Annotated in this window: 57 protein-coding genes and 3 pseudogenes (1 of these 60 only partly in view); 39 read left to right on the forward strand and 21 right to left on the reverse strand. The window is 67.8% G+C overall.

Going from position 1 to position 56322, the window contains the following annotated elements:
• The 4 genes and pseudogenes from ABD848_RS16710 to ABD848_RS16725 form a co-directional block, all read right to left on the reverse strand.
• A partial coding sequence (locus ABD848_RS16710; protein WP_344972984.1) for a hypothetical protein occupies positions 1 to 349 on the reverse strand: 349 nt, incomplete at its 3' end.
• Positions 350 to 526: 177 nt separating this feature from the next.
• Positions 527 to 841 carry a zinc ribbon domain-containing protein gene (locus ABD848_RS16715; RefSeq protein WP_344972986.1) on the reverse strand — a complete coding sequence of 105 codons (315 nt, stop codon included), beginning with the start codon at positions 839 to 841 and terminating at the stop codon, positions 527 to 529.
• A gap of 58 nt (positions 842 to 899) precedes the next feature.
• A pseudogene (locus tag ABD848_RS16720) lies at positions 900 to 1450 on the reverse strand (IS607 family transposase).
• Positions 1451 to 1575: 125 nt separating this feature from the next.
• Complete coding sequence (locus ABD848_RS16725; RefSeq protein ID WP_425567585.1) at positions 1576 to 2163, reverse strand: class I SAM-dependent methyltransferase; 588 nt, start codon at positions 2161 to 2163, stop codon at positions 1576 to 1578.
• Between the two features lie 178 nt (positions 2164 to 2341).
• Between ABD848_RS16725 and ABD848_RS16730 the strand changes: the two genes are divergently transcribed.
• From ABD848_RS16730 to ABD848_RS16750, 5 genes are all read left to right on the forward strand, one after another.
• Positions 2342 to 3334 carry a sugar phosphate isomerase/epimerase family protein gene (locus tag ABD848_RS16730; RefSeq protein ID WP_344972992.1) on the forward strand — a complete coding sequence of 331 codons (993 nt, stop codon included), beginning with the start codon at positions 2342 to 2344 and terminating at the stop codon, positions 3332 to 3334.
• 106 nt (positions 3335 to 3440) lie between these two features.
• On the forward strand, positions 3441 to 4046 hold the full coding sequence (locus tag ABD848_RS16735) for a TetR/AcrR family transcriptional regulator (RefSeq protein WP_344972994.1): 606 nt from the start codon (positions 3441 to 3443) through the stop codon (positions 4044 to 4046).
• Between the two features lie 139 nt (positions 4047 to 4185).
• A complete protein-coding gene (locus tag ABD848_RS16740; protein ID WP_344972996.1) occupies positions 4186 to 4980 on the forward strand; it encodes an ABC transporter ATP-binding protein in 795 nt (264 codons plus the stop codon).
• Between the two features lie 2 nt (positions 4981 to 4982).
• Positions 4983 to 5717 (forward strand): ABC transporter permease, encoded by a 735-nt coding sequence (locus tag ABD848_RS16745; RefSeq protein WP_344972998.1) that lies wholly within the window; start codon positions 4983 to 4985, stop codon positions 5715 to 5717.
• Positions 5718 to 5801: 84 nt separating this feature from the next.
• Positions 5802 to 6734, forward strand: a complete 933-nt coding sequence (locus ABD848_RS16750) for a proline dehydrogenase family protein (RefSeq protein WP_344973000.1) — start codon at positions 5802 to 5804, stop codon at positions 6732 to 6734.
• Between the two features lie 241 nt (positions 6735 to 6975).
• On the opposite strand, the gene ABD848_RS16755 is transcribed toward ABD848_RS16750, so the two are convergent.
• The gene (locus ABD848_RS16755) at positions 6976 to 8805 is read right to left on the reverse strand and encodes an endonuclease/exonuclease/phosphatase family protein (RefSeq protein ID WP_344973002.1); all 1830 of its coding nucleotides are present in this window, start codon (positions 8803 to 8805) and stop codon (positions 6976 to 6978) included.
• A 743-nt stretch (positions 8806 to 9548) separates the two neighbouring features.
• Here ABD848_RS16755 and proC point away from each other — a divergent pair.
• The 8 genes from proC to ccsB all read left to right on the forward strand — a co-directional run bounded on the left by proC (position 9549) and on the right by ccsB (position 17519).
• A complete protein-coding gene (gene proC, locus ABD848_RS16760) occupies positions 9549 to 10343 on the forward strand; it encodes a pyrroline-5-carboxylate reductase (RefSeq protein ID WP_344973004.1) in 795 nt (264 codons plus the stop codon).
• A gap of 90 nt (positions 10344 to 10433) precedes the next feature.
• On the forward strand, positions 10434 to 11612 hold the full coding sequence (locus tag ABD848_RS16765) for an acetoin utilization protein AcuC (RefSeq protein ID WP_344973006.1): 1179 nt from the start codon (positions 10434 to 10436) through the stop codon (positions 11610 to 11612).
• Between the two features lie 176 nt (positions 11613 to 11788).
• On the forward strand, positions 11789 to 12559 hold the full coding sequence (locus ABD848_RS16770) for a phosphatase (protein ID WP_344973160.1): 771 nt from the start codon (positions 11789 to 11791) through the stop codon (positions 12557 to 12559).
• Positions 12560 to 12814: 255 nt separating this feature from the next.
• Complete coding sequence (locus ABD848_RS16775) at positions 12815 to 13018, forward strand: helix-turn-helix domain-containing protein (RefSeq protein WP_344973008.1); 204 nt, start codon at positions 12815 to 12817, stop codon at positions 13016 to 13018.
• 374 nt (positions 13019 to 13392) lie between these two features.
• Complete coding sequence (locus ABD848_RS16780) at positions 13393 to 14028, forward strand: TlpA family protein disulfide reductase (protein WP_344973010.1); 636 nt, start codon at positions 13393 to 13395, stop codon at positions 14026 to 14028.
• Positions 14025 to 14840 carry a cytochrome c biogenesis CcdA family protein gene (locus ABD848_RS16785; RefSeq protein WP_344973012.1) on the forward strand — a complete coding sequence of 272 codons (816 nt, stop codon included), beginning with the start codon at positions 14025 to 14027 and terminating at the stop codon, positions 14838 to 14840. The genes ABD848_RS16780 and ABD848_RS16785 overlap by 4 nt, the downstream gene beginning before the upstream one ends.
• Positions 14841 to 14843: 3 nt before the next feature.
• Positions 14844 to 16484 carry a cytochrome c biogenesis protein ResB gene (gene resB, locus ABD848_RS16790; RefSeq protein WP_425567578.1) on the forward strand — a complete coding sequence of 547 codons (1641 nt, stop codon included), beginning with the start codon at positions 14844 to 14846 and terminating at the stop codon, positions 16482 to 16484.
• Between the two features lie 6 nt (positions 16485 to 16490).
• A complete protein-coding gene (ccsB, locus tag ABD848_RS16795; RefSeq protein WP_344973014.1) occupies positions 16491 to 17519 on the forward strand; it encodes a c-type cytochrome biogenesis protein CcsB in 1029 nt (342 codons plus the stop codon).
• 734 nt (positions 17520 to 18253) lie between these two features.
• Here the strand turns inward: ccsB and ABD848_RS16800 are convergent.
• The 3 genes from ABD848_RS16800 to ABD848_RS16810 form a co-directional block, all read right to left on the reverse strand.
• Positions 18254 to 18502, reverse strand: coding sequence for a 3'-5' exonuclease family protein (locus ABD848_RS16800; protein WP_344973016.1), 249 nt, complete (start codon positions 18500 to 18502; stop codon positions 18254 to 18256).
• Between the two features lie 405 nt (positions 18503 to 18907).
• On the reverse strand, positions 18908 to 19099 hold the full coding sequence (locus ABD848_RS16805) for a DUF397 domain-containing protein (RefSeq protein WP_344973018.1): 192 nt from the start codon (positions 19097 to 19099) through the stop codon (positions 18908 to 18910).
• Positions 19100 to 19117: 18 nt separating this feature from the next.
• Entirely contained in the window at positions 19118 to 19984 is an 867-nt protein-coding gene (locus ABD848_RS16810; RefSeq protein WP_344973020.1) for a helix-turn-helix domain-containing protein, read from the reverse strand.
• 398 nt (positions 19985 to 20382) lie between these two features.
• Between ABD848_RS16810 and ABD848_RS16815 the strand changes: the two genes are divergently transcribed.
• Together ABD848_RS16815 and ABD848_RS16820 are read left to right on the forward strand one after the other, a co-directional pair.
• Complete coding sequence (locus tag ABD848_RS16815) at positions 20383 to 20688, forward strand: hypothetical protein (RefSeq protein ID WP_344973022.1); 306 nt, start codon at positions 20383 to 20385, stop codon at positions 20686 to 20688.
• A gap of 2 nt (positions 20689 to 20690) precedes the next feature.
• On the forward strand, positions 20691 to 21173 hold the full coding sequence (locus ABD848_RS16820) for an ATP-binding protein (protein WP_344973024.1): 483 nt from the start codon (positions 20691 to 20693) through the stop codon (positions 21171 to 21173).
• A 367-nt stretch (positions 21174 to 21540) separates the two neighbouring features.
• Here ABD848_RS16820 and ABD848_RS16825 read toward each other — a convergent pair whose 3' ends face one another.
• Positions 21541 to 22584 carry a tetratricopeptide repeat protein gene (locus ABD848_RS16825; RefSeq protein WP_344973026.1) on the reverse strand — a complete coding sequence of 348 codons (1044 nt, stop codon included), beginning with the start codon at positions 22582 to 22584 and terminating at the stop codon, positions 21541 to 21543.
• Between the two features lie 502 nt (positions 22585 to 23086).
• Between ABD848_RS16825 and ABD848_RS16830 the strand changes: the two genes are divergently transcribed.
• Positions 23087 to 23647 carry an ATP-binding protein gene (locus tag ABD848_RS16830; protein ID WP_344973028.1) on the forward strand — a complete coding sequence of 187 codons (561 nt, stop codon included), beginning with the start codon at positions 23087 to 23089 and terminating at the stop codon, positions 23645 to 23647.
• 382 nt (positions 23648 to 24029) lie between these two features.
• Here the strand turns inward: ABD848_RS16830 and ABD848_RS16835 are convergent, their stop codons facing one another.
• From ABD848_RS16835 to ABD848_RS16850, 4 genes are all read right to left on the reverse strand, one after another.
• Positions 24030 to 25151, reverse strand: coding sequence for a baeRF2 domain-containing protein (locus ABD848_RS16835; RefSeq protein WP_344973030.1), 1122 nt, complete (start codon positions 25149 to 25151; stop codon positions 24030 to 24032).
• Positions 25152 to 25170: 19 nt separating this feature from the next.
• Complete coding sequence (locus ABD848_RS16840; protein ID WP_344973032.1) at positions 25171 to 25386, reverse strand: DUF2795 domain-containing protein; 216 nt, start codon at positions 25384 to 25386, stop codon at positions 25171 to 25173.
• Between the two features lie 66 nt (positions 25387 to 25452).
• Entirely contained in the window at positions 25453 to 25848 is a 396-nt protein-coding gene (locus ABD848_RS16845) for a DUF2267 domain-containing protein (protein ID WP_344973034.1), read from the reverse strand.
• Positions 25849 to 26517: 669 nt separating this feature from the next.
• Positions 26518 to 26889, reverse strand: a complete 372-nt coding sequence (locus ABD848_RS16850) for a PLD nuclease N-terminal domain-containing protein (RefSeq protein ID WP_344973036.1) — start codon at positions 26887 to 26889, stop codon at positions 26518 to 26520.
• A gap of 50 nt (positions 26890 to 26939) precedes the next feature.
• On the opposite strand from ABD848_RS16850, the pseudogene ABD848_RS25035 reads away from it, so the two are divergent.
• Positions 26940 to 26993 (forward strand): annotated as a pseudogene (locus ABD848_RS25035) (hypothetical protein); the annotation flags it as partial.
• On the opposite strand, the pseudogene ABD848_RS16855 reads toward ABD848_RS25035, so the two are convergent.
• Positions 26989 to 27165: pseudogene (locus ABD848_RS16855) on the reverse strand (BldC family transcriptional regulator); the annotation flags it as partial. The pseudogenes ABD848_RS25035 and ABD848_RS16855 overlap by 5 nt on opposite strands.
• Positions 27166 to 27545: 380 nt before the next feature.
• Here ABD848_RS16855 and ABD848_RS16860 point away from each other — a divergent pair.
• Positions 27546 to 27890 carry a DUF4229 domain-containing protein gene (locus ABD848_RS16860; RefSeq protein WP_344973040.1) on the forward strand — a complete coding sequence of 115 codons (345 nt, stop codon included), beginning with the start codon at positions 27546 to 27548 and terminating at the stop codon, positions 27888 to 27890.
• Positions 27891 to 27935: 45 nt separating this feature from the next.
• Here the strand turns inward: ABD848_RS16860 and ABD848_RS16865 are convergent, their stop codons facing one another.
• Positions 27936 to 29207, reverse strand: coding sequence for a delta-60 repeat domain-containing protein (locus ABD848_RS16865; RefSeq protein WP_344973042.1), 1272 nt, complete (start codon positions 29205 to 29207; stop codon positions 27936 to 27938).
• A 156-nt stretch (positions 29208 to 29363) separates the two neighbouring features.
• On the opposite strand from ABD848_RS16865, the gene ABD848_RS16870 reads away from it, so the two are divergent.
• The 18 genes from ABD848_RS16870 (at position 29364) to ABD848_RS16955 (ending at position 49657) form a co-directional block, all read left to right on the forward strand.
• On the forward strand, positions 29364 to 30074 hold the full coding sequence (locus ABD848_RS16870; protein ID WP_344973044.1) for a demethylmenaquinone methyltransferase: 711 nt from the start codon (positions 29364 to 29366) through the stop codon (positions 30072 to 30074).
• Positions 30075 to 30392: 318 nt separating this feature from the next.
• Positions 30393 to 31697, forward strand: coding sequence for a geranylgeranyl reductase family protein (locus ABD848_RS16875; protein ID WP_344973046.1), 1305 nt, complete (start codon positions 30393 to 30395; stop codon positions 31695 to 31697).
• 171 nt (positions 31698 to 31868) lie between these two features.
• Entirely contained in the window at positions 31869 to 32228 is a 360-nt protein-coding gene (locus ABD848_RS16880; RefSeq protein ID WP_344973048.1) for an NADH-quinone oxidoreductase subunit A, read from the forward strand.
• Between the two features lie 120 nt (positions 32229 to 32348).
• Positions 32349 to 32906, forward strand: coding sequence for a NuoB/complex I 20 kDa subunit family protein (locus tag ABD848_RS16885; protein WP_344973050.1), 558 nt, complete (start codon positions 32349 to 32351; stop codon positions 32904 to 32906).
• Complete coding sequence (locus tag ABD848_RS16890) at positions 32903 to 33661, forward strand: NADH-quinone oxidoreductase subunit C (protein WP_344973052.1); 759 nt, start codon at positions 32903 to 32905, stop codon at positions 33659 to 33661. The genes ABD848_RS16885 and ABD848_RS16890 overlap by 4 nt, the downstream gene beginning before the upstream one ends.
• Positions 33658 to 34959 carry an NADH-quinone oxidoreductase subunit D gene (locus ABD848_RS16895; RefSeq protein WP_344973054.1) on the forward strand — a complete coding sequence of 434 codons (1302 nt, stop codon included), beginning with the start codon at positions 33658 to 33660 and terminating at the stop codon, positions 34957 to 34959. The genes ABD848_RS16890 and ABD848_RS16895 overlap by 4 nt, the downstream gene beginning before the upstream one ends.
• Positions 34959 to 35663: an NADH-quinone oxidoreductase subunit NuoE gene (gene nuoE, locus ABD848_RS16900; RefSeq protein ID WP_344973056.1), complete on the forward strand. Its 705-nt coding sequence runs from the start codon at positions 34959 to 34961 to the stop codon at positions 35661 to 35663. The genes ABD848_RS16895 and nuoE overlap by 1 nt, the downstream gene beginning before the upstream one ends.
• The gene (gene nuoF, locus ABD848_RS16905; RefSeq protein ID WP_344973058.1) at positions 35663 to 36958 is read left to right on the forward strand and encodes an NADH-quinone oxidoreductase subunit NuoF; all 1296 of its coding nucleotides are present in this window, start codon (positions 35663 to 35665) and stop codon (positions 36956 to 36958) included. The genes nuoE and nuoF overlap by 1 nt, the downstream gene beginning before the upstream one ends.
• Before the next feature lie 97 nt (positions 36959 to 37055).
• Complete coding sequence (locus ABD848_RS16910; protein ID WP_344973060.1) at positions 37056 to 39548, forward strand: NADH-quinone oxidoreductase subunit G; 2493 nt, start codon at positions 37056 to 37058, stop codon at positions 39546 to 39548.
• Positions 39548 to 40939, forward strand: a complete 1392-nt coding sequence (gene nuoH, locus ABD848_RS16915; RefSeq protein ID WP_344973062.1) for an NADH-quinone oxidoreductase subunit NuoH — start codon at positions 39548 to 39550, stop codon at positions 40937 to 40939. Before ABD848_RS16910 ends, nuoH begins: the two co-directional genes overlap by 1 nt.
• A complete protein-coding gene (gene nuoI, locus ABD848_RS16920; protein ID WP_344973064.1) occupies positions 40932 to 41477 on the forward strand; it encodes an NADH-quinone oxidoreductase subunit NuoI in 546 nt (181 codons plus the stop codon). The genes nuoH and nuoI overlap by 8 nt, the downstream gene beginning before the upstream one ends.
• Positions 41478 to 42389, forward strand: coding sequence for an NADH-quinone oxidoreductase subunit J (locus tag ABD848_RS16925; protein WP_425567581.1), 912 nt, complete (start codon positions 41478 to 41480; stop codon positions 42387 to 42389).
• Complete coding sequence (gene nuoK, locus ABD848_RS16930; RefSeq protein WP_344973066.1) at positions 42377 to 42676, forward strand: NADH-quinone oxidoreductase subunit NuoK; 300 nt, start codon at positions 42377 to 42379, stop codon at positions 42674 to 42676. Before ABD848_RS16925 ends, nuoK begins: the two co-directional genes overlap by 13 nt.
• A 14-nt stretch (positions 42677 to 42690) precedes the next feature.
• Positions 42691 to 44634, forward strand: a complete 1944-nt coding sequence (gene nuoL, locus ABD848_RS16935) for an NADH-quinone oxidoreductase subunit L (RefSeq protein WP_344973068.1) — start codon at positions 42691 to 42693, stop codon at positions 44632 to 44634.
• A gap of 7 nt (positions 44635 to 44641) precedes the next feature.
• Positions 44642 to 46246 (forward strand): NADH-quinone oxidoreductase subunit M, encoded by a 1605-nt coding sequence (locus ABD848_RS16940; RefSeq protein ID WP_344973070.1) that lies wholly within the window; start codon positions 44642 to 44644, stop codon positions 46244 to 46246.
• Positions 46247 to 46317: 71 nt separating this feature from the next.
• Entirely contained in the window at positions 46318 to 47901 is a 1584-nt protein-coding gene (nuoN, locus tag ABD848_RS16945) for an NADH-quinone oxidoreductase subunit NuoN (RefSeq protein ID WP_425567586.1), read from the forward strand.
• A 148-nt stretch (positions 47902 to 48049) separates the two neighbouring features.
• On the forward strand, positions 48050 to 49054 hold the full coding sequence (locus tag ABD848_RS16950) for a polyprenyl synthetase family protein (protein ID WP_344973072.1): 1005 nt from the start codon (positions 48050 to 48052) through the stop codon (positions 49052 to 49054).
• Between the two features lie 180 nt (positions 49055 to 49234).
• Positions 49235 to 49657, forward strand: coding sequence for a PRC-barrel domain-containing protein (locus ABD848_RS16955; RefSeq protein WP_344973075.1), 423 nt, complete (start codon positions 49235 to 49237; stop codon positions 49655 to 49657).
• Between the two features lie 247 nt (positions 49658 to 49904).
• On the opposite strand, the gene rarD is transcribed toward ABD848_RS16955, so the two are convergent.
• Positions 49905 to 50840, reverse strand: coding sequence for an EamA family transporter RarD (gene rarD / locus ABD848_RS16960; protein ID WP_344973077.1), 936 nt, complete (start codon positions 50838 to 50840; stop codon positions 49905 to 49907).
• A 129-nt stretch (positions 50841 to 50969) separates the two neighbouring features.
• Here rarD and msrA point away from each other — a divergent pair, with 129 nt between their 5' ends.
• From msrA to ABD848_RS16975, 3 genes are all read left to right on the forward strand, one after another.
• Complete coding sequence (gene msrA / locus ABD848_RS16965) at positions 50970 to 51632, forward strand: peptide-methionine (S)-S-oxide reductase MsrA (protein WP_344973079.1); 663 nt, start codon at positions 50970 to 50972, stop codon at positions 51630 to 51632.
• A gap of 206 nt (positions 51633 to 51838) precedes the next feature.
• Complete coding sequence (locus tag ABD848_RS16970; protein WP_344973081.1) at positions 51839 to 52288, forward strand: helix-turn-helix domain-containing protein; 450 nt, start codon at positions 51839 to 51841, stop codon at positions 52286 to 52288.
• Positions 52289 to 52297: 9 nt separating this feature from the next.
• Positions 52298 to 52843: a PIN domain-containing protein gene (locus ABD848_RS16975; RefSeq protein WP_344973083.1), complete on the forward strand. Its 546-nt coding sequence runs from the start codon at positions 52298 to 52300 to the stop codon at positions 52841 to 52843.
• 101 nt (positions 52844 to 52944) lie between these two features.
• Here the strand turns inward: ABD848_RS16975 and ABD848_RS16980 are convergent, their stop codons facing one another.
• The 5 genes from ABD848_RS16980 to ABD848_RS17000 all read right to left on the reverse strand — a co-directional run.
• Complete coding sequence (locus ABD848_RS16980; RefSeq protein WP_344973086.1) at positions 52945 to 53154, reverse strand: hypothetical protein; 210 nt, start codon at positions 53152 to 53154, stop codon at positions 52945 to 52947.
• A 561-nt stretch (positions 53155 to 53715) separates the two neighbouring features.
• Positions 53716 to 54189, reverse strand: coding sequence for a hypothetical protein (locus ABD848_RS16985; protein ID WP_344973088.1), 474 nt, complete (start codon positions 54187 to 54189; stop codon positions 53716 to 53718).
• Positions 54190 to 54357: 168 nt separating this feature from the next.
• On the reverse strand, positions 54358 to 55020 hold the full coding sequence (locus ABD848_RS16990) for an NAD(P)H-binding protein (RefSeq protein ID WP_344973090.1): 663 nt from the start codon (positions 55018 to 55020) through the stop codon (positions 54358 to 54360).
• Between the two features lie 9 nt (positions 55021 to 55029).
• Positions 55030 to 55782 carry an MIP/aquaporin family protein gene (locus ABD848_RS16995; RefSeq protein WP_344973093.1) on the reverse strand — a complete coding sequence of 251 codons (753 nt, stop codon included), beginning with the start codon at positions 55780 to 55782 and terminating at the stop codon, positions 55030 to 55032.
• Between the two features lie 135 nt (positions 55783 to 55917).
• A protein-coding gene (locus ABD848_RS17000; RefSeq protein WP_344973168.1) for a 2-oxoacid:ferredoxin oxidoreductase subunit beta crosses the window boundary here: on the reverse strand, positions 55918 to 56322 show its end. It continues 582 nt past the right edge of the window; the window shows 405 of its 987 coding nt (coding positions 583-987); its start codon lies beyond the right edge, outside the window; the stop codon is at positions 55918 to 55920.

Below are 56322 nucleotides of genomic sequence, written 5' to 3' on the forward strand. Positions count from 1 at the left end.
TCAGCGGTCGTGCGGCGCCTCTGGTGCCCGGTGACACCACCCCCCGGATCATCGGTGACAGGGGGACACAGTCATACCGGGACCAGAGGCCGGGAGTCCCATTGCGGGACTGCTCTAAAAGGTAATGGGGACTGAGGCCGGCCACCAGGTTGGACAGTCCGATGCGGTGGTTCAGGCGGGTCTCAGCCGCCACGATCGCGTCGAAGACCCTGTTCTCGTCCTCGTTGAGGGGAACGGTCGGTCGATCATCTTCGGGGCTGGGGGCCAGGGCGATCTCCTTGCGCGTTTCAGAGATCGTGGCACGGACGTGGGTGGGTGTGACCGCTGAGCAGGGCCCCAGGCGTGCCACGGATGCAGGTCGAACAGCTATATCTCTTCCTTCTGACCCAGGGGAAAAGGAGTAAACATTTCACGTGCCGCTGTCGCCCGATAGCGGCGGCTGTGCAGGTGGGGCTGTGTCGCGCGGTTTCGTTGTCCGGAGTGCCAGCTTTCAGCCGGCGAGCTGTGGCTGCGGCGCGTGTTCAGCTCAGCCACACGCCCCGCCCGCCTCACAGGCGAAGGTCCGCTGCGACAGGCGCAGTTTGGCTTTCACCGCGCCGCAGTCGTTGCAGGTTTTGGACGAGGGGAACCACCGGTCGGCCACCACCAGGGCCCGGCCCTTCCAGGTGGCCTTGTAGTCGAGTTGGCGGCACACCTCGCCCATGCCGGTGTCGGCCACCGCGCGGGCTTTGCGCCACCGGTCCGACGGCATCTGCCCGGTGCGCCGGTCGGGGCCTGTGCGGCGCGACGCCTGCCGCTGGGCGCGCCGCAGCTTGCGCTGGACCTTGTCGTGCGAGGCCAACGCCTGCGCCTGTTCGGTGGTGGGCTCCAGCGCGAACAGGTACGCCTGGTGGTGGGGGTCACGCCGGGCTCTCCTCTGCGCTGCGGGCGGTCTCCACGGCGGCTCGCGCGCGGCGCCGCGCCGAGCCTCGCCCGTACAGCCGGGCACACATCGACATCAGCACCTCGGTGACATCGCGGACCAGGTCGTCCTCAACCTCGGTGTCCTCAAGCACGACCAGCGTCCACCCCGAGGCGGCCAGGGCCGATTCCACGTGCTCGGTGCCGAAGCGGGACAGTCGATCGCGGTGTTCGACCACGATCGTGGACACCGACGCATCGCGCAGCAGCGCGTGGAGCTTGGGGCGGTTTCCGTTGAGGGCGGAGCCGGTTTCGGTGACGGTGGCACCCAGGACGACGCTGCGTTGGGTGCACTCGGTGGCGACCCGGCCCGCCTGGCGCTGTAGGTCGGGCTCCTGATCGGCGCTGGAGACGCGGCAGTAGGCAACCGTGCGGCCGCCGGCCCCTCAACAAGGGTGATGCCGGTAGCCAGTTGGCGGGCGGCTACGGGCAGGATGCCCGCATGGAGCCAGTTCAGCGCACTCCTGTACAAGACGCCCTGCGCACCCACTCCGCCGACTTCATGGTGAATACTTCATCGTAGAATTACTCGTTATTGAACAATCAAGCAACCAGCTCCGCACCCCTCGTTCCTTTCGTGGGCCGCGCGTGCGCCATCGGCTGCGCCGGCGCTGTTCAATATTCCCGCCACCACAGGTTGAGCGCGTAGTCTACTTCGAGCCCTGGATGCGAGGCGATGATCTCGGCCGCCAGCCACGGCGGAAACTCGATCCCCACCACGGCCTCGAAATCGGCGCGTGCCTCGAACCGCCAGCGCATCGTCAACGGCCTGCGCTGGAATCCATGTCGCGCCCAAAACCGTTCCACCTGTGAAGGGTCATAGGAAGGAAGAAAACGCTGGAACCAGCCACCGAACGTGCTGCGGGTGGCGTCGTTGTCGATAACGAACGCGAACCCGCCGCGCCGCATGACCCGGGACAGTTCACGCAGTCCCGGCTCGCAGCCCGGGCCGAAGAAGTAGGACCAGCGGGCATGGGCGACCTCGATCGAGGCGTCGGCCACCGGCAGCCGCTGGGCCACTCCCGTCCGCACGGTCACGTTCGTCAGCCCACGCGAACGGGTCCGTGCCGCCGCGGCGAGGTCAACGTGGGGCTCCACTCCGATGACCCGCCGAGCGTGCGCGGCGAACCCGGGCAGGTGGAATCCGGTGCCGCAGCCCACATCGAGCACGTGGGCCCCCTCGATCCCCCGGAGCTCGGCCATAGCCGCGTCGATGACACCGTCGGGATCGACCGCGCGGTTCTCCAACTCGTAGATCCGCGGACTGTTCCATATGTTCGGACTGGGGATCGCTCCGCGCAGCGTAGTGCTCACCTGCCGGACGATAGCGGTACCCCCGCTGTGCGAGCCAACTTTCCTTCGAGCGCATAGGGTTGACGAAGTGAGCGCTATCCAGGTTCCCGAGGCGCCGGTCGTGCTCTCGACGGCGTCGGTCTACCCGGAGAAGACTCCGGCGGCCTTCGAGATCGCCGCGAAGCTCGGATACGACGGCGTGGAAGTCCTGGTGTCGACCGATCCGGTCAGCCAGGACATCGACATGCTGCGCCGACTCTCCGACTACCACCAAATTCCCATCACCGCGGTGCACTCGCCGTGCCTCATCTTCACGCAGCGGGTGTGGGGGCGCGATCCGTGGGGCAAGCTGGTGCGCTCCAAGGAGATGGCCGAGGCCCTGGGGGCGTCGACGATCGTCGTGCATCCGGCGTTTCGCTGGCAGCGCGACTACGCCAAGGAGTTCGAGGCCGGTATCCAGCGGATGAGCGAGGAGACCGACGTCGTCTTCTCGGTCGAGAATATGTATCCGGTGCATATGCGCGGCCGAGAGGTCGTCCCCTACTCGCCCAGTTGGAACCCCCTCGACCGCGATTACCCCGACGTCACCCTCGACCTCTCCCATACCGCGATGTCGCGTTCCGACGCTATGGACATGGCCAAGCGGCTCGGTGACCGGCTCTCCCACGTCCACCTCGCCGACGGTATGGGAGGGCAAAACCTTGACGAGCATCTCATCCCGGGGCGTGGCACCCAGCCCTGTGTCGAGGTGTTGGAACACCTGGCCTCCTCGGGCTACCGGGGACAACTCGTCCTGGAGGTCAATACCCGCAAGGCGGCCGACCGGGAGTCGCGTCAACTCGACCTCGCCGAGGCGCTCGCCTTCACCCGGTTGCACTTCGCCGGAGCGTGGGGGCCCGCCCCCGAGCATGCCGCGTCCACGCAGCGGCCGTTATCCTCCGAAGAACAAGGCGGGCGGGCCTACGAGACCGCTACCGGCGCCAATCGCCGGGAACGCATCGCCATGCGGCGCCGGCCCGACGACTCCGCGCCCCGGCTCTTCTCCGTCGCCACCGACGGCACGGTCGTCGCGGAGTCCTGACCTCCCTTCCCCGCATTCCTCCGGGGCCCGCCGGTCCGGCAGCACAACCGATGAACGCGAAACGGAGTACGGCTCGACAGTCGCACCAGCGCAGAGCCCACCACCGATGCCACGAACGGGACGGCGTCCTGGCGCCACGCAGACCAGGGAACAGATTCTCGACGCGGCGCGCGAGCAGTTCGCCGACAAGGGGTACAACGGCACGACCATCCGCGGGATCGCTCGCGCCGCCGGTGTCGACCCGGCCTTGGTGCACCATTTCTTCGGCACCAAAGAGGACGTTTTCACCGCGGCGATGCAACTGCCCCTCAACCCGCGCGAGGCCCTATGGCGGGTGATCGGCCAAAGCGAGGGCGACCGTGCCGAGACGATCGTCCGGTTTTTCCTCAGCATCTGGGAGGACCCCGAGGGTCGGGCGCCGATGCTGGCCATGGTGCGTTCGGCCACCACCCACGAGCCGGCCACCAGAGCTATCCGGGAGTTCATGGAGACGGTCATCCTCAACCACGTGGCCACCAACGCCGAGGTCTCTCCGCTGCGGGCCAGCATGATGGCCTCTCAACTGTTCGGCATGGTGCTGCTGCGCCACATCATCGGTGTGCAGCCTCTCGCCTCGGCCACCCCCGAGGAGATCGTCCAGATCTACACCCCCGCTCTGCGCGCCGTTTTGGAGCCACCCCAGCCCCCGGAAGGTGCCTCCGAAGTGACTTAGGTTCAAAGGGGGCGTCGCAAGACCGTTGAGCAGCACCGGCGGCGCCTTCCGCTCTCCTTGCCCATGTCGTCTGGTCCTTGCCAGAGCCGAGGCCCGGTCAGCCGTTGACCCTGGCAGAGCGCCGACATAAATTCAACGTATGAAGAATTATGATTCGGTGGTGCATGTCGAGGGACTGCGGGTGCGCCGCGGCGGCAGCGAGGCCATCGCCGGACTGGACTTCGACATCCCGCCCGGGCGCGTCGTCGGTCTGCTGGGGCCCAGCGGATGCGGCAAGACCACGCTGTTGCGCGCCATCATGGGTGTGCAACTCGTCACGGCGGGCACGGTCACCGTCTTGGGCCGTCCGGCGGGCGCGCCGGAGTTGCGCCACCGTATCGGCTATGCCGCCCAGACCCCTTCGGTCTACGCCGACCTCAGCGTTGCCGAGAACCTGCGCTACTTCGCCGCTGTGCTGCGCGCACCGCGCTCCGACCCCGAGCGGGTCATCACCGAGGTGAGCCTGGCCGATCAGGCCCACCAGGAGGTCGGCCGCCTCTCCGGCGGGCAGCGCACCCGCGTCAGCCTTGCGATTGCGCTGCTGGGCTCGCCTGAGCTGTTGGTGCTCGACGAACCCACGGTCGGGCTGGACCCGGTCTTGCGCCAGGAACTGTGGTCGCTGTTCACCGACCTGGCCCGCCGCGGCGTCACCCTGCTGGTGTCCAGCCACGTCATGGACGAGGCCGGCAGATGCGATCTGCTGCTGCTCATGCGCCAAGGGCGGCTCCTCGCCACCGACAGCCCCGACCACCTGCGCCGGCGTACCGGCGTCGACGACCTGGAACAGGTGTTCCTACGACTCATCGAGCGCGAGGGAACCGGCGAGACCACCACCGCAGGCATGGCATCCGCCCAGCCCGACTGTCGCCACGACAGCCACGAGAACGGGGAGTGAACGTGAGTCCGGCGATCACCGCAGCGACGGCGCTGCGCATCCTGCGCCAGCTCAGACGCGATCCGCGAACGGTCGCCCTGCTCCTCGTGGTGCCCTCGCTGCTGCTGTTCCTGCTGCGCTATGTCTTCAACTCCGAGGCGATCTTCAACGGCATCGCCCCGGCCATGCTGGCGATCTTTCCGTTCGTGATGATGTTTCTGGTCACCTCGATCGCCACGCTGCGTGAGCGCCAAAGTGGCACGCTGGAACGTCTTATGACGCTGCCCACCGGCAAGCTCGACCTGCTGGTGGGCTACGCCTGCGCGTTCACCCTGGTAACGCTGGCCCAGGTCACCGTTGCAGTGGGAGCCGCGCTACTACTCGGATTCGAGGTCGAGGGCTCGGTGGCGCTGTTGCTGTTCATCGCCGCTCTCGACGCGCTGTTGGGCGTGGCGTTGGGCCTGCTCGCCAGCGCGTTCGCCCGCACCGAGTTCCAGGTCGTGCAGTTCATGCCCGCCTTCATCATGCCCCAGGTGCTGCTGTGCGGGCTGTTCGCGCCGCGCGAGGAGATGCAGCAGGTCCTGGAGGCGATCTCGTGGGCCATGCCGCTGTCCTACGCCGTCGACGCCATCGACATCGTCAGCACCACTTCAGCCGAGGTCTCGGGGGACCTGGCGCTGGATGTCACCGTCGTCGCCGGATGCATCCTGCTCGCCCTCGTGCTGGCCGCGGCGACGCTCCGGCGGTCTAGCCCGTGATTCCCGCCGTCCCGGCGTAGGCTGGAGGCCCCGGTCCGCGTGGCCGACCCCTCCGCACGTCGCGAGTGCGTAAGGAGCGATGCGATGGTTCTCCGGCAGGCACTGCTATCGGCTTCGGGGAGTCGGCGGTTGCGCGCCTTCGCCGCCAACTCGCCCTTCGCGCGCGGCGTGGTCGACCGGTTCGTGGCCGGGGAGGAGGTCGACACTGTCATCGCCGTTGTGGCTTCCCTGGCCCAGGAGGGACTGTTCGCCTCAGTCGACCATCTCGGGGAGGATACGACCCACCCCCGGCAGGCGGCCCAGATCACTGAGGCCTACATCGGGCTGCTGCGCCGCCTGTCCGAGGAGGGGTTGAGCAGTGCTGCAGAAGTCTCGGTTAAACCTTCGGCCGTAGGGCTGGGGCTGGGCGCCGACGGGGAGGAACTGGCTACCGCCAACGTGGCTCGGATCTGCGCTGCGGCGCGTGAGGCCGGCACTACCGTCACGTTGGACATGGAAGGCCCCGAAAGCGTCTCCGCCACGCTACGCATGGTCCGCGTACTGCGCGCCGATTTCCCGTGGCTGGGGTGTGTACTCCAGTCCTACCTGCGCCGCACCGACGACGACGCTGTGGCCATGGCCACCCCGGGCGCCCGAATCCGGCTGTGTAAGGGCGCCTATGCTCTCGATCCCGCCGTGGCCCACACGAGCCACCGCGAGGTCGACGCGGCCTTCGTGCGCGCGCTGCGTACGCTGATGCAGAGTTCGGCGTTTCCCATGGTCGCCACGCACGACCCGCGCCTTATCGAGATCGCGGGCACACTGGCCGCGCTCAACCGGCGCTCGGCCGACGATTTCGAATACCAGATGCTCTACGGCGCACGGCCCGAGGAGCAGCGCCGCCTCGCCGGTATGGGCGCACGGGTGCGCGTCTACGTGCCCTATGGCCGCGACTGGTACGGCTACCTCCTCCGCCGCCTCGCCGAGCGCCCCGCCAACCTCGTTTTCGCCGCCCGAGCGATCGCGGGACGGCGTTAGCCTCCCCACTCGCCGCCCCGTCCCGGACACGCGGCGGCGCCCCGGCCGAACCGGCCGGGGCGCCCCGATGCGCCGGTAGACCCAGCCCCGCAGGCGGGGCTGGGTTCTGTTATTCGAACGGTTGGGGGACGTTCTTCGTTGGCCCGTGCCTCGAATCGTTTCGCGAACTCGCCGGCCCGCGGGGCGACGGCGGGCCACTCACCCACTCCACCCCACCGCCCACTCTCGCCGAGCATCACAACTAGGGGATGTTCAGCCGGGCCACCTGCGGGTCGTGGTCGGTGGGGCGGCTGCTGAACTCGGCGTTGGCGTGGACGATGTCGAAGTCGTAGCCGGCGGTGACGAGGGCGGGCGAGATGAGGATATGGTCGAGTACCTGGGAGTTGCCCTGGTAGATGTAGCTGTAGCGGTCGTCGTCGGGCACTGTCGCGGGCAGGTTCGTCAGACCCGCCGCAGTGAGCGTGCCCACGGAGGTGGAGAACTCGACGTCGTTGAGGTCACCGGCGACGATGACGCGGGCGTCGGCGTCGACGGCCTCGATGTCGTCGTAGAAGTCGGCCACGATCTGGGCCTGGGCCTCACGCTGGGTTTCGCTGGGGCGGTTGGGCGGCTGGTAGCGGCCGAACAGCGGCTCGTCCCCGCCCTTGGAGTTGAAGTGGTTGGCGATGACAAACAGCGGCTCGCCGTTGAAGTAGAACTTGCCGACCAGGGGCTTGCGGCTGTTGTCGAAGGCGGAGTCGCCCGGCTTGATGCGGCCGGGGTTGTGGCTCAGCGCCACCCGGTCGCCGCTGATCCCGCTGTCGGAAACCGATACGGCGGTGGTGGCGTCGCCGTGGGGGCCGGAGGCAACTGACACCTGGTCGGTGCGGAACAGGAACCCGACGCGGATGTTGCCTTGCGGCTCGCCGCCGTCGGCGTTGTTCTTCGGGTCGATCTGGCGGTAGTCGTAGGTGGGGCCGCCGGCGTCGTCGATAGCGTCGATCAGCTCGCCCCAGGTTTGGTCGGCGTCGGGAGGCCCGCCCTGGGCACCGTTGTTGTCTTGGACCTCCTGCACCGAGATGATGCCGGGCGCGGCGAGGTTGGTGACGATCTGGTCGGCCAGCGCGTCGAACTGGCTTTGCGGGTCGTTGGCGTCGAGGTTGTGCACGTTCATAGTGGCCACCGCGAGCTGGCCGGAGCCGGGCGAGCTGGTGGTCTCCTGGGACAACGAGCCCGACACCCCCGACAGCGACTGGGTGAGCTGGAGCTTGAAGTTGCCGAAGCTGTAGCCGAGTACGCCCACCGCCGGGGCCGAGAAGTGGTCGCCGGTGTCCACGTCGGGGGTGGCGCCGTAGACCACCCCGTCGTCGAGGAGGACACGCTCGGGGTTGGGGTCGTTTTGGCGCAGCACGATCCCGCCGCGGGCGGTGCGCACGGTGGCGTTGGTGCCGTCGTCGCCCAGGACCGGGATCTCGCCGTAGGTGTTGGTGGGGCCGACGGCAACGGGGGTGTCGAGCTGGACGCGCATGCCCTCCAGCGACTCGTAGAAGTCGATGCCGTCGGCGGTGGCGTCGAAGCTGCCGGAGCTTTCCACGCTGCCGGTGGCGTCGTCGTCGATCACCGTGTCCGGCGGCACCCGGCCGTTGGAGCCGATCACGGTGGGGGCGGGCACGGAGGCGGTGCCCAGGTGGGTGACCGAAGCCGAGGTGAGCTCGGTGGTGGTGAGGTTGTCGGTCGAGGAGCCGCCGGGCCGGTATTCGCTGACCGTGCCCTCGACCGAGATCTCGTCCCCCACCGCCACATTCGGTGTGCTGGAGGTGTAGACGAACAGCCCCTCCGAGGTGGCCGGGGCACTGTCGGGGCAGGGGTCCTGGAACCAGAACCCGTTGGAGTCGACCGCGGTGACCACACCGCGCACGTCGCTGACGTCGGAGCCGTCAAGGGGAGAGAGGTGGTGGCTGCCTTGGATGTCGCGGATGCGCGGCGAGGGATAGCCGCACGTGTCGGCCGTCGCCGGTGCGGGGGAGGCCAGGGCCAGCGTCACCGAGGCGGCGGCGATCACGGCGCCGGCGCTGCGAGCGCGTGGGGGCACGGGGACACGGTGCATTGGTTCCTCCAGATAGGGATGGGAGGTTTCTCGCTGTCAGGGAGTTGGTCGGGGCGGCCATCGGGTAGTGCGCACCCGGTCGGGACGCGCGTGAGCTGATGCGGAGGCGATGGGAATGGGGCCGCGACGCAAGGGGGGGCGAGATCGTGGAAGGCGGCAGAAAACCGTCACCGATGGAATGGACTAGTCACTGCAAGAGCTTTTCTTTCGCCGCCGCGAGGAGACGGCGCGATTCTGTTCGGCGGTGCCGGTGGGACGTGGGGACGGCGGGCAGCGGGTGGTGTCGCCGCCTGCCGGGGAAACGGTGGTAGTGCCGCCTGCGGTCCACGGGGTGCTGGTGGCGCGATCGAGGATGCCGCGTCGCACGACTGCGTCCCCTTCCGTTGTCGGCTCGATAGGGCGCCCGCTCCCGGCAGACGCAACGAGCACCGGGAACGGCCTGCCGCGCCAGTGAAGTCATTGGGTGTGACCGCGCCTTATATTCTCAGTTAATCGAGCCGCAAGGCAGGAGGAACTCCATAGCAAAAAGGAAAATCCTTTTAGGTTCTCTTGTTGTTTGCCGTGGGAAGATGTCCGGTTTTTTGGTTTTCGGGTTTTCCTGAGGCAGCGGGGACCGCGCGCCGTTTCTTGGAGTGTTTGGCGTGCGGCACCGGTCGCGGCGGGGGCCGCACGATGTGCCCCGCGCCCGGGCGCGCCGCTACGGTGGGGGGAGTCGAAAGGTTGGGTTCATGATCGCGATCATTGGTGGCGGCAAGATGGGTGAGGCCCTGCTTGCCGGACTGTTGGCAACCGGCTATGACGAGGGCGAACTACTCGTTACCGAGCCTCGCCACGAGCAGGCGGCGCACCTGCGCGAGCGCTACGGCATCGACGTGGTTCCCGGGGCCGACGCCGCCAAGCGCGCTGATGTCCTCATCCTCGCCGTCAAACCGCAGCAGCTCGTCAGCGTCCTCGACGAGCTCGCACCCGAGATGGGGCCGGGCCGGCTGGTCGTCTCCGTCGCCGCCGGCGTAGCCACCGCCACCGTGCGCGAGCGCCTGCCCGGCGACGTCGCCGTCGTGCGCGCCATGCCCAACACGCCCGCCCTGCTGGGCAAGGGCATGACCGCTGTCGCCGCGGCCGACGGTGTCACCGCCGAGCAGGTCGAGCACGCCCAGCGGTTGATGCGGTCGGTGGGTGAGGTGGTGCGGGTGCCCGAGGAGCATATGGACGCCGTCACGGCCCTCTCCGGTAGCGGACCCGCCTACATTTACCTCGTCGCCGAGGCCATGATCGAAGCCGGCGTGCTGACGGGGGTGCCCCGCGCTACGGCACAGCAACTCGTCACCCAGACCATCAGTGGCGCCGCGGCCATGCTCACCGACTCCGGCGAGCACCCGAGCCTGCTGCGCGAGGCGGTCAGCTCACCCGGCGGCACCACGATCGCCGCGCTGCGCGAACTGGAGCGCGGCGGGGTGCGTTCGGCCTTCATCGACGCCGTTGAAGCTGCTCGTGACCGCAGCCAGGAGCTGTCCCAAGGGTGACTTCGGCTGGGCCCCGTTGCCGTTGTTGCGGCTCGTCCTTCGTTAGTGTGAGAGCCACGGGATCGGTATCTGTAACAGGGGGAGGGGCGCATGGGCTGCTCGCTGCGCGTGGCGTGGGACGATGGACTGACCGCCTACAACTTCGGGCCCCAGCACCCGTTGGCGCCCGTACGGGTCGAGCTGACGATGGCGCTGGCTCGCGAGTTCGGCGTGTTCGACACCGCCGGTGTCTCGTTCGTCCCCGTCGAGCCCGCTGACGACAAGTTGCTCGAACTTGTCCACGAGCCCGACTACATCGCCGCGGTGCGCCGCGCCGGCCAAACGCTCGCCCCAGACGACCCCTATTCGTTGGGCACTCCCGACAACCCGGTCTTTGCCGGGATGCACGACGCGGCGGCCCTCATCTCCGGCGCGTCGGTGGCCGCAGCGGGGGCCGTGTGGCGGGGCGAAGCCGAACACGCCGCCAACCTCGCCGGCGGGCTGCACCACGCGATGCCCAACCACGCGTGGGGGTTCTGCGTCTACAACGACCCCGCGATCGCCATCGCCTGGCTGCTGGAGCAGGGGGCCAAGCGCGTCGCCTACGTCGACGTCGACGTTCACCACGGCGACGGGGTGCAGAAGCGCTTCTACGACGACCCTCGCGTGCTCACCATCAGCCTGCACGAATCGCCGGCGACCCTGTTTCCCGGCACCGGTACTCCAGACGAGATCGGCGGCCCCAACGCCGAGGGCTACGCCGTCAACGTGGCGCTTCCCGCCGGCACCAACGACGGGCTGTGGATGCGGGCTTTCCACGCGGTGGTACCGCCGCTGCTGCGCGAGCTCCAGCCCGAGATCCTGGTCACCCAGCACGGCTGTGACACGCACGCGCTCGACCCGCTCGCCAACCTCACGCTCAGCCTGGACGGACAACGCCAGACCTACGCCGAGCTGCATCGGCTCGCCAAAGAGACGGCGGGCGGGCGCTGGGTGCTCATGGGCGGGGGCGGCTACGAGCTGGTCCAGGTGGTCCCACGCGCATGGACGCACCTTCTCGCCGAGGCCGCCGGCTCACCGATCGCCTCCGACACCATGACCCCAGAAACCTGGCGCGACTTTGCTCACACCCGCACCGGGGAAGTTCCGCCCTTGCGTATGACCGACAACCGCACGGTCGGCTACAGCCGGTTCGAGGACGGCTATGACCCCGATGACCCCGTGGACCGGGCGATCCAGGCCACCCGCAAGGCGGTCTTCCCCTGTCACGGGCTCGATCCCAATTTGTGACCCCCACCACAGGCCAAGTAAGGGGGCGGTCTCAATCTGGACAACGTGCGTTGAAATTTTCGGTTAACGGGTATAAGGGTGCCTCGATGATCCGTGGATGTCGGAATTCACGGATTCCGGACCGATAAGGGGGCCCATTGGTCACGCCGCCCTCCCGCGCGGAGCTGATCGAACATATGGTGCGCACCGGTATAGCGGGGCAGGTCGACACGCCCAGGGAGAACAATCTCAAGCACTACCGCCGCCTCGTGGAGGGTGACCCGTACTACCAGTTCGGGTTGACCCACAGCGACGAGTGGTCCTACAGCGACGTCCTCTCCCTGATGTCCAAGAGCTGTGGCGTCGTCGCCGACGAGAACTACAGGTGGGGCATCGACACCATCGACCCCGACCGCACCGCCGATGCGCTTGAGGCGCTGGCCGACCGGATGGCTGAAGCGGCGCGTCGCCGAGAGCGGGTCATGTTCGCCACGGGACACCCCAAAAACCTGCTCGAAACCTACCAAGTGTGGGCCTCAGCACTGCGCGAGCGCGGGTGCCCGATCGTCACCGCGGCCGGTGGCTTCTCCTACGAAGTCAACGGTTACGAAGGGGAAGTGCCTCCGGAACGGCGGGTTCTCGTGTGGGAAGAGGGAGTCGGCATAGTCGTGGACAACCTGCTGCCTCGCCACAGCCACGACCCGTTCGCGATGCAGGCCGCGCTGGCCGCGCTGGCCGACGCAGGGCAGCCGTGGCCGCAGTTGGTCATCGCCGATCACGGTTTCGCCGGCGCGGCAGGGGAAGCGGGAATTCCTGCTATCGGCTTCGCCGACTCCAACGACCCCGCCCTTTTCGTGGGGGAATACGAAGGAAAAATCCATACAACGGTGCCGCTAGACGACGGTTACCTCACCGAGGATTACCTTCCGCTGTGCGCCTATGTACTGCAACGATCCGGGCTGCTGTGACACGGGAAACAGTTATACCCATCCCTTAAACCTCATCTGGCCCGCCCCTCTCATGTAGCCAGGCCGACAGTAAAACCACTCTTTCAATGCTGTGCACCCGGTTTTACCCTGAAACCGGACGTGTCAGTAGTTACCGATCGGCACACCAGCGTGGCGACGGGCGAGGGGAAGGTCTCCGTGTCCGGGCGAGGATGCGTCACGGTGGCGACAGGCAGGGACGAGAACGCTCACGTCCGGAAGTGAGGGCATCGGAAGATGAGTGGGAATAAGGCTCCGCTGGACGAGGTCAGGTTCTTGACCGTGGCCGAAGTCGCCACGATCATGCGAGTCTCCAAGATGACGGTCTACCGAATGGTCCACTCCGGTGCGCTCCCCGCGATCCGCGTGGGACGCTCCTATCGAGTGCCCGAACGCGCCGTCCACGACTACCTCCGCGAGGCGTTCGTCGAAGCGGGCTAGTCCAAGAACCGGCGCGTCACCCGTTGGGGGCGGTGTTCCCCCCGACCATCGCCCTCCGGGTGCCGGCCACTGTAGAGTTTTTCCGCGGACGGGTGCTTCACCGCCGCCAGGCAGCGCCCCTCCGCGGCTCCCTTCGCCACGCGCACGCCCCTGCTGGCCGCCCGGACGGGGCGCCTGGCGGTTGAGACGGCGCCACCGCCCCTACACGAGGCGGTTCTTCCCACGGCCGAAAGGGAAGCTCCGACCCGCGAGATGAGGAGAAGCCACTCCCTCAGGCCCGGCCAGGGGGGCAGCGGGATCTTCAGCGGCATCTACTACACTGTGTCGTTATCGGAGCAGTGCCGCTTTCACCTGCCGTTTCGAGGTTCCTCACCATGCCCTTTACCCAGCTTCGCGCCCTGACCAGGAGGGGCCCGACGCTGCTGCGTGGCGCTGTCGCCGCCGCTGTAGCGGCGGCACTGGCCGGGTGCGCCGGCGGTGCGGGGGCCGACTCCACCACTTCCGCGGAGCGCTACATCCAGGGTGACGGCTCCACCGCCTCCTTCGCGCCCGAGGAACGTCAGCCCGCCCCCCAGATCAGCGGCGAGACCCTCGAAGGCGACGCGCTGCGCCTGGCCGACTACGAGGGCAGCGTAGTCGTGGTCAACTTCTGGGCCAGTTGGTGCGCTCCCTGCCGCGCCGAGACCCCCGTGCTCCAGGAGGTCCACGCCGAGCACGAGGCGGCCGGACTGGAGTTTCTGGGGATCAACATCAAAGACGACCGGACTGCGGCCAAGGCGTTCGACCGCGAGCGGGAAGTCGACTACCCGAGCCTGTACGACCAGCCCGGCACCATCGCCCAAGCATTCCGCGACACCGTCCCGCCCAAGGCCATCCCCAGCACGATCGTCATCGACCGTCAGGGCCGCATCGCCGCACGCGCCATCGGCCCGGTCAACTACAACGACCTCACCGGCCTTGTCGAGCCCGTGCTACAGGAGGGTGAGTCGCAGGGCGCTGGTTCCTCGTGATCGCCGACACCGTCCTGCAAGGGTCGCTGCTGCTGGCCGTTCCGCTGGCCTTGGCCGCCGGCATGGTGTCGTTCCTGTCGCCGTGCGTGCTGCCGCTCGTGCCCGGTTACCTCTCCTACGTCACCGGCATGTCCGGCGCCGATATCGCCGCCCGCCGCCGTGAACTGGCCGCCCCCGCCGGCGGCGGTAGCGCCGCAAGCACGGTCGCCACCGTCGACGACGTCCTGGCCAGCCGCCGCTGGCCCATGCTCGCCGGCAGCCTGCTGTTCATCGCCGGGTTCAGTGCCGTGTTCGTGACCGTGGGCGCCTTCGTCGGGGGCGTGGGCGGTCTCCTGCTGGACTACGCAGAGCCCATCACCCGCGTCCTCGGCGGCCTCACCATCGTGCTGGGCCTGGCTTTCATGGGGGTCATCCCCGGCCTGAACCGCGAGTGGCGTTTCCACCGGCTGCCCAGCGCCGGCCTCGTCGGCGCGCCTGTCCTGGGGGCCCTGTTCGGACTGGGCTGGACCCCTTGCCTAGGGCCGACCCTGACGGCTGTGCAGACCCTGGCCTTTACCGAAGGCAGCGCCATGCGCGGCGCGCTGCTGTCGCTGTGCTACTGCATCGGGCTGGGGTTGCCCTTTGTGCTGGCCGCGCTCCTCTACCGCCGCGCCCTGGGCGCCTTCGCGTGGGCCAAGCGCCACTACCGCGCCATTACCGTCGCCGGCGGCGCGATGCTCGTGTGCATCGGTCTGTTGCTGGTCACAGGCGCGTGGAGTGGTGTTACGGCCGTCATGCAGACCTGGACCGCCGACTTCACCACGGTGCTTTAGCAGGTGACACCGATTAAGCAAAGCCAATCCACCCCATCCACCGAGCCGGCGTCCACCGAGACCGCCACGGCCGCCGGCTCCCCGCCAGCGCTGTCGCCGTTGGGCTGGCTGCGCTGGGCCTGGCGGACGCTCACCTCGATGCGCACCGCGCTCATTTTGCTGTTCCTGCTGGCGGTGGGCGCCATCCCCGGCTCGATCCTGCCGCAGAACTCGGTCAGCTCCGGCCAGGTCAGCGACTACATCGCCGAACATCCCGAGCTCGGCCCGTGGCTCGACCGGCTCTATCTGTTCGACGTCTACTCCTCGCCCTGGTACGCGGCGATCTACCTGCTGCTGTTCGTCTCGCTGACCGGGTGCGTACTGCCCCGGGCCAAGGCCCACTACCGCGCCATGCGGGCCCGCCCGCCCAAAACGCCGCGCCATCTCTCCCGGTTGCCCTACTCCGCGACCTTCACCACCGCCGCCGCGCCCGAGACCGTGCTCCAGCGCGCCCGCGCCCACCTCAAGGGCTACCGCGCCGACACCTCCCCCGCGGAGCCCGGAGGCCAGACCGCTGCCGGCGGTTCGGTTGCCGCAGAGAAGGGCTACCTGCGCGAAACCGGCAACGTGCTGTTCCACCTGGCGCTGCTGGCGCTGCTGATCGCGCTGGGCGCCGGTTCCTTCCTGGGGTATCGCGGCAACATGCTCGTCGTCGAAGGCGACGGCTTCGCCAACACCGTGCCCTCCTATGACGCCTTCTACCCGGGGAGCAGCGTCGACGCCGCCGACCTCCAGCCCTTCTCCTTCACCGTCGACGATTTCCAGGCCACCTTCATCGAGGAGGGCCGTCTCACCGGCCAGGCCCAGTCCTACAGCGCCGACCTCACCTACCGTGCCTCGCCCGAGTCGCCCGAGCGCAGCCACCATCTCCAGGTCAACCACCCGCTGCCGGTGAACGGCGCTCAGGTGTACCTGCTCGGCCACGGCTACGCCCCGAACTTCCGCGTCACCGACGCCGAAGGGCAGGTCGTCTTCGATCAGGCCGTGCCCTTCCTCAACCGCGGCGAGAGCAACTTCACCTCTGACGGTGTCATCAAGGTGCCCGACATCGGTCCCGAACAGCTCGGCTTCCGCGCCGTGTTCCTGCCCTCGGCCGCCACCGCCGACAATGGTGACCTCGTCTCCGACTTTCCCGGGCCCCGCAACCCCACGGTCACCCTGGAGGCTTACCAGGGCGACCTGGGGCTCGACAGCGGGCAGCCGCAGTCGGTATATCAGCTCTACACCCAGCAGATGGAGCAGATCGACTCCTCCGAGAGCCTGCAACCCGGCGACACCTGGGAACTGCCCGACGGCTCCTCGATCACCTTCACCGGTGTCAGCGACTACATCAGCATGCAGGTCACCAGCAACCCCGCCCGGCTGCCCGCGCTGCTGTCGGCGGCCGTCGCGGTGCTGGGGCTGCTGTGCACCCTGTTCGTCCAGCCCCGTCGGGTGTGGGTGCGGGCCAGGGCCGGTGGCGACGGCACCACCACGGTCGAGGTCGGCGGGCTCGCCAAGACCGACACCCCGGCCACCAACGCCGATTTCCACGAGTTCACCCTGCGCCTCAGCGACGACCTGCGGGAGCGGGCAGCCCCCGAGCAAGGCAGCGAAAAGGAGTAGCCAGCCATGCAACCGCTAGCCGCCCAGCCGGCGATTAACCAGAACCTGGCCTCGGTCAGCGACGGGCTCATCATCGCCATGATCGTGTGTTACGCGGTCGCGCTGTTCCTGTTCGCGATCGAGGCCGCCTACGGCCGCCGGGAGCGCCTGCAAGCCGAGCGCTCCGCCGTGCCGACTGGGGGCGCCACCGCCGGCGCGGGCGAGGGCGACATCGCGACCCTCGGCCGTGATAGCGGCGCGGTGAAGGTCAAGGTGCGTGGCGAGCGCGGCGATGCCAAGGCGCCGCGCCACGTGCTTGGCGCGGTAGCGTTGGTCGTCACCGTCGTCGCGTTCGTGCTCAACGCCGCCCAAGTGGTTACCCGTGGGCTGGCCGCCGACCGGTGGCCCTGGGGCAACATGTTCGAGTTCGTGGTCGCCATCTGCCTGTGCGCGGTAGGCGCGTTCCTGTTCGCGGCGCTTCGCTACAAGGCCCGCTACCTGGGCACGTTCGTGCTGGTACCGGTGCTGCTCCTGTTGGGGATCGCGGCCCGCTGGCTCTACAGCGAGGCCGGGCCGCTCATCCCGGCGCTGCACTCCTACTGGATCGCCATCCACGTCTCGGCGGCCATCATCGCCACCGGAGCCTTCCTGGTGGCGGGCTCTGCGGCCATCACCTACCTGCTGTCCAGCCGCACCGAGGCCAAGCGCGCCCGTGGCGAGCAGGTGACCGGTATCGCGGCCAGGCTGCCCAGCCCCGAGTTGCTCGACCGGCTCTCCCACCGCTTCATCCTGTTCGCGTTCCCGCTGTGGACCTTCGCCATCATCGCCGGGGCGGTGTGGGCCGACGAGGCGTGGGGCCGCTTCTGGGGGTGGGACCCCAAGGAGGTGTGGTCGTTCATCACCTGGGTCGTCTACGCCGCCTACCTGCACGCCCGCGCCACCGCCGGCTGGCGCGGCAGCAAGGCCACCTGGATCGGCCTTGTCGGCTTCGCCTGCCTGCTATTCAACTTCTTCGCCGTGAACTACATCTTCAGCGGCCTGCACTCCTACGCCTAGTAGGGCTTTGGTGTGTCTGAGGTCTGGTGTAAGTCCTGCGCGGGTCTTGGGTATGGGGCTGGTTAGGGGCAGAGGCGCCGAGTGGACACACTCGTGGCCCTCATTCAGATGTCGAGCCGCCCGCCCTTGAGATCTCCCAGGAAGCCGCTCGTGTCCCCGCTGGGAACCGGAGATGGCCGAGTACATCTAGCGCGCACCGTTGAAGCGACACGGTTGGCCGTCGTCTGCCCCTTGTGCGGCAGGCGGGCGCTGACTCAGCTCACTGCACTCAGCCCCGTCACCTCCGATTACTGCGGAGCGATGCACAGCGCCTCCCCCTAATCGAGCCGGGCCGCCTGCGTACTGGTCACAACAGCCTCTGTTGCACGTAGCCATCTTCGTGGGGCTCGTCGAATCGCTTGCCGGCATTGGCGAGGACGGCGGCGATGTCGGGGCCGACGGCCAATGTTCGGCGATCAGTTTGTGCAGCAGGAGCGCGGCGGCCACGGCGTCCCACAGCGCCCGATGGGGGCGTCCCTCCGGGACGAGTTCGTTGACGTGGCCTGTCAGGGCGTGTCGGTTGGTGAGTGTGGTCAGCGATCGCGAGGCGGCCCCGGTGAGTTTGGCGAGTCGTAGGGTGTCGACGATCCCCTTCGGGCGAGCCTCGGGGAAGCGTCATTGCAGCAATCGCCAGTCGACGCCGACATTGTGTCCGACCAGGTATCGGCCGTGGAGCCGTTGGAAGAGTTCGGGCTTCACCGAGGCGGGGGGGGAGGTGCCTGGCGCAGGACCGCATTGGTCAGACCCGGTGAGATCCACGGTCGGCGGGGAACGGGACGGCCGGGGTTGATCAGCGTTTCGTAGGCCTCATCCATCGCCGGGAGGCCACCGGCGAGCGGAACCGTTGCGATTTCGAGGATGGCCTCGTTCTCGCGGTCTTGGGCTCCGGTTCCCTCAAGATCCAGGGCGATCAAGGCCGCCTCGGTCCAGGGCTGCTCGGTCATGGCGGCCTCCCGGTGTGGTGCTCAGTCGTCGTCGTAACGGGCGTGTGCTGTCAGGCGGTCACGGGCTTCGCCGAGCTGTCGTAGCTCGTCCTCGCTTGGCTCGTAGCCTTCCAGAGCACGTCCGTGCGCGGCATGAATATGGGGGTGGTCCACTTCCCAGATCTGGTGTCGCAGTGTGTGCTGAATGGCGTAGCGGCGTTGTTCGCCCAGCGCGTGGGTGAGGACGTGGCCTTCTTCGATGAGAAAGGGGGGCTCAGTGCCGTAACCGAGTTCGGAGAGGACCTGCCGGAATTCGCTGTCGGTGGGAGAGCGGTGGTCGTTGGCGCAGAGTTGGCGCTGCTTTACGGGGCAGATTCGCCGCCTACAAGCGGGGAGAGTAGCCGCTCTTGTGCCAGGCGAGGTTGGTCACGAGAGCTTCCTCTCCTTCAGAGCCTCCAGAAAGCGTCCCCACTCCTGGACGGGAAACGTCAGGTGTCCAAGTTCGCGGTGGTGAGTGTCGCGGATGAAAGCGGTGTGGGGAGTTTCTGCGGCCTCAACGCAGTTGCCCGAGCCGCTGGAGTAGCTGGATATGTGCCAGGTGAGTTGATTCGTGGTCATGGGTTTGCCTGTTTCTCGTCAGTCGCGGTTGCGGTGGATGTCCAGCGCCCGCTGTACCAGCTCCTGTGAGGCCGGCACGTCGCAAGCGTGGTCGTTGAGGCGCTCAAACATCGAGGTATAGGTTTCCAGCTCCGTTGGTTCTTCAAGGTAGAGAGCCCCGCCGCAGTATTCGACGTAGACCACGGTGTGGTTGTGGATCTCGGGGAAGTCCAGGATCACGAAGGAGCCGTAGCCGGCCGGATGACCCCCTGCGGTGAAGGGCAGCAGGCGCAGTTGCACGTTCGGCAGCTTCGACATGGCGAGCAGGTGTTCAAGCTGGCTGACCATGGTTTCGGGGCCGCCTATCTCGCGGTAGAGCGCCGCATCGTTGAGGACCACGGAGAGGTGGAGGGGGTTGTCCCCGGTAAGGCGTTGCTGCCGCTCTTGGCGTACCGTGACTCGCTTCTCCGCTTCTTTCTCGTCGGCGGGAGCGAGTACATCCGCCGCAACGAGAGCGCGAGCATAGTCCGGTGTCTGCACAATCCCGGGGATCAGCTCTGTCTCGTAGGTCCGTAGCCGGGTGGCTTCGGTCTCCAGTCCGATGTAGGAGCTGAACCACTCCGGCACGGCGCCCCGGTACTGCTGCCACCAGCCGCGCTGCCGAGCCGCGCGGGCCACCTCCAACAGCGAGTTTCTGTCTTCGGTGCTAACCCCATAGTGCTCCAGCAGGAGCGCGGCCGTTCCGGGCTCCACCTTGACCTCAGCGCGCTCGATCCGACTCAGGGTAGAGGGGTGCAGGCCGGCATGAGCGGCGGCCTCCTTGCTGGTGATTCCCCGTGCGGTCCTGCTCTCTCGCAGTACACGCGCCAAGGTGCGCCGAGCAACCGTAGGGCTGCTACCGACCACAGCACACCTCCATATCCCACGTGCGACCTCTCCAGTCTGACGTACCTTAAGGACCTTAAAGACCCTAGCTATTTTCTGCACATTGCAAATAAGTTAATGTGACTTGCCTATTGCGGTACCCGATTGCGCGGGGCACACTAGTAGTCATAAGGCGACTGTTCGACTACCGAGAGTTGCTGAAAGGCGGCGTGCGATGCGCCGTAGACACGAAAACGGCCCTGACCCAGGTGCGGCATCACCCAGGCAGGGCCTTAACCTCCGACCTGGTAGGAGCAGGTGAAGGCTCAACGCCTAACTCTAATGACCGATTCGTCCCGCCCGCCACGGCAGCGCCGTCTCCGCGCCACCGCGTATTCGCCCACCTTGCCGAGGCGATCCGCGCTCGTGGTGGGCGTGCTTTGCTGGCGTTGGAGGGCAGCGCCTATCCGGTGCTCTATGTGCAGCGCCATCGGAGCGTGACCGCTGTGGTGGCGGTGTCGTGTGCCGATGGTTGGTGGCTGATCTGGGGGCGCGCCTCGGCCGTGGCGGCCTGTGATGTGGCGGCTGCCGCCGACGCCCTCACTGCCACAGCCGCTCCGCCCGCAGCCCCGGCTCCGTCCTCGTCGACGGGAATCTCGACCGTGGGGCGGCGTCCGGTCCGCCGGGTTCCGTCGCGTTCGGCCAACCTCGTCACCCGCGAGCGCGAGCGGTTGGGGGTGGCCTAGCGGTGACCGGCTACGACGCCCATATGTCGGCCGCTGTCTCGCAGCAGTGGAGCTGTCCCGGTCAGACGCGGCTGTGCCCGCAGCTTCGGCGGCGTACCCGCCGTGCGCTGTGTCCGTTCCCGCGCATCGTCGACGATGCCGAGTTGGTGATGGCCGAACTGTTCGCCAACGCGTGCCGGCACTCGCGTAGCGGCACCGGTGGGGCGACCGTCATCAACATCTCGGCGTTGCCCAGCGAGCTGGTGCTGCTCTCCGTGACTGATGAGGGGCCACGGCCGCGCGCCGACGGGCGCCCGCTCCGGCCGCACCTCAAGCCACTCGACTCCACGGCGCCGGGCCATCGGGGCCTGCGGCTGGTGGCCGCACTTGCCGATGACTGGGGTCACTGGCCCACCGGCGAGGGCGGGAACGCGGTGTGGGCTCTCTTCGAGCCGTCCACCACCGTCTCGACCGCCCGCCTCGACCCGCTGTCCCAACGAAACTGACCGTCCTGGAACCGGGCGGGCCGGCGCACCGCCTATGGCGGGCGGTGCGCCGGCCGCTCTCGCGACGCCGGCCAGGTGCGGGCCAACGTGCGCGGCGAGGCCAAGGCGCCGCGCCATGCGCTCGGATTCGGCGACCTGCACTCCTACGCCTAGGTTCTGGTTTCGGACGGCGGAGGCGTGGGGGCCGCGGGAGTGTGCTTCGTCCGCTCGTGCCTCGATCGCTGCGCGATCTCGGCAGCTTGAGGGGTGGGGCTAGTCGAGATCGCCACGAGTACGCCGTGCGGCGCCCGTCGGACCGTGAGGAATCGCCTGAGGCTCCCCTGTCGGTGCACGGTGCACACGTCCCGGGCGCGGGCGGTGGGGCGGCTCAGGCGTTGGCGGCCTGCCATCGTCGCGCCCGCTCGTCCATGAGCTTGGCCGACGTCACGCCCCGGGTGCGGAACGCGCTGAGGTCGGATCGGATGTCTGCGACGGCGTCTCGCGCCCGGGCCGAGTTGACCCCGTCCATCCACTCCAGCGCGGTCGTCCACGTCGCGCACGCCGCGTCCAGGTAGCCCTGGGCCAGTTGCGCGCTGCCGAGGTCGGCGAGCGTGAGCGCGTAGATACGCGGGTGCGTCGTCGGGTTCCAGCACTGCGACGCATGGCGGTACTTGCCTTCGGCCGCGCTCATGTCACCCATCGCAGCCAGCGCTTTCGCCGTCTGGTTCGCCAGGCGGGCCTCTGCTGGGCCACCCAGGCTGGCCCAGCGCGGCGGCTCGTCGTCGCGTGCGGCGTTCATGAGTGCTTCGGCGTGGCAGATCGCGTCGAGCGAGGTACGCCGGTCGCCCTCGAACGCCTGGGCGCGGGCCAGTGTCAGCCAGAACAGCGACTCCGTCTCGGCGTCCACATACCCCCGAACCCGGGACAGGGCGGCTTCGGCGAGGTCCACGCAATGGTCGTGGTAGCCGTTGTCGAACGCCTGATGGGCGAGGATGCGCAGCACATACCCCGCGTGGGCCTGCGGGTCGGCCTCCTCGGCCAGCCGGAACGCATGCAGGTAGTAGCGTTGTGCCAGTCCGGCCCGGCCCGCGTCGTGGGCCTTCCATCCCGCGAGGTAGGCGAGTTCGGCCGCTGCCCCGAACATGTCGCGGCGTACGGTGTCGCTCGCGAAGTTCCCCTGACAGTAGGCCACGATGTCGGTGGACAGGTACTCCACCACGGCGGAGCGACTGGCATTTCCCCCCAACCGTTCGTCGGCGCGATTGAACACGGCGGTCACTTCGCGGACGGTGTCGACTTCGGCCGCGCCGATGGTCCCGCCGGTTCGGGCCACCCGATTCCGCTCGGCGGCTCCGACGGTCGCGGGGCCGAGTGGAAGCGTCAGCGCGCTGAGCGAGTAGACGGCTGAGTTGAGGAATCTGCGTCGGTCCACGTCGGCCCTTCCCAGGTGAGCGAGGGAGGTCACGGGGTCATCGGCGAATGCGTCGTCAGGATTTGGGTCTTTTGTTGTCGTTAATCCGATTTCCGCTAATGTAACGAATCGTCCCATTTTCCGGGAAAGCGCCTCGGCCAGGAACAGTGCTGTCGTCGGCTTGGGGGGCGTGCCTTTCACCCAATGGGCCACCGCAGCGGAGTTGGTCCGGGCCGAATCACCGTTCTCGGTGGCGATCAGCCGTACGCGACGCGCGAGAGCCTCGTAGGTCAGACCGGATGCCTGAATGGTGCTTCGCAGCGCTTCATTCGGCTGCCGCGCGCTCGACGGGGACACCACCCTCACCTCTTCCACTGCGCCGTTAAGCGCGTTAAGGGATGCCGATTATGTAACCCCTAGTAGTTGGAGGGTAACGGAAGTTAACTGTAGTCGCTGTGGAAAGGCGCGACCACGCAACGCAAGCGACAGAAGGTGGGCGATGACCCCTATAAACGCGCGAGCCATGCCACGACGAGCAGAGAACGGCCAGTGCGCGATCGGAGAGGAGTGGGAGGAGATGTCGGAGGGCCGGCGTCCTTCGCTGCCTAAACGCGCCACCTGCCTGGCGGATCGGGTATCGGTGGCTACGCCGGTCAGCGGTGGAAACCAGCTCGGTTACGCCGCCACCTTTCGGGCTGAGCCCGCGCAGGCGGTGGCGGTGCGGCGGCATGTGCGCGCTGTGGTGGGATTGCCAAGGAGCGACAGCGACACCGTGGAGCTGTTGGCCCAGGAGTTGTTCGGCAACGCGCTGGCCCACTCGCGTTCGGGCGATGGCGGTGAGGTGACGGTCACCGTGACCAAGCTGGCCGGGTGGGTCCAGGTTGCCGTGACCGATGGCGGACCTCGGGCGGACCGTTTCACCACCCCCCATCTGCGTCCGGTCGACCCCGATAGTGAGAGCGGGCGGGGGCTGTTGCTGGTCCACAGCCAAGCCGACCGCTGGGGCGTGGTCTTTCTCGATGACGGGCGCACCACCACCTGGTTCGAGATCGATCGCGACCGCCAACGCATGCGGCGCCGGTGAACGTAGCCTCGACGATGCCCTCCGCTAGGGCATCGACCCCTGCGAACCCCAGGGGCGGTCGGTCCACCGCCGCTGCGCCGGCACGTCCTCCGCCCCCTCGGCGCGACGGCCGGCCACAGGGCTGGGGGAGAGACGGTCGTGGGCCGGCCACGTCCTCCGCTCCCCGTTGCCTCGACGCTCCAGCCAAGCGCTAGCTCACCCCTATCCGGCGGCCACCCCACCCCCGAACGGGTGGCCGCACCCGCCACAGGCTGCTCCGCCTGCGCCCTGCTCCTCCCGCCGTTGGGTCGCAGTGCCCGAGGGGAAGAAGACACACAGCCGCAGTGAGCGTGCCCCCTGAACGCCGCAGTGCTCGGGGCACGGTCGGGTTTTGCCGCAGGCTCTACACGGGCAGGGTGGGGTCGGCGAAGCGCAGGAGGGCACCGATGCCCTCGTAAAAGCGGGTTCGTTCCTCCGGGACGAACACCAGATTCGCTCCGGTCTTGGTGGCAGCACGGATGAGGGCCGCGTCAGCGCGTTCGCGTACCGGTTCCGCCACGCCGATGTCGTGGAGTTCCTTCTCGGTCAGCGCCACCTGCTCGGGGCGGGGACCGATCCACACCTCGCGGTCCTCGCCGCCGCTCGCCACCGACCACAACAGCGTGTCCACTTGGCCGCGTTGCAGGGCATAGCTCACCGCCGCCAGCCCTTCGGTGACCCGTTCCTCGTTGCCTCGCCCCCGTTCGTAGGCGTTGACCACGGCGCGCACCTGCTCGCCGGCGTGCTCGTCCAACCGCTCGCCTACCTCGGTGTGGAGCGCCGTGTTGTCGGCGCCCGCGGCGCGACTGCCCGCCTCGGCTTTCACGGCTCGACCTCGCAGGCCCTCGGGTAGCTTGTCGTAAACCACCCCGCGGACCTGTACCTCACCCGCGATCACGATGACCTCGGCGTGGCTCGTGCGGGCGAAACGCTCGATCTCCCGGGCGACCCGCTCGGCGTTGTGCTTGATCTGCTCCTCTACGGCGCGTTGCATCTGTTTATGGTGTTCGGCACCCTCGCGGGGCTTGTGCGTGGGGTGCTCTTCGCCCTCGACCTGACTCTCGTGGTGCGCTCCGCCGGCGTCGACCGTCGTGATGTCGGCGCCGATGCTGTCGACGACCGCCAGCACGTAGGGAACGTGTTGGCCACGGTGCTTCAGGTAGGGCATGGGGTGGGGGAGTGGCCCCACCCCTATGACGTAGTCCTGCGGTGGCTTCGACACGAGCATGTCGAAGGTGACCTCGCCGTGGGCGGCGAAGGCGATCTGGCCACAGGGGCCGGGCGGTCCTCGGCGGCGGCCGATGACGGTGTCCAAGGCGCTCAGGGTCTGCGTGTCGGCCCCCTGAGCTGCCAGTTCGTCGCGAGCTTTGCTCCAGCGCACGTCGATGGCGTGGTCGGCGTCCTCGGCGTCACGGGAGACGTTGATGTAGACCGAGACGATGGGTGCGGGGAATCCGTACACCGGCATCAGGAACGACAGATCCATGGTTTGCGACCTTCGCCTTCTACTCGTCGGGGTCGTGCTCGGCGGGGCGCTGTGGCACGTGGCGTTCGACCTCGTCGATGCTGTGGTATTGCCCCTCGGGGAGCGCCCGAAGCGCTTGGGCGCTCTTGGGGTCGGCCTCCCGCTCCTCGGCGTAGGCGAGGAGTTGACCCTTGTCCGCCGGGAAGTCCATCCCGTGCAAGGCTTTGCGTACTCGACGCTTGTCCGCACTCGTCATGGCGCACCGCTTATCCTTGTAGGGGCCATCGGTGTCCCCGACCGCCCGGCTGCGGCACTCACCGGGTCACTCGAACATGCCGGCCAGCTCCGGCGGAAGCTGGGCGAGGGTGTTGTCGACTTCACCCTCAGGCGCCCACTCCTGGAGGGTCCGCAGCACCCCCCGCGTCTCCCGTTCGACCGCGTCGAGGTCGGTGGTGCCGATGTCCCCGCTGACCCGGTCCAGGAAGGCTCCCTTGTCGAAGCTCTTGGCCTGTCCACGGCCGTGTTCGACCTCCGGAGTCAGTTGGCGGGGTAGCAGCGCCGCGAGATCGGACATCTGGCCGCCGCTGATGCGCTCGCCCAGCGCCGTCAGGGTCGCACGGGTCACCTGGTCGGCTTCCTCGCGCGAGGTGAGCCCACTCTGCTGCTGCACGCGGGCCAAGAAGTCGTCCATAGCGCTGTCGGAGTACTCCGGCTGCATCGCCGCTCCCTTCTTCGTGCTCCTGGTGTCGGCAGACCACCGTGGGTCGGAGCGCGACGGTGCTCGTCGCCACTTCGTGTCGACGCGGTGGTCTCATTCGGCGGAAGGTAGGCGCGTCCCCTACCTTTCCTGGCCCACTGCCACGGCGACGGCCCGGTAAACACATGGCCGCGGGAGTCCGCGCGCAGGGTCGCTTGTGCGTGCGCTGGGCGGACGCAGTCGATCAACGGAAGCAGGCGCGGCGGAGACGCGGCGGACATCCGCCTTGTTGGCGTGCCGCGCGAACCACGGATACGGTGCGCGCCTCGGGAAATTTACTGGTTTTTCGTGGTGCTCGCGCGATGCCGATATCGAAAAGACGGTTACCGCCGCGTATCTACGTCAAGCCAATCACTGGCCCCTTCGCGGTGGAGGCACCAGACCTCGGGTGCGTTAGTTTCCCGAAGTGTTTGGAATTCAACCGGCTTTGCCGGGCTGTTTTGTTGCGGAATTCTTATCCGACGCTGAAAAATGCTCGCGCTGGAGGCCCGGGCCGGCGGGGTCCACGCCTGGCCGGACCGCTCCATGGGGGAGGGCGACACTGGGGAAGGGCGGGGGTGAGCGGCCCGTCCAAAAGTGGCTGGGACGGGCCGCGGTCACCTGCTCAGGCCGGTGCTCTGGAGCGTTTGGCTAATCCTCAGGGTTGATGCGCCTGTTCAGTTGGCGCAGGAACTCAGGATCGTCGTCTGGGCCGACGGGTCCGGAACCAGAGGTCGGTCCCTCGAAGTCCGACGGGTCGAGATCGTCCATTGACATGGCCGATGGGGGGTCTTCCAGGACCGGTGTATCCGTCGTCACCTCCCCTCCCCTCTCCACTGCCGCAGGGCGGCCGAGGAAGAGCCAGAGTAACGCGCCGACCAGCATAAACACGACGATGATGAGCAGCCACAGGACCTTCGGCAGGTGACGCACATGCTCGGCGGGACTGGTGAGCGCGTCGAAGAACGCATACACCCAGAGAACGATCGAAACCAGTGTGATTAGGGCACCGAGCCACACCATGGTTCTACTCTATCCGTTGCGCGCGGCGCGGCCATCGCGATCGTGTGGTGATGGGTGCGGGCTCGGCAACGCGGGTCAGCGAGCCGTCTCGCTTGCTTCGCCGTGCAGCAGCGCACGCACCTCGGACTCACGGAATCGCCGATGTCCCCCAGGCGTCCGTATGCTGCTGATGCGCCCCGACGCCGCCCAACGGGTCACCGTCTTGGGGTCGACCCTGAAGAGGGAGGCCACCTCTCCGGGAGTCAACAAGCGTTCGCTTCCTCGTTCCAACTTCACAATCCCCCTTCGGGCCCGCTGCGCGGGAAGAGCGGGCGCTTGCCTGGTCCCCTAGTGTGCACGAGTTAGTCCGTTTCCTCCCTAGTTTTCGTAAAAACAACATCGGAAGAGGGAGGATGGACTCATACGTAATTGGAACGTAACACTCTTTCGATTAGCCGTTTCTCGATGGTGAGTCGCCGCAGAGAACGACGCCCGAGGCGCCTCACCGGTTTCATAGCGGGTGAGGGGCACCCCCGCAGTGCGAGCAAACCGCAGCTAACCTGGAAGGCGAGCCGCCGGCCCACGTTCTGGTGCCCGGGCCGTCGCAACGACCCGGCGTGCCCGTGCACGGCCCGTCCCAATCTATTCGCCCATTCGTCTGCTGTGAGGCGGTTTCCATGCGTAGCGTCCTCGCCTATACCGCGTCGCGGCTGCTGCTGTTCGCGGTCGCGCTCGGCCTGCTGTACCTGCTGGGTGCCCGTGGCTTCCTGCTACTGGCGCTCGCCTTTCTCACCAGCGGGCTCGTCAGCTACATCCTGCTCGCCAGGCAGCGTGACGCGATGTCGCAGGTCGTGGCCGATGGTCTCGACCGATTCCGGGGCATGGGGCGCCGTCTCGACGAGGGAGCCGCTAAGGAAGATCCCGGCCAGCCGGTTACCGCCCGCGACAAGCGCCCCGCCGATGATGGGACGGCCACTGCCGGCACCGAGTCGGGGGAGTCGGCCCGCGGCACCGAGGAGTGACCTCCGCCCCCCGCCGTTGGGTCCCCGTCGCCCCCTGCAAGCGCGTCAAACCGGGAACATACCGAGCCGGGCGTGGTACTCCCCGGCCAGCCGCTCGGTGTCGCTGCCGACGTAGAGCCCCCCGTCGGTGACCGTCAGCGCCTCGACGCCGTAGCCGCGGGGCCGTCCTGGGTTCCACGCCAGCGCGCGTCCGCTGCGAGGGTCAACGGCGCCGATCCCTCTGCGCTCGACCGCTCCGGGGCCGGCTTCCTTGTGTCCCTCCGGGTTGTCCAGCCAGCGCTGGTGCCCGCCCACGTAGACGGCCGCACCCGTCACCGCCACCGCGTACAGCGAGTCGCCGCCGGTGTGGTTGACCCACGTGGGTTCGGCGCCGGGCCGGTTCTCGTTCTCCCAGCGGGCGACGCTCTTGCACAGTCCCTCCTTGTCGGCTGGCCCGCCGGTGGTCACCACCGCGAAGTAGGAGCCGTCCGGAGCGAAGTCCATCTGGCGCATGTAGGTGTGCATCGGGGCGTAGTCGCACGGCGCCGCGTAGGCGCGCGTGGACCAGTCGCTCAGCCGCGCCCGCCGGCCGCTGGTGTCGATCATCGCGATCTGGGGACGGGATCTGCCCTCCACGGTGGTGAACGTCCCGTTGATCACCAGTTGGTCACCGTCGGGGCTCAGCGCGAGTTCCTGTACGCGCAGCGGCCCGCTGCGCGGCTGCCCGATGGCGATGTCGAAGCCGGGGTCCACACTGCCGTCGCGGCCGTCGAGCCGGGCCACTCCGCTTCGTGGCCGGCCGTTGATCTCGCTGAACTGGCCGCCCACGTAGAGCGCGTCACCGTGGGTCGCCAGGCGGTGGACCGCCGTGCCTGCCACCTCGGCGGCGAAGCCGGCCACTCGTGTGCCGCCGTTCACCCTCAGGTGGGCGAGTCCGTGCTGGGCCGCGTCGTCGACCTGGGTGAACCGGCCGCCGACGTACACACTCTCCTTAGGGCCGGGCACGATCGACAGCACGGCACCGTCGAGCTCGGGGCGGAAACCCGCCAGGATTTCGCCGCTGCCGTGCGTGAAGGCGAAGATGTTGTCGCGTTGGTAGGTCACCTCTCCTTGGGGATCGGTGACCGCGCTGAACCGGCCGCCTACGACCACGGTGTCGCCTACGCGCGCCACCGCCTTGACGCTGCCGTCGAGTACGTGCGGGGTCCATCCCGCCGGCTGTTCGCTCACCACGCCGGCGTGGGCGGTGGCAGCGATCGCCGGTGAGGTCAACGGGTGGGGCGCCGCCACGGCGAGTGCGCTCAGGGCAGCGATCAAAAACGGACGACTGCGGGGCACCGATGGGCTCCAAGGCACGACGAAAGCTGGTGTGACCACTCATTGTCACACAACGTCCGAATGGCGGTACCCACGGTGATGGAAGTGCGCTGCCTAACCGCGGCGCCGGCGCTGTCCCAGGGGCGGGAGTCCTCGGCCACGCCGTAGGCTTGGGGCATGAAGCGTGCCGATCTCGATAAACAGCCCACAGACGTCGCGGCCATGTTCGACGACATCGCGGCGCGCTATGACCTCCTCAACGGCGTGCTCTCTCTCGGCCAGGACCGCGCCTGGCGGCGGGCCACGGTCAAGGCGGTCGACGCTTACAGCGGCGAGCTGGTGCTCGACTTGGCCGCCGGTACCGGTACCTCTTCGGCTTCCTTTGCCGCCCGGGGGGCGCGCGTCATCGCCTGCGACTTCTCGCAGGGGATGCTGGAGGTGGGCGCCCAGCGCCGCGGGGGCGCGTCACGGCGTGGCGTCACCTTCGTCGGAGGTGACGCGCTGCATCTGCCGTTCGCCGACGAGACCTTCGACGCCGTGACCATATCCTTTGGGCTGCGCAACGTCGCCGACGTCGACCTGGCGCTGCGCGAGTTGCGGCGGGTCACCAAGGTCGGGGGGCGGGTGGTCATCTGCGAGTTCAGCCACATCCCGGTCGAAGTGCTGGATCGGATCTATGGCCGCTACCTCATGGCGGCGCTGCCCACGATCGCTCGGCGCTTCACCGCCAACTCCGAGGCCTACGCCTACCTCTCGGAGTCGATCATGGCGTGGCCCGACCAGCCTGCCCTGGCCGCCCGATTGCAGGCGGCCGGCTTCTCCCGGGTCGCCTGGCGCAACCTCACCATGGGCGTTGTGGCGTTGCATCGGGGAGTCCGTGGCGATTGAGGGGGCGGCATCGAGCGTGCCCGAGGTCCCCGGTCGCAGGAAGTATCAATCTGCCAACAAGGTGGTAGCCAGCAAACCCCAACAAAAGACCCAAACCAGGCATTTTTCCCTTAAAACTACGTTTGTTGGAAACCGCACGTTCGACATGAGGGGTGGGCGGGGTCGCTCGCTGCTTTGGAAAGGTCTAGACTTCTGATTGAGAGGATTGTGAAGCGCTTCACAAGCGGACATGCAGTTAGTGACCCCGATGAGCCGGACCCAAGCGCCATTGCGTCACCATGAGACGCGCAACCGCGCCGAAGCAGTCAGGACCACCCCGTGAGCGAGACAACAGCCACCCCCGCCGCCAGCCAGGAGCACCCCGACCGCGAAGCCGATGTGATCGTCGTGGGGGCCGGTCCCTCTGGCGCTACGGCCGCCTACTACATGGCCCAGGCGGGGCTTGACGTCCTTCTTCTGGAGAAGACCTCCTTTCCGCGTGAGAAGGTGTGCGGCGACGGCCTCACCCCCCGCGCGGTCAAGCAGCTCACCGCTATGGGGGTCTCCTTCGATGACGAGGGGTGGATTCGCAATCGGGGCCTGCGCATCATCGGTGGCGGGATTCGGTTGGAGCTGCCGTGGCCCGAACTCGCCGAGTACCCCGACTTCGGCCTGGTGCGCACCCGCTACGACTTCGACGAACTACTGGCTCGCCAGGCGGTCAAGGCCGGCGCCCACCTGCTGGAGCGCACCAACGTTTCCGAGCCCGTCATCGACGAGCGCACCAACCGCATCGTGGGCGTGCGCGCCAAGAACTCTGACGGTGAGCGGGTCACCTACCGCGCGCCCCTGGTCGTCGCCGCTGACGGCAACTCCTCGCGGCTATCGGTGGCCATGGGCATCCGCAAGCGCGATGACCGCCCCATGGGCGTGGCCGTGCGCACCTACTTCGCCAGCCCGCGCCACGCCGACGACTACCTGGAGTCCTGGCTGGAGCTGTGGGACAAATCCGGCGGCAAGGACGTGTTGCTGCCCGGCTACGGGTGGGTCTTCGGTGTGGGCGACGGCACCAGCAACGTCGGGTTGGGCATCCTCAACTCCACCTCCTCGTTCCAAGACGTCGACTACCGCGGGCTGCTGCGCCGCTGGACCGAGAACATGCCCGAGGAGTGGGGGTTCACCGAGGAGAACCAGCGCGGCAAGATTCGGGGGGCGGCGCTGCCCATGGGCTTCAACCGCGTCCCGCACTATTCGCGGGGGCTGCTGCTGGTCGGCGACGCCGGCGGCATGGTCAATCCGTTCAACGGCGAGGGCATCGCCTACGCGATGGAGGCCGGACACATCGCGGCCGACGTCGTCACGCAGGCGCTCAGCCGCCCCGACCAGCGTGCCCGCGAGCGCACGTTGCTGGCCTACCCGCGCATCCTGCGCGATACCTACGGGGGCTACTACACGCTGGGCCGCTACTTCGTGAAGATGATCGGCAATCCGGAGTTCATGAAGTTGGCCACCTCCCACGGCCTGCCGCGGCCATTGCTCATGCGGTTCACCCTGAAGCTGCTGGCCAACCTCACAGAGCCCAGACACGGAGACGCGATGGACCGAGTGATCAACGGCTTGTCCAAGATCACACCCGCGGCGTAACCGACGCTCGGTACACAGCAGGGGACCAGTAGGTATGACCACTCTGATTAAATGGCCAATCCCACACGTGAAAGCTTTCACATGTGGTTACGTCACCGGATTCGCGAGCGCGCCGGGCTTCGGTGCCCCCCACAGCCACGCGCCTCGTGATGAGAAGGGGAACGGCTGGTAATGGAGCTGTACGCACCCATCTTCGTGTTGGGCGGAATCGGCGTCGCCTTCGTCGTCATCTCGATGATCGTCGGCTCGGTCGCCGGACCCAAGCGTTACAACCGCGCCAAGCTACAGTCCTACGAGTGCGGTATCGAGCCCACCCCGCAGGCCGTCGGTGGCGGTCGTTTCACGATCAAGTACTACCGCACCGCCATGCTCTTCATCGTCTTCGACATCGAGGTCATCTTCCTGGTGCCGTGGGCGATCCACCTCGACGCTTTGGGGCTGTTCGGCCTGATCGCGATGATCCTCTTCCTTGTCAACGTCTCCATCGCCTACGCCTACGAGTGGCGCAGAGGCGGCCTGGAATGGGACTAAGGCCACCGGCGGCGTTGACGCGACCGCGTCACCGCTGCCTGCTCGCCGCAATCGGGGCGTACCCACCCGCGTCGCCCCCGCCGTCACCGATACCGGACAACCGGAAAGGAGGTTCGCCCGATGGGACTTGAGGAGAAACTGCCGAGCGGGTTCTTGCTGACCACCGTGGAGCAGGCCGTGGGCCTGATCCGCAAGTCGTCCATGTGGCCGGCGACCTTCGGGCTGGCCTGCTGCGCCATCGAGATGATGTCGGTGGGTGGCCCCCGCTACGACATCGCTCGCTTCGGCATGGAGCGCTTCTCTGCCACGCCGCGTCAGGCTGACCTGATGATCGTGGCCGGTCGGGTGAGCCAGAAGATGGCCCCCGTGCTGCGCCAGATCTACGACCAGATGTCAGAGCCCAAGTGGGTCATCGCGATGGGTGTGTGCGCCTCCAGCGGCGGCATGTTCAACAACTACGCCATCGTGCAGGGCGTCGATCACGTCGTTCCTGTGGACATGTACCTCCCCGGCTGCCCGCCACGCCCCGAGATGCTGATGGACGCCGTGCTCAAGCTGCACGACAAGGTCCAAAACACCAAGCTCGGCGCGCACCGCGAGCACGAGATCGAAGAGGAGGAGCGGCGCCGGCTGCGCACTCTTCCCCTGGTTGAGCAGACCGAAGGGGCGGCGTCATGAGCCCCAATGAACATGAAGGCAAGCCTAACCTAAACGGGGATGAGAATCTCCCCGAAAAGGCGGGTGAGGAACGTCTCAATTCGCCCGTCGTCCGCAAGGGCATGTTCGGCGCCAAGACCTCGGGGGACACCTCGGGCTACGGCGGGCTGTTCGTCCGCGGCCAACCGCCGCTGAGCTCCCAGCGGCCCTTCGCCGACCCCGACGACCCCGCCACCGCCTACTTCGACGACGTCGCCGACGCCCTTGAGCGCTCGCTGGCCGAAGCCGGGTCGAGCTTTGGCGAGGCCATCGAGCGGGTCGTGGTCGACCGCAGCGAGATCACCTTCCACGTGCGCCGCGAGGCGCTGCCCGAGGTGGCCCGCCGGCTGCGCGACGATCCGCAATTGCGCTTCGAGCTGTGCATGGGGGTCAGCGGGGTGCACTACCCCGCCGACACCGACCGCGAGCTGCACGCGGTTTACCACCTGCGCTCGATCACCCACAACCGGCAGATCCGGCTTGAGGTCGCCTGCCCCGACGCCGATCCCCACATCCCCTCGATCGTGGCGACCTACCCCACCAACGACTGGCACGAGCGCGAGACGTGGGACTTCTTCGGCATCATCTTCGACGGCCACCCCGCTCTCACCCGCATCCAGATGCCCGATGACTGGGATGGTCACCCACAGCGCAAGGACTACCCGTTGGGCGGTATCCCGGTGGAGTACCGGGGGGCACGGGTCCCGCCGCCGGACGAGCGGAGGTCGTACGCATGAGCACCACGAGCACCGAAGCCTACGTCGACATCTCCGGTGGCGACTGGGAAGAGGTCGTCCGGGAAGCCCAACAGGGCAGCGCGGATCGCCTCGTCGTCAACATGGGGCCCCAACACCCCTCCACCCACGGGGTGCTACGGCTCATCCTCACCCTTGACGGCGAGACGGTCACCGAGGCTCGGGTAGGGATCGGCTACCTGCACACCGGCATCGAGAAGAATACCGAGTACCGCACGTGGACCCAAGGCACCACGTTCGTCACTCGCATGGACTACCTCATGCCGATCTTCAACGAGGTGGCCTACTGCCTGGCCGTGGAACGGCTGCTGGGCATCAGCGACCGCATCCCCGAGCGGGCCAACGTGATCCGTGTGCTGATGATGGAGCTCAACCGGATCTCCTCGCACCTGGTGGCCATGGCCACCTTCGGCATGGAGCTGGGCGCCACCACGATCATGACCAACGGCTTCCGCGAGCGCGAGCTGGTCCTCGACATCTTCGAGCTGATCACCGGCCTGCGGATGAACCACGCCTACATCCGCCCCGGCGGAGTCGCCCAGGACCTGCCGCACAGCGCCGCCGGCAAGATCCGGGAATTCCTGGCCGAGATGCCCAAGCGCCTGCAAATCCTGCGCAAGCTTCTCGACGCCAACCCGGTCTACCTGCAACGCACCCGCGACGTGGCCCACCTGGACCTGTCGGGCTGCATGGCGCTGGGCGTCACCGGTCCCATGCTGCGCGCCTCCGGCTTGGCCTGGGACCTGCGCAAGGCCAAGCCCTACTGCGGCTATGAGAACTACGAGTTCGACGTGCCCGTCTCCGACGGCTGCGACGTCTACGCCCGCTACCGGGTGCGCGTGGCCGAGATGGAGCAGAGCCTGCGCATCATCGAGCAGTGCCTGGACTTCCTCGAACCGGGGCCGATCATGATCGACGACGCCAAGATCGGCTGGCCGGCCAAGCTCGCCATCGGCAGCGACGGTATGGGCAACTCGCCCGACCACATCGCCCACATCATGGGCACCTCCATGGAGGCGCTCATCCACCACTTCAAGATCGTCACCGAAGGGTTCCGGGTGCCGCCGGGGCAGGCCTACACCGCAGTGGAGAGCGCCAAGGGCGAACTCGGCTGCCACGCCGTCAGCGACGGCGGCCCGCGCCCCTACCGGGTGCACTTCCGCGACCCCTCATTCACCCACCTCCAGGCGGTCGCCGCGATGTGTGAAGGGGGCACCGTCGCCGACGTCATCGCGGCGGTGGCCAGTCTCGACCCCGTGATGGGAGGGGTAGACCGCTAATGGCTTTCTCCGAGGAGACGCGCGCCCGACTCGACATCGAGGCCAAGGAGATCATCGCGCGCTACCCCAGGTCACGATCTGCGCTGCTGCCGCTGCTGCATCTGGTGCAAGCAGAGGAAGGCTACGTCAGCAACGACGGCATCGCCTTCTGCTCCGAACACCTGGGGCTGACCGCCGCCGAGGTCACCGCCGTCGTCACCTTCTACACCATGTACAAGCGCCGGCCCACCGGCGACTACCACATCGGTGTCTGCACCAACACGCTGTGCGCTGTCATGGGCGGCGACGAGATCTTCGCCGCCCTCAAGGAGCACCTCGGCGTGGGCAACGACGAGGCCACCGAGGACGGTCGGGTCGCCGTGGAGCACGTCGAATGCAACGCCGCCTGCGACTTCGCGCCGGTCGTGATGGTCAACTGGGAGTTCTTCGACAACCAGACGCCCGAGTCGGCCAAACAGTTGGCCGACGACCTGCGCCTGGGTAACGACGTGCGCCCCACGCGCGGGCCCGACCGGCTCTGCACCTGGAAGCAGGCCTCCCGCATCCTCGCCGGGTTCCCCGACGACCACGCCGGCGAGGGCCCGCAGGCCGGCGATCCCTCCCTGGTGGGGCTGCGGCTGGCCCAAGAGCGGGGCTGGCAGGCGCCCGACCCCGACAACCTCCCGACTCCCGACGCCGGCGACACAGCCGAAGGGGGGCAGTGATGACCACGCTCACCCCGGTCCTGTCCAAGAACTGGGACCGCCCCGACTCCTTCACCCTCGACGCCTACCGCGAAACCGGCGGCTACGAGGCGCTGCGCAAGGCGCTGACCATGGAGCCCGACAGCATTGTCGACCTGGTCAAATCCGCCGGCCTGCGCGGGCGCGGCGGAGCCGGCTTCCCCAGCGGCATGAAGTGGGGGTTCCTGCCCAAGGACAACCCCAAGCCGCGCTACCTGGTGGTCAACGCCGACGAGTCCGAGCCGGGTACCTGCAAGGACATCCCGCTCATGCTCGCCAACCCGCACGCCCTCATCGAGGGCATCGCGGTCGCCTCGTATGCCATCAAGAGCAACCTGGCCTTCATCTACGTGCGCGGCGAGGTGCTGCACGTGATCCGGCGGCTGCACCGCGCCGTCGCCGAGGCCTACGAGGCCGGACTGCTGGGCCGCGACATCCTCGGCAGCGGCTTTGACCTCGAGGTCGTCGTCCACGCCGGCGCCGGTGCCTATATCTGCGGCGAGGAGACCGCTCTGTTGGACTCGCTGGAGGGCTACCGTGGCCAGCCCCGCCTCAAACCGCCCTTCCCGGCGGTGGCGGGCCTGTACGCCTCGCCCACCGTCGTCAACAACGTCGAGTCCATCGCCAGTGTCCCGCCCATTGTCGCCAACGGCGCCGAATGGTTCACCGCCATGGGCACCGAGAAGTCCGCCGGGTTCGGCTTCTTCTCCCTGTCGGGCCACGTCGCCCGCCCTGGCCAGTACGAGGCCCCGCTCGGCGTCACCCTGCGCGAGCTGCTCGACATGGCCGGCGGTATCCGGCCCGGTCACCAGTTGAAGTTCTGGACCCCGGGCGGCTCCTCCACGCCGATCTTCACCGACGAGCACCTCGACACCCCGCTCGACTTCGAGTCCGTCAGCGCCGCCGGCTCCATGCTGGGCACGCGCGCCTTGCAGATCTTCGACGAGACCACCTGCGTCGTACGGGCGGTGGGCCGCTGGATCGCCTTCTACGCCCACGAGTCGTGCGGCAAGTGCACCCCGTGCCGCGAAGGCAACTACTGGATGGTGCAGGTGCTCGACCGGCTGGAGAAGGGCCAAGGCGACGAGAGCGACCTCGAGAAGCTCCTCGACATCTGCGACAACATCCTCGGGCGCGCCTTCTGCGCCCTCGGCGACGGTGCGACCAGCCCGGTCACGTCCTCCATCAAGTACTTCCGCCAGGAGTACATCGATCACTTCGAGCGCGGCGGCTGCCCGTTCGACCACACCAAGTCCACGGTGTGGGGTGGTGCCTAGTGCGTACCGGCCCCGCCCGCCACGCTATGGGGGCGGCTCCGGCCGCCGCCAAGCCCGCCAACCCGCACGTACCGACGCGATCGAGAAGGGAGGCAGAGTGACCGTCACGACCAGCACGACCACAGGGGGCACACCGGACGTGCCTCCGGAGGACCTCGTCACCGTCACCATCGACGGCTTCCAGATTCAGGTCCCCAAAGGCACGCTGGTGATTCGTGCCGCCGAGCTGCTCGGCATCCAGATCCCCCGGTTCTGCGATCACCCGCTGCTCGACCCGGTCGGCGCGTGCCGCCAGTGCCTCGTGGAAATCCCCGACGCCGGCAACGGGCGCCCCATGCCCAAGCCGCAGGCGTCGTGCACGATCACCGTGATGGAGGGCATGGTCGTCAAGACCCAGCTCACCTCACAAGTGGCCGAGAAGGCCCAGCGCGGCATCATGGAGCTGCTGCTGATCAACCACCCGCTGGACTGCCCCGTCTGCGACAAGGGCGGCGAGTGCCCCCTGCAAAACCAGGCCATGTCCACCGGCGGCGGCGAGACGCGCTTCACCGACACCAAGCGCACCTTCCCCAAGCCCATCCCGCTGTCCACCGAGGTGCTGCTCGACCGCGAGCGCTGCATCCAGTGCGCTCGCTGCACCCGGTTCTCGGCTCAGATCGCCGGCGACCCCTTCATCGAGCTGTTCGACCGCGGCGCCGAGGAGCAGGTCGGCACCGCCGACGGCCAGCCGTTCCAGTCCTACTTCTCCGGTAACACGGTGCAGATCTGCCCCGTGGGCGCCCTCACCGGCGCCGCCTACCGGTTCCGCGCCCGCCCCTTCGACCTGGTCTCCACACCCAGCGCCTGCGAGCACTGCGCCTCCGGCTGCGCACTGCGCACCGACCACCGCCGCGGCAAGGTCACCCGGCGCCTGGCCGGCGACGACCCGCAGGTCAATGAGGAGTGGAACTGCGACAAGGGCCGGTGGGCCTTCACCTACGCAACCCGGCCCGACCGGCTCAAGCAGCCGCTGGTGCGCGACGAGGACAGCCGCGAGCTGGAGCGGGCCTCCTGGCCAGAGGCCCTCACCCTCGCCGCGCGCGGCCTCTCGCGCGCTCGCGGGCGCGTCGGCGTGCTCACCGGCGGGCGCCTCACCTTGGAAGACGCCTACGGCTACGCCAAGTTCACCCGCCTCGCCCTGCGCAGCAACGACATCGACATGCGCGCCCGCGTCCACTCCACCGAGGAGAGTTCCTTCCTCGCCTCGCGAGTGGCCGGAACCGGCATCGGCGTCACCTACACCGACCTGGAGAACGCGCCGGTGGTGCTGCTCGCCGGGTTCGAGCCCGAGGAGGAGTCCCCCATCGTCTTCCTGCGGCTGCGCAAGGCAGTCCGCAAGAAGGGGCTGCGGGTGTTCTCCGTGGCATCGCACGCGCCCCGCGGTCTGGCCAAGACCGAGGGCACGCTCATCCCCACGGTCCCCGGCGACGAGGCCACGGTCCTCGACGACCTGGGCGACCTCGCGCCCGAGGCCAAGGAGGCACTGCGCTCCCAGGGCGCGATCATCCTCGCTGGCGAGCGCCTCGCCGAGACCTCCGGCGCGCTCTCGGCGGTGACCCGGCTCGCCGACCGTACCGGCGCCCGGCTGGCCTGGGTACCGCGTCGGGCGGGCGAACGGGGCGCCCTCGAAGCCGGCGCGATGCCCAACCTGCTGCCGGTGGGCCGCCCTGTGGCCGACCCTGACGCCCGCGCCGAGGTGGCCCGCACCTGGTCAGTGGCCGACCTGCCCGAGGAGCCGGGCCGCGACACCGCCGGCATCATCGCCGCAGCCGCCGCCGGGGAACTCGACGCCCTGGTCATCGGCGGGGTCGACATCAACGACCTGCCCGACCCCGAGGGAGCCCGTGCCGCTTTGGCCCGGGTGCCCTTCATCGTCAGCTTGGAACTGCGCGCCAGCGACGTCACCGACCGCGCCGACGTGGTGCTGCCGGTGGCGCCGGTCGCCGAGAAGTCCGGAACGTTCGTCGACTGGGAGGGACGGGGACGGCGCTTCGACGACGCCCTCCAGGTGCCCGGTTCCCTCTCCGACTTGCGGGTGCTGGCCGCCATCGCCGACGAGATGGACATCCATCTCGGGCTGCCCGACGACGAGGCCGCCCGCCGGGAACTGGCCGCCCTGGGCACCTGGGGCGGGCCGCGCCCACCCGAACCGGTGGACGCGCCCACCGAGCCCCCCAAGCCCGCTGCCGGCCAGGCCGTACTGTCGACGTGGAGCATGCTGCTGGGCAACGGGCGCATGGAGGACGGCGAGCCCTACCTCGCCGGCACCGCGCGTCCCACCGTCGCCCGCCTTTCCGCCGCCACTGCCGCTGAAGTCGGCCTCGCCGACGGCGGCCAGGTGCGGGTCACCGGCGACACCGGCTCGGTCAGCGTGCCCGTGGCCCTGACCGACATGCCCGACCGGGTGGTGTGGCTGCCGGCGAACGCCCACGACTGCGCCGTGCGCCGCGACCTTGGGGTCGCGCCTGGGGCGGTCGTGACGCTGGCGGCCGACGTCGTGCCGACGCCCAGCCAGGACGGCACCATCGAGACCGCGGGGAGCCAACAGTGATGCCCGACCCGCTGACCGGAGCCAACGCCACGAGTTTGCTCGCCGCCGAATCGTCGCTGCGGGCCTTCGGCACCGACCCGTGGTGGATCATCCTGATCAAGGCGCTGGCGATCTTCGTCTTCCTGATGCTGTGCGTGCTCATGATGATCATGGCCGACCGCAAGGTCATGGGCCGCATGCAGCAGCGCCACGGACCCAACCGCTTCGGCCCGATAGGGTTGCTACAGTCGCTGGCCGACGGGGTGAAACTGTCCCTCAAAGAGGACCTGATCCCGCGCAACGTCGACCGCGCGGTCTACATCGCCGCCCCCATGATCTCGGCGATCCCGGCCTTCGTCGCGTTCTCGGTGATCCCGGTGGGGCCCGAGGTCTCGATATTCGGCGTCATGACCCCGCTCCAGCTCACCGACCTACCGGTGGCGGTGCTGCTGGTGCTGGCGACTGCCTCCATCGGCGTCTACGGCATCGTGCTGGCCGGCTGGTCCTCGCAGTCGCCGTACCCGCTACTGGGCGGGCTGCGCGCTTCAGCCCAGGTGATCAGCTACGAGATCGCCATGGGTCTGTCATTTGTGGCGGTGTTCATCTACTCGGGGACGCTGAGCACCTCAGGCATCGTCGAAGCCCAGCAGGGCATGTGGTTCGCCATCGTGCTCTTCCCCTCCTTTGTGATCTACGCGATCACGATGGTGGGCGAGACCAACCGGCTGCCCTTCGACCTCGCCGAGGGCGAAGGCGAGATCGTCGGCGGGTTCATGACCGAGTACTCCTCGATGAAGTTCATCATGTTCTTCCTCGCCGAGTACGTCAACATGGTCACCGTCTCCGCCCTGGCCGTCACCCTCTTCCTCGGCGGCTACCACGCGCCGCCGCCCCTGACCATGTTCTGGGCCGGAGCCAACGAGGCGTGGTGGCCGGCCCTGTGGTGGCTGCTGAAGTTCATCCTGGTGCTGTTCGGCTTCATCTGGGTCCGTGGTTCGCTGCCCCGGGTGCGCTACGACCAGCTCATGCAACTGGGCTGGAAGGTCCTCATCCCCATCCAGCTCGTGTGGATCACGGCCGTGGCCACCATCCGGGTGCTGACCACCCAGGGCTACCCGACCGCGGTCACCGTCGCCGTCATCGTCGGCTTCGTTCTCGCCGTGCTCGCGGTGATCACCGTGTGGGGCCGCTCCACCGACCTCAGAAAAGCCCGAGAGGCCGCCGAGCGGGCCGAGGAGGCCGCGGCACTCCGGGACAACCCGATGCACGGCGGGTTCCCCGTGCCACCCATGCAGGCCGACCACTACGGCAGCAGCGTGCCGGCCGAGGAGCCCCGCACCCCGCCGTTGCCACCGACACCACCAGCCACACCGACCTCAACCGACAAGCGTGAGGAGGTTACCGGTGCTTGATTGGCTTAATCCCGTGAAGGGGTTCGGCGTCACCTTCCACACCATGTTCAAGAAGGTGGACACCATTGAGTACCCCGAGGTGAAGACACCCACGATGCCGCGGTTCCACGGGCGTCACCAGCTCAACCGCTGGCCCGACGGGCTGGAGAAGTGCATCGGGTGCGAGCTGTGCGCTTGGGCCTGCCCCGCCGACGCCATCTACGTCGAGGGTGGCGACAACACCGAGGAGGAACGTTACTCCCCCGGTGAGCGCTACGGCCGGGTGTACCAGATCAACTACCTGCGCTGCATCCTGTGCGGCCTGTGCATCGAAGCGTGCCCCACCCGGGCGCTGACGATGACCAACGAGTACGAGATCGCCGACGACAACCGCGAGAGCCTCATCTGGACCAAGGAGCAGCTCCTCGCGCCCCTCAAGGAGGGGATGGAGGCGCCGCCGCACCCCATGTACCTCGGCGACACCGAGGAGGACTACTACCGCATGGGCCGTGGCCAGGCGGAGCATCCAGACGGTGAGAAGAACAGCGAGGCCGTCTAAGTGAGCGTCATCCCCTACCAGACCACGGCTGTGAGCGCCGTGTCCGGTGCCGAAACCGCGGCGTTTTGGGTGCTGGGCGCGATCATCGTGCTGGCCGCGCTCGGTGTGATCCTCAGCCGTAAGGCCGTGTACTCGGCCCTGATGATGGCCGTTGTGATGATCGGTCTGGCCGTCTTCTACGGCATCAACCAAGCGCCGTTTTTGATGGTCGTCCAGATCGTCGTCTACACCGGTGCCGTGCTGATGCTGTTCCTGTTCGTGCTGATGCTTATCGGCGTCAGTTCGGCCGACTCCCTTGTGGAGACGATCAAGGGACAACGGGTCCTGACAGTGGTGATCGGACTGGCCTTCCTGGGCGCCCTGACTACCGGCCTGACCCGCATCACCGTGGCCGGTCCGGTGGGGCTCAGCGCGGGCACGGGTGTGGCCGGCGGCAACGTGCCCTGGCTGGCCACCGAGATCATCTACCGCTACGTCATCGCCTTCGAGGCCACGGGGGCCCTGTTGATCACGGCCGTGCTCGGCGCGCTCGTGCTGGCCCACTCCCAGCGCCTCAAGGCGCGCCGGACCCAGCGCGATCTGTCCAAGGACCGCGTCCACGGCGATCACCTCACCCCGCTGCCCGGTCCCGGCGCCTACGCCCGTCACAACGCCATCGACATGCCGGCGCTGCTCCCGGACGGTTCGGTCTCCGAACTCTCCCTCAACCCGGTGCTGTCGGCGCGTGATCCGCGCGACCAGTCGAAGGTGCCCCAGGACATCCAGCTCGGTGCCGCCCCCACGCCCGGGGGCGCCTCCGACTCGGCCTGGTCCAAGGAAGGCCACCCCACCGACGCGGTCGAGGGCGAGGCAGCCGAGGACAGCACTGACGACAACGGCGAGCAGGACGGAGAGCGCTCATGGACCCGATGAACTACATCATCCTCGCCGCGATCCTGTTCACCATCGGTGCCGTCGGCGTGCTGATCCGGCGCAACGCGATCATCTTGTTCATGTGTGTCGAGCTGATGCTCAACGCCTGCAACCTCGCGTTCGTCGCCTTCGCGCGCATGCACGGCAACATCGAGGGCCAGGTCGTCGCGTTCTTCGTGATGGTCGTCGCCGCCGCAGAGGTGGTCGTCGGCCTGGCGATCCTCATGCAGATCTTTAGGACCCGCAGGTCGGCGTCGGTTGATGACGCCAACCTGCTCAAGCACTGAAGGGGCGGGCCGACGTGACGGCACATCTCGCCGCTGAAGCACACGCGGTCACCGCCGCGGCCAGCGGAGCCATCCACTCCTACGCCTGGCTGCTGATCGCGTTCCCCCTCCTCGGCGCCGCGGTTCTGTTGCTCGGTGGCCGGCGCACCAACGTGTGGGGGCACTGGCTGGCCGTAGCCATGCCGCTGGCCAGCTTCGTCTGGGCAGTCCTGGCGCTGATCCAACTGCTGGGCTACGCGCCAGAGGAACGCAGCAGGTCAGTCGAGGTCTACCAGTGGATTTCGGTGGGCTCGTTCGAGGCCAACGTCAACCTGCTGCTCGACCCGCTGTCGATCAGTTTCGTGTTGCTCATCACCGGCGTGGGCTCACTCATCCACATCTACTCCGTGGGCTACATGGCCCACGACCCCGGCCGGCGGCGCTTCTTCGCCTATCTCAACCTGTTCATCGCGGCGATGCTCGTCCTCGTGCTCGCCGACAACTTCGCACTGCTGTTCCTCGGTTGGGAGGGTGTGGGCCTGGCCTCCTACCTCCTCATCGGGTTCTGGCAGTACAAGTCTTCGGCGGCGGTGGCCGCCAAGAAGGCGTTCCTGATCAACCGCGTCGGCGACGTCGGCCTGCTCATCGCCATCATGCTGATGTTCACCACATTCGGCACGGTGGCTTTCGGCCCCGTCTTCAACGCCGTCGGCGGAGCCGGTCAGGGCGTGCTCACCGCGATCGGACTGCTGCTTCTGCTCGGCGCCTGCGGCAAGTCCGCCCAGTTGCCGCTGCAAGCGTGGCTGCTCGACGCCATGGAGGGCCCGACCCCCGTCTCGGCGCTCATCCACGCCGCCACCATGGTCACCGCCGGCGTCTACCTCATCGTCCGGGCCGGCCCCGTCTTCGAGGCCGCGCCCACCGCCCAGCTCGTGGTGACCATCGTCGGTGCGGCCACGCTGCTGGCCGGCGCCATCATCGGGTGCGCCAAGGACGACATCAAGAAGGCCCTGGCCGGCTCCACGATGAGCCAGATCGGCTACATGACCCTGGCAGCCGGGCTGGGGCCCATCGGTTACGCCGCCGCCATCGCCCACCTCGTCACACACGGCTTCTTCAAGGCCGGCCTGTTCCTCGGCGCCGGCTCGGTCATGCACGGCATGAACGACGAAGTGGACATGCGCAAGTTCGGCGCCCTCCGCACGGCCATGCCGATCACCTTCGCGACGTTCGGGCTGGGCTACCTCGCCATCATCGGCTTCCCGTTCTTGTCGGGATGGTGGACCAAGGAAGGCATCATCGAGGCCGCGTTCGCCTCCGGCGGCACCGCCGGCCAGATCCTGGGGTGGGCCGCGCTCGTCGGCGCCGGTCTGACCGCCTTCTACATGTCGCGCGTGATGTTCATGACGTTCTTCGGGGAGAAGCGCTGGGACGACGGTGTCCACCCGCACGAGTCGCCGGCCTCCATGACCGTCCCCATGCTCGTGCTCGCCGTGGGGTCGGTGGGGCTGGGCGCCGTCCTCGTGTTCGGCTACCAGTTCGCGCTGTTCCTGGAGCCGGTCGTGGGCGCCCCCGAGCACCACGAGTTCAGCCTCACCCACATGGTCACGAGCTGGACGAGCCTCACGGCGCTCGGATTCATGATCGTCGGTGTCGCCGTCGCCTGGCTGTACTACGGCCGCGCAACGGTGCCACGCACGGCGCCCAAGGGCAACCTCGTCACCGTCGCCGCTCGCAACGAGCTGTACGGCAACGCCATCAACGAGGGCCTATTCATGCGCCCCGGCCAAGTGCTGACCGCGAACACGACCACCTTCGACACCAAGGTCGTCGACGGTCTCGTCAACGGTGTCGCCCGGCTGGTGCGGGAAAGCTCCACGGGCCTGCGCCGCATGCAGACCGGGTTCGCCCGCACCTACGCCCTGACGATGCTCTTCGGCGCGACCCTCGTCGTGGCGACGTTGGTAGTGAGGATTTGACAAGCCAATGACCATCCCCTGGCTGACTCTGGCCATCGCGATCCCGGCGCTGGGCGCGTTGGGCGTGGCCGTGACCCCGCGGTTGGCGGCTGAGGCCGTCAAACGGGCGACGCTGGCCGTCACCCTGCTCACGCTCGCCGTGGTCGCCGTGCTGGCCGTGAACTTCGACCCCTCCGGGGCGCGTTTCCAGTTCACCGAGACCTACCCCTGGATTCCGCGGTTCGGCGTGCACTACGCGGTGGGCATCGACGGCATCGCGTTGGTGCTCATCGCCCTCTCCGCCCTGCTGGTACCGCTGGTGGTGCTGGCTGCCTGGCGCGAGTTCGAGGTCTCGGACCCCGCCGCCGACCCCGCCGGCGCCGCCCAGAGCGCCCGTGACATCCGGGGCTACTTCGCCCTCATTCTCGTCCTTGAGGCGATGATGATCGGGGTCTTCGCCGCGACTGACGTGTTCTTGTTCTACGTCTTCTTCGAGGCGATGCTCATCCCGGTCTACTTCATGATCGGGCGCTATGGCCGTGGCCCCGCCGCCCAGCGGCGGCAGGCCGCGGTGAAGTTCCTGCTCTACAGCCTCCTCGGCGGGCTGTTGATGCTGGTGGCCGTCATCGGCGTCTACTCCTTCAGTGCCGCGGCCGGACAGGGCACGTTCCTGTGGTCCGACCTGGTGGGTGCCGAAGGACTCCTGGCCGGTCTGGACCCGACGGCGTCGCGGTGGCTGTTCCTGGGCTTCTTCGTGGCCTTCGCCATCAAGGCCCCCATGTGGCCGGTGCACACCTGGCTGGCCCCCGCCGCGGGCTCGGCGCGCCCCGGCACGGCCGTGCTGCTGGTGGGGGTGCTCGACAAGGTCGGCACCTTCGGCATGCTGCGCTACTGCCTGGAACTGTTCCCCGGGGCGGCGACGTGGTTCGTGTGGCCGGTGGTCGTGCTGAGCCTGATCAGCATCATCTACGGCGCGATCGTCGCGGTCGGCCAGAGCGACATGCTGCGGCTCATCGCCTTCACCTCGGTCTCGCACTTCGGGTTCATCACCCTGGGCATCTTCGCCATGACCTCGCAGGGCCAGTCGGGTGCGACGCTGTACATGGTCAACCACGGCTTCTCCACTGGCGCGCTGTTCCTCATCGTCGGATTCCTCGTGGCCCGCAACGGTTCGGCTGCCATCGCCGACTACGGCGGCGTGCAGAAGGTGGCGCCGCTGCTGGGTGGAACCTTCCTCATCGCGGGCCTGTCGAGCCTGGCCCTGCCAGGACTGTCGCCATTCGTCAGCGAGTTCCTGGTGTTCCTCGGCACGTTCGCCTTCAACCCGGTGCCCGCGATCATCGCCACTGCCGGTGTCGTGCTCGCGGCCCTCTACATCCTCTGGATGTACCAGCGCACCATGACCGGCCCGACACCCGAGCGCGTGAGCGGGCTGCGCGACCTCTCCGGCCGGGAGATGTGGGCGGTCGGGCCGCTCATCGCACTCATCATCCTGTTCGGTTGCTATCCCCAGCCACTGCTCGACGTCATCAATCCGGCGGTCGGCCACACCATGCAACAGGTCGGCGTCACCGACCCCGCCCCCGCGATCGGTGACCAGGTCGCCGAGAGCCAGGAAGGAGCGAGCGAGTGATCCCCGCCATCACCCCGACGCTGGCGGCGCCACTGGCCGCCGCCCCCACCGTCACCGACCGGCCCCCCGAGATGGACTACGGGCTGCTCTCCCCGATGCTGGTGGTTTTCGCCGCCGGTGTGATCGGGGTGCTCATCGAGGCGTTCGCCCCCCAGCACCAGCGGCGGCTGTCACAGTTCGTGGTCGCGCTGGCCGCCCTGCTGGGTGCGTTCGTGCTGACCGTGGGGCTCGTGGGGCAGTTGCCCGAGCAGGGTGCCGGCGTCGGGGTCGCGTTCGCCACCGTCGCCGTGGACCGACCCACCCTGTTCCTGCAAGGCACGATCCTGGTGCTAGCAGTGATCAGCCTGCTGCTCATCGCCGAGTACCGCCAAGGGGAGAGCACGTTCTCGGCCCAGGCCGCCACCGTTCCCGGCAGTGAGGAGGAGCGCGCCCACGTGCTGGCCGGCTCCCAGCACACCGAGATCTACCCGCTGGTGCTGTTCGCGGTGCTGGGGATGCAGTTGTTCCCGGCCGCCAACGACTTCCTCACCATGTTCATCGCACTGGAAGTCATGAGCCTCCCGCTGTACCTGCTGTGCGGGCTGGCGCGGCGCAGGCGACTGTTCTCGCAGGAGGCAGCCGTCAAGTACTTCCTCCTTGGCGCTTTCTCCTCAGCGTTTTTCCTGTTCGGCATCGCGTTGATCTACGGCTACGCCGGCTCGGTCCACTTCGCCGACATCCACGCCGCCATCTCCGGCAACGGCTCGGCTCTGCTCGACAACGGTGAGCCGCTGCTGCTGGCCGGTATCGGCATGGCCGGAGTCGGCCTGTTGTTCAAGGTCGGTGCGGTGCCCTTCCACAGTTGGAAGCCCGACGTCTACCAGGGGGCGCCCACCCCGATCACCGCTCTCATGGCCTCCTGCACGCTGGTCGCCGCCTTCGGTGCGCTGCTGCGGGTCTTCTACGTGGCCTTCGGGGGAGCGGTGTGGGAATGGCGGCCGATGATGTGGATCGTGGCCATCCTCACGATGGTGCTCGCTGCCGTCATCGCCGTGACTCAGCGCGACATCAAACGGCTGCTCGCCTACTCCTCGGTGGTCCACGCCGGCTTCATCCTCACCGCCGTCGTCGCGGCCAGCCCCGCCGGGCTCGCCGGAGCGATGTTCTACCTGGCCGCCTACGGGTTCACCACGGTGGGCGCGTTCGCGATCGTCACACTGGTGCGCTCCCACGAGGGCGGCGGCGAGGCCGGGGAACTGTCGCAGTGGGCCGGGTTGGGCCGGACCTCTCCGCTGCTGGCCGGAGCGCTGGGACTGTTCCTCCTCGCCTTCGCCGGTATCCCACTGACCAGCGGCTTCATCGGTAAGTTCGCGGTGTTCGAGGCCGCGGTCGCCGCGGGAGCGACCCCGCTGGTGGTGGTCGGTGTGCTGAGCAGCGCCGTGACCGCGTTCTTCTACGTGCGCATCATCGTGCTCATGTTCTTCAGCGAGCCGTCCGCCACCGCGCCGCGCGTGCTGCGTCCCAGCGGGCTGACCGGCTCGGTCATCGCCATTGGGGTGGCCGCGACCCTCGTACTCGGTGTCTACCCGACGCCGGTGCTGGAGCAGTTGCTGCCCCAGCCGGTATCGGAGACCGCGACCTCACAACCGCCCGCGCTCGACATGTTCGTGCGGTGAGCGGCCCACTCCAGCGGGTGGCTTTGGCTGTTCAACCGGGGTCGGATACCTTGACTAATCGACTGGTCGGTTGTTGTTGATTCCCAGGACGCGCGATATGTCTGGTTTGGAAATATCGCGCGTCCTTACTGACATGTGGAGCTTGCAGGTGAGCGGTGCTGTCCTGAGCGATTTTCTCGCTCTGCCGAGTATCGATGCGACCCTCGCCCAGGAGGTCCAATCCGATTTGGACCGCGTCGAGGACATGTTGCGCGATACCGTCGCCACGAGTGACCCATTGCTGACCGAGGCGGCCACCCACCTGCTCTCCGCTGGAGGTAAGCGGTTCCGCGCCACCCTCGTCCTGCTGGCGGCACGGTTCGGCGACCCCTACACGTCCGAGCTCGTCCCCGCCGCCGCAGTGGTGGAGCTCACCCACGTCGCCACCCTCTACCACGACGACGTCATGGACGAGGCCGACCTGCGTCGTGGCAAGACCAGCGCCAACCAGCGCTGGGGCAACTCCATCGCCATCCTCACCGGCGACCTCGTCTTCGCCCGCGCCTCGGAGATCCTCGCCGACCTCGGTACCGACGCCGTGCGGCTCCAGGCCCAGACCTTCGGGCGGTTGGTGCAGGGCCAGGTGCTGGAAACCGCCGGCCCTCGCCAAGGCGCCGACCCGCTCCAGCACTACCTCAACGTCATCGCCGACAAGACCGCCTCACTCATCGCCTCCTCCGCCCGGTTCGGCGCCATGTTCGGCCGCACCGATCAGCAGATCGTCGACACCATCACCCGCGCCGGCGAAGCGCTGGGCATGGCCTTCCAACTCTCCGACGACATCCTCGACGTCGCCAGCGAGACGACCGAATCCGGAAAAACCCCCGGAACCGACCTGCGCGAAGGTGTGCTCACCCTGCCCATGCTGCACGCGCTGCGCGACCACGACCCGGCCAACGAGCGCCTGCACCAGCTTCTGGGGCGCCCCCTCGACGATGCCGAGACCGAGGAGGCGCTGCGGCTGCTGCGCGACCACCCGGCGATGCACTCGGCCCGCGCCGACCTGCGCGTGTGGTCGGAGAAGGCCCGAGCCGAACTCGCCACGCTCCCGGCGGGGCCGCCCCGCAACGCCTTTGAAGTGCTCTGCGACTACGTCGTCGAACGCTCCGGCTAAGCCCCCGTCCGCCCCGTCGGCCCGCGGGTCATGAAACGGTCTGGTCTTGGTAAGGCCCAGGTCAGACTGGTATCCGACCCGACGCAGCAGGGTACTCCGCCATCAGGCCCCCCACCGAGCACGGGGGATCGCTCACGCGGCGTGGCTGGTGAGGAACCGATTCGGGGAGGATGATGCGCCGTGGCGCCACCATTGGGAGCCCAGCAGCTCATCGGGCACCGGTTGCTGGACATCGACGGAAACATCGTCGGCAAGATCGGTCAGGTGTACTTCGATGACCAGACCGATGCCCCCAAATGGATCACGGTTCGCACTGGGTTGTTCGGTACCCACGAGTATTTCGTGCCGTTACGAGGGGCCCGCGCGATGGAGGAAGGGCTCCAAGTGCCGTTCGACAAGGACACCATCAAGCGGGCACCAAGCATTGATACCGACCGGCACATCTCCCCCGACCAGGAGGACATCGTCTACGACCACTACGGGATGCGGCCCGAGGTGCCAGAACAACGCGCCGAGGACGCCCCCCGAGGGGGGAGCGGGTTCACCGTGGGGCGGCACCGCCGTCCCTCGACCGACGATCCGCACACGCCCAGGGCCTCCTGACTCCAGCGGGAGCCGGCGGGTGCGCAGCCGGCCGGCACCCGCTGTGCCCGGCACTGGGTTCTGTTTTTCGGACAGGCGGCGAGGATAGGTGGCGGGCACAAGCGGGTGAGCGCCTCCGCTGTCGCCCCGAGGATGACGAGACGGCGCGGCGATCGAGGCAGGAGCGGAGGAAGAACACTCCCACACCCCCCAGTCGTCCGAAAAACAGAGCCTGGGCCCGGGCTTCGGGCCCTGACTTCCGAAACGCTCAGCCACGCCCGGCGTCGGCCGTAGCCCGCTGTGCTCGCTCCGCAGAGCGCCGCACGGCGCCGGCGCGCGCCGCCCCCACCATGTCCACGGCGAACACCGCCAGCGCGGCCCACACGACGGCGAAGCCGATCCAGCGGCTGAGGACCATCTCCTCGCCGAACACCAACCAACCGATCAAGAATTGCAGTGTCGGGGTGATGAACTGCAACAGCCCGACCACACTCAGCGGTACGCGGTAGGCGGCCAACCCGAACAGCAGCAGCGGTACCGCTGTGAGCAGCCCGGAACCGGCCAGCAGCAGGCTGTGGCCGAGTGAGACGTGCCCGAACGTAGCTGTTCCCTGTGATTCCAGCCATAGCAAGAAGCCCAGGGCGGGCGCGAACAGTACCGTCGTCTCGATCATGAGACTCTCCGTGCCGTCGAGCCGCACGAACTTCTTCAACATCCCGTAGGTGGCGAAGGAGAACGCCATGCCCAGCGACAGCCACGGCGGCGCGCCGTAGGAGACGGTCAACACGCCTACGGCGAACGCCCCCAGCCCCACAGCGGTCCACTGCGCCCGGCGCAGTCGCTCCCGAAACACCAACACTCCCAGCGCCACACTCACCAGCGGGTTGATGAAGTAGGCCAGCGCGGCTTGCAGCGTGTGCCCGGAGTTGACCGTGTAGATGAACAGTCCCCAGTTGACTGAGATGGCCAGCGCCGCTCCGGCCAGCAGCGTCAGTCGTCGCGGACTGCGCACCACGCCGAGGAGCCAGCGCCAGTGTCGGCGCACCGCCAGGATGAGCCCTACCGTGGCCAGCGACCACACCATCCGCTGTGCAAGGATCTCGACCGAGGAGGAAGGGCTCAGCAGCGGGAGGTAGAGCGGAAAAAGGCCCCACAACAGGTAAGCGCTGACGCCATAGAGGACACCGCGATTCGATTCGGACACGCGGTTCACTTTACGCAAAGCAACAAAACGAGAATAGTAAGTTTCACTTAAGGGTACTGTTTAGTGCTGATACCGGCGCGAGCGGCGGCTCCGCTGTCGGCGTTTGGAGCGGCCGTATAGCCTGAGGGCATGTTCGGGTTCGCGAAGACGACGATGGTCGAGCGCGACAGGGCGCTGCCCGGCCGCGAGACGCCGATGCCGGTTCCAGACCGCCACGAGGTGCTGGGCACCCCACTCACACCGCCCTACCCGGAGGGCTCCGAGATCGCCGAATTCGCCATGGGCTGCTTCTGGGGCGTCGAGCGCGCCTTCTGGCGGTTGGGTGAGGGGATCGTCACGACGGCGGTGGGCTACGCCGGTGGCTACACCCCCAACCCCACCTACGAGGAAGTGTGCAGCGGTAAGACCGGCCATACCGAGACGGTGCGGGTCGTGTTCGACCCCAAGCGCATCTCCTTCGCCGAACTGCTCAAGGTCTTCTGGGAGGGCCACGACCCCACCCAGGGCATGCGACAGGGCAACGACGTCGGCACGCAGTACCGTTCCGCGATCTTCTACCACTCCGAAGCCCAGCGCGCCGCGGCCGAGAGCACGCGCGACGCCTTCCAACCGGTGTTGACCCGTGCCGGCTATGGCCCCATCACCACCGAGATCGCCCCGGCCGGGCCGTTCTACTTCGCCGAGCACTACCACCAGCAGTACCTCTCCGACGCCAAGAACCCCTTCGGCTACTGCGGCGTCGAAGGCACCGGCGCCACCTGCCCCGTCGGCGTCGCCTCCACCGAGAGTTGAGGGCGCCGACAGGCCAACTCCAGCGCAGTCACTGTTGCGCCTCGCAATCCCATCCTTAGCGGTGGGATTCTTTGGTGAAGCCTGGACTACTCTTTGTGGCTACTCTGAGTCGTGGATTTTACTCGAAACGAAGTTTCTTTTATTGCGTTCATTGCGAATAATTCGGATGGAAGGTGTGTGTCACCGTCGTACTGTGAGGAGCGGCCATGACTACCCTGTCGTCTCGTCCTGACGAGAGCCAGGCACGCGCTGCACAAGACGCTTTGCCTCATGTCCGCCGCTATCTCCAAGAGCACCCAGGGGAACCGACTGAGGTCCCCGTCGTCATCGAGGATGACCGCGAGGCATTGGTGCTTCCTCGCGTGGCGCTGGAACTCCTGGCCGGTGTACTGGCACACATGGCCGCTGGTCGCGGTGTATCGATCGTTCCCGCGAATGCCGAGCTCACGACTCAGGAAGCTGCCAATCTCTTGAACGTCTCCCGGCCGCACCTCATCGGATTGCTCGATGCGGGTGAGATCGAGTTCCGTAAGGTGGGTACGCACCGTCGAGTCCGTGCGGACTCCCTTCTTGACTACATGCGTGGGGACGATCAACGGCGTCGCGAGGCGGCCGACGAACTGGCAGCCATGACCAGGGAATTGGGTCTGGACTGACATGGCGTTGTGGTCGTCTACGACGCCAATGTCCTTTATCCGAATACCCTGCGGGACCTCTTGATTCGGATCGCCCAAGCGGGGCTGGTGCAAGCCAAGTGGACACACCAGATCCTCGATGAGGTTTTCGACAACCTTCGGGAGAATCGGCCGGACCTGTCGCCGGATGCACTGGACCGGACCCGCAAGCTCATGTTGGCTGCCGTTCGCGATTGCCTGGTCACCGGCTACGAGCCGCTGATTCCGGCTTTGTCTCTGCCGGACCCCGCCGACAGGCATGTCCTCGCTGCCGCCATTCGAGCCAAGGCGCAGGTCATCGTCACATCGAACCGGCGAGATTTCCCTGAGGACGCGCTGTCCGATTGGGAAGTTGAGGTCAAGAGCCCCGACGAGTTTGTTCTTGACCAGATTCACCTGGACAGAAAGGTTGTTTGGTCGTGCGCTCAGCAGATCGTCGACGCTTGGCGTAGGCCGCCCGGGACAGTTGAGGACGTTCTCGCGCGTTTGGAGCGCAACGGTCTACTCCAAGCCGTGGCTGAACTGCGATCGGAGTAGCAGGCTCCTCGCTCTCCGCGCCTTGGCGGGCCCCGGCGGAGGCGCCGAGCCGCCGAAGCCCGCACTAGGTCACGTAGCGCGACGCGAGGAAGCAGGCGCGACTAGAAGCTGCCCTTGCCCTCTTCCAGGTGGTTCTCGACCACGTTGCAGCCGTCGCTAGAGACGCCCGTGAGCTGTAGGACGTCTGCGCAGATCGGGATGGTGACGTTTTGCACGTCGGCGTTGTTGTCGGCCTGGGCGGGGCCCGCCAGCGCGCCGAGGGCCAGCGCGGAGGTGGCAATCAGGCCGGAAAGGGTAGCAATGCGCTTCATAACATCCTCTTTCATCATTGGGCGGCGTGTCTCACCGCCCAATGACAACTTAACGTAGTTATGGCAGTGCTTTGTGTGATTCTTTAGGGCTGCTCGAAAAAAGGTCACGCTTGACTCGGCAAAAAGGGTGATCTGGAACGTGGCTCGCCAGGGGAACGGCCGGTACCACCGGCCACGGCCACAAGCCGCCTACCGCTGCGCGGGTCGGCCGTTACCGGGAGCCGCCCTCGGAGCGGCTAGCGAGGGCGCACGAAGGAGTAACTAGGGGAGGGGCATACGTCCCGTTCAGGGGGCACACGACGAGCCGTCGCGGCGTAGCAGTGGCGCCCTGATGGCTGCGTGACTCCACTCAGCCGTTACCGACCCGGGCGGTAGAACCGCGCGGCCTCACCTAGGCACAACTGTCCCGCGACGGCGCCAGCCAGGGGCCGTTGGGCCGCAGCCCTGCTCTGCGACGCTGCACCGGCGCCAGCCACGGCAGCACCCTCCACACCACGGTGCCGAGGGGCCGGTGGCCGCCGCGCGGCACCACGGTGCGGGTAAGGAGCGCCGGCTAGCCGGTCACCACTGCTGTTGGCTGTATCCGGGGTACTGCTGGCCGTACCCCGGATACTGCTGGCCGTACCCCGGCTGCTGGGCATACCCCGGGTACTGCTGGCCATAGGCCGGCTGGCCGTACTGCTGGCCACCGGGGTACTGCTGCCCGCTGGGGTAGTGGTACCCGTAGGGATCGGCCTGCTGCTGGTAAGGCTGCTGCTGCCCTGTGCCGCTGTGCTGGACGGCGGGATCGGGCCGAAACACGAACAGTTGCGCCGGCTCGCCGTTGGCGTCCGGACTGTAGGAGGTCTGTTCCAAGCGCCACCCGGCCTCCTCGATCCCTTCGAGGATGCGGGTAAGTCCCGGCCGGACACTGCTGGCGGCGTCATCGTAGGTATTGACCCGCAACTGCGCCACGAACATTCTTCGCCGCTGCTGCGCGGCCACCTTGGCGTGCTCGACGACGGTGCTGTCCCTCACGACCTGCGTCACGCTCATCTGCCACCCGTACCCATCTGCCCGTTGCCGGGCTCGCCCTTGCCGCGCTCCTCCGAGGCCCGCCGGCTACCGTGGCCCGGCAGCGCCGGGGGAAACACAGGGCAGGGGGAGTCGCGCCTCTTATCATGCCCTCTGTGGTCAGCTATGGGCCACAGGGATCGCAGTCGGCTACGCGCCGATGCTTGCCACCGCGTCGGCGATGGGAGTGTTGCCGCCGACCATCTCCAGCACGTGACCGATCGTGGTGGGGGCGTCGAGCAGCGCCACCAACACCGCGGCGACGTCTTCACGGCTCACATCGCCGCGTTCGACCTTAGGAGCCAGCCACACCCGGCCGGTGCCCTCATCGTTGGTGAGGCGCCCCGGCCGTAGGATCGTCCAGTCCAACTCCAGGCTCCGCCCCCGAATGTCGTCATCGGCGGCCTTCTTCGCCCGGATGTAGGCCGCCCACACCGGCTCGGCGTCCGGCGCCGGCCCCTCGTCCACGGATATGGCCGAAACCATGAGATAGCGACGAACTCCCGCCAGCGACGCGGCGTCGGCCAGCAGCGCGGCCGCGTCGCGGTCCACCGTCTCCTTGCGGGCCGCACCGCTGCCCGGCCCCGCGCCGGCGGCGAATACGGCGGCGTCGGCCCCCATCAGCTTCTCGGCCAGTTCGGTGACTGTGGCCGACTCCAGGTCGATCACTACGGGTTCGGCGCCGACGGCGCGGACGTCGTCGGCGTGGTCGGGGTTGCGGATGAGTCCCACAGGTGTGTCGCCGCGCGCGGCCAGCAGCCGCGCCAACCGCAGCGCGATCTTCCCGTGTCCTCCAGCGATGACGATACGCATACCGGCAGGCTACGTGCTCAGCGCAGTGTCCGCACCGCCGCCCTCGCCCAGCGGCATCGCCGCGTTCGCCCGCACTCTCGGCCATACCACGGCCGCGATGGCACCCCCTAAGAGTGGGGCCAGCAGGAACAGCCACACCTGCTCCAGAGCAGTCCCACCCTCGAAGAGCGCGGGCCCCAGCGCCCGCGCCGGGTTGACCGAAACCCCCGTCACGGTCAGATTGAGCAGGTGGAGCATCGCCAGCGTGCCGCCCGCGAACGGGCCATGCAGCCGGGTCAGGCCACGGTCGACGATGGCGATGGCCACGAGGACCAGCGTGCCAGTCGCGATCGTCTCTACGGCGAGCGTGCCGTAAACGTTGGCCGTCTTGCCATAGGAGTTGGCGCCCAGTACGCCGGTCTGGTCGGTTATGCCGCCGAAGGTCACCAACAGCCACAGCACCGCCGCGGCGCCGATCGCTCCAGCCAGTTGCGCGGCGATGTAGCCCATCGCACGCACGGCGCCTATGCGCCGCGACAGCAGCATCCCCACCGTAATCGCCGGGTTGACGTGACAGCCCGAGGTCGCCCCGATGATCTGAACCAACGCCATCAGCACCAGCCCGAACGCGAGCGCGACACCGACCAGCCCGACCCGGTCGAGGCCGAACACAGCGCTGCCTACCCCAAAGAAAACCAGCGTGAACGTGCCGAACGCCTCAGCGGTCACTGCACGCACTTCCCCCACCTCCGCACCGATCATCCCGTCATCCCGCAGGATCACGCGCAAATTATCCGCTGCCGCTGTGCCACGACAGCGGCCACTCCGGCGCACAGCTACCGCACACGACACAACAACGGCCGCGTACCCCACCTCGCGGGGTACGCGGCCGTTGTTCACCGCACGGCGAGTCGGGTCTTAGCCGACCGTCCAGGTATCGCCGCTGGCCAACAGCGCTCCCAAATCACCGTCGCCCTGCTCGGCGGCGGCGTGGGCAACCTGTTGGTTCATCCGCTCGTCGTAGGAAGGCTGCTCGACCGATCGGAAGATCCCGACGGGCACGTGCTCGAAGGCCGGATAGTCCAGCCGTGACAGCGCGAAAGCGTAGCCGGGGTCGGCGCGGTGCGCGTCGTGGCGCACCAATTGGTCCTCACCGATCTCGGCGGTGTCGGCCACAGTCAGCTCGCCGTACTCACCCCGTACCACGCCCTTGCCGTTGCCGAAGCGCAGCGGCTCGCCGTGCTCCAGGCGCAGCAGCCGCATCTCCCGCTCGTCGGAGTCCTTCAGCGGCGCGAAAGCGTCGTCGTTGAAGATCGGGCAGTT

This window comes from Salinactinospora qingdaonensis (genome assembly GCF_039539445.1).
Lineage (GTDB): Bacteria > Actinomycetota > Actinomycetes > Streptosporangiales > Streptosporangiaceae > Salinactinospora > Salinactinospora qingdaonensis.

Coding starts and splice junctions, on each gene's coding strand:
- ABD848_RS16725 (WP_425567585.1), bottom strand. CDS start 2,163: ATGGCCGAGCTCCGGGGGATCGAGGGGGCCCACGTGCTCGATGTGGGC.
- ABD848_RS16735 (WP_344972994.1), top strand. CDS start 3,441: ATGCCACGAACGGGACGGCGTCCTGGCGCCACGCAGACCAGGGAACAG.
- ABD848_RS16740 (WP_344972996.1), top strand. CDS start 4,186: ATGAAGAATTATGATTCGGTGGTGCATGTCGAGGGACTGCGGGTGCGC.
- ABD848_RS16750 (WP_344973000.1), top strand. CDS start 5,802: ATGGTTCTCCGGCAGGCACTGCTATCGGCTTCGGGGAGTCGGCGGTTG.
- proC (WP_344973004.1), top strand. CDS start 9,549: ATGATCGCGATCATTGGTGGCGGCAAGATGGGTGAGGCCCTGCTTGCC.
- ABD848_RS16765 (WP_344973006.1), top strand. CDS start 10,434: ATGGGCTGCTCGCTGCGCGTGGCGTGGGACGATGGACTGACCGCCTAC.
- ABD848_RS16770 (WP_344973160.1), top strand. CDS start 11,789: ATGGTGCGCACCGGTATAGCGGGGCAGGTCGACACGCCCAGGGAGAAC.
- ABD848_RS16775 (WP_344973008.1), top strand. CDS start 12,815: ATGAGTGGGAATAAGGCTCCGCTGGACGAGGTCAGGTTCTTGACCGTG.
- ABD848_RS16780 (WP_344973010.1), top strand. CDS start 13,393: ATGCCCTTTACCCAGCTTCGCGCCCTGACCAGGAGGGGCCCGACGCTG.
- ccsB (WP_344973014.1), top strand. CDS start 16,491: ATGCAACCGCTAGCCGCCCAGCCGGCGATTAACCAGAACCTGGCCTCG.
- ABD848_RS16800 (WP_344973016.1), bottom strand. CDS start 18,502: ATGACCGAGCAGCCCTGGACCGAGGCGGCCTTGATCGCCCTGGATCTT.
- ABD848_RS16805 (WP_344973018.1), bottom strand. CDS start 19,099: ATGACCACGAATCAACTCACCTGGCACATATCCAGCTACTCCAGCGGC.
- ABD848_RS16830 (WP_344973028.1), top strand. CDS start 23,087: ATGCCACGACGAGCAGAGAACGGCCAGTGCGCGATCGGAGAGGAGTGG.
- ABD848_RS16835 (WP_344973030.1), bottom strand. CDS start 25,151: ATGGATCTGTCGTTCCTGATGCCGGTGTACGGATTCCCCGCACCCATC.
- ABD848_RS16840 (WP_344973032.1), bottom strand. CDS start 25,386: ATGACGAGTGCGGACAAGCGTCGAGTACGCAAAGCCTTGCACGGGATG.
- ABD848_RS16845 (WP_344973034.1), bottom strand. CDS start 25,848: ATGCAGCCGGAGTACTCCGACAGCGCTATGGACGACTTCTTGGCCCGC.
- ABD848_RS16850 (WP_344973036.1), bottom strand. CDS start 26,889: ATGGTGTGGCTCGGTGCCCTAATCACACTGGTTTCGATCGTTCTCTGG.
- ABD848_RS16860 (WP_344973040.1), top strand. CDS start 27,546: ATGCGTAGCGTCCTCGCCTATACCGCGTCGCGGCTGCTGCTGTTCGCG.
- ABD848_RS16870 (WP_344973044.1), top strand. CDS start 29,364: ATGAAGCGTGCCGATCTCGATAAACAGCCCACAGACGTCGCGGCCATG.
- ABD848_RS16880 (WP_344973048.1), top strand. CDS start 31,869: ATGGAGCTGTACGCACCCATCTTCGTGTTGGGCGGAATCGGCGTCGCC.
- ABD848_RS16885 (WP_344973050.1), top strand. CDS start 32,349: ATGGGACTTGAGGAGAAACTGCCGAGCGGGTTCTTGCTGACCACCGTG.
- ABD848_RS16890 (WP_344973052.1), top strand. CDS start 32,903: ATGAGCCCCAATGAACATGAAGGCAAGCCTAACCTAAACGGGGATGAG.
- ABD848_RS16895 (WP_344973054.1), top strand. CDS start 33,658: ATGAGCACCACGAGCACCGAAGCCTACGTCGACATCTCCGGTGGCGAC.
- nuoE (WP_344973056.1), top strand. CDS start 34,959: ATGGCTTTCTCCGAGGAGACGCGCGCCCGACTCGACATCGAGGCCAAG.
- nuoF (WP_344973058.1), top strand. CDS start 35,663: ATGACCACGCTCACCCCGGTCCTGTCCAAGAACTGGGACCGCCCCGAC.
- nuoH (WP_344973062.1), top strand. CDS start 39,548: ATGCCCGACCCGCTGACCGGAGCCAACGCCACGAGTTTGCTCGCCGCC.
- nuoK (WP_344973066.1), top strand. CDS start 42,377: ATGGACCCGATGAACTACATCATCCTCGCCGCGATCCTGTTCACCATC.
- ABD848_RS16940 (WP_344973070.1), top strand. CDS start 44,642: ATGACCATCCCCTGGCTGACTCTGGCCATCGCGATCCCGGCGCTGGGC.
- nuoN (WP_425567586.1), top strand. CDS start 46,318: ATGGACTACGGGCTGCTCTCCCCGATGCTGGTGGTTTTCGCCGCCGGT.
- msrA (WP_344973079.1), top strand. CDS start 50,970: ATGTTCGGGTTCGCGAAGACGACGATGGTCGAGCGCGACAGGGCGCTG.
- ABD848_RS16970 (WP_344973081.1), top strand. CDS start 51,839: ATGACTACCCTGTCGTCTCGTCCTGACGAGAGCCAGGCACGCGCTGCA.
- ABD848_RS16980 (WP_344973086.1), bottom strand. CDS start 53,154: ATGAAGCGCATTGCTACCCTTTCCGGCCTGATTGCCACCTCCGCGCTG.
- ABD848_RS16985 (WP_344973088.1), bottom strand. CDS start 54,189: ATGAGCGTGACGCAGGTCGTGAGGGACAGCACCGTCGTCGAGCACGCC.
- ABD848_RS16990 (WP_344973090.1), bottom strand. CDS start 55,020: ATGCGTATCGTCATCGCTGGAGGACACGGGAAGATCGCGCTGCGGTTG.